Origin of the sequence: Paenibacillus sp. D9 (assembly GCF_001188365.1) — a bacterium.
GTDB classification, from domain to species: Bacteria; Bacillota; Bacilli; order Paenibacillales; family Paenibacillaceae; genus Paenibacillus_O; species Paenibacillus_O humicus.
In genome coordinates this window covers 305965-363377 of record NZ_JZEJ01000001.1, presented here as the reverse complement: position 1 = coordinate 363377, position 57413 = coordinate 305965, and the positions used below count along the sequence as shown (strand labels likewise).

Genomic DNA, 57413 nt, shown 5'->3' with positions numbered 1-57413 from the left:
GGATGACGATGACCGGCTTCAGTCCGGGAAGAGTGATATGGAGAATGCGCTGGAGCCTGCTCGCTCCGTCGATCTCAGCCGCCTCGTACTGCGACGGATCGATCATCGTCATGGCGGCGAGGTACACGATCGTATTCCAGCCCACGTCCTTCCATACCTCGGATGTGCCGAGAATGCCCCAGAAATAATGGCCGACGCCGAGCCACATGATCGGCTGGTCGATGATATGAAGCCGCATCAGCACTTCGTTGACGATGCCTCCTTCATCGATGGACAGCGCCGTGGAGATGATGTTGGCCGCCACGACCCAGGAGATGAAGTGGGGAAGATAGCTGATCGTCTGCACGGCCCGCTTGAAGAAAGCGACGCGGACTTCGTTCAGGAGAATGGCCAGTACGATCGCGGTGACGAACCCCAGCACGAGCTTGATGACGGCTTGGACAAGCGTGTTGCGGAGCACCCGGATGAAGGTATCGTCCGAGAAAAGGAAGCGGAACTGCTCCAGCCCGACCCATTCCTGCTGGAACATGGTCAGATTGGGGCGATAATGCTGGAAGGCGATGAGCCAGCCCCACAGCGGCACGTATTTGAAAATGAAGATCCAGATGACGAAAGGCACCGACATGAAAATGAGCGTTTTCTGCTTGAGAAGCGTCTTGAACCATCGATTCAGGGCGCTGGGCTCTGCGGCCCGCGGCGCCGGGACGGCGGTTTGATCCCGCATCGTATCTCTCCTCTCCTATCCAACAAGGCACCCAACGTGCAGGGACCGGACCCTGTTGACTGACCGGTCCGGTCCCTCTTGAAGCAGCCTGGCTTACTTGCCTTGCGTTTTGGCGATTTTGGCGGCGACTTCTTTGGTGAGGGTGTCTTCGTACGCTTTCACGTCGAGCTTGTTGAAGTCCTTGAGATACTGGTCCCAGATGCCGTCGAACTGATCGGGCTTGGCCAGCACGAGCTTGGAGAAGTATTTCAGCTTGACGTCCTTGGACTTCTGCGTGAAGATCTGCGCCGGCGAGCCCTGCTCGAGCGAGATGCTCCAGGCCGGGTACCACGGGCGGTCTTCGGGCTTGGCGAACAGCTCCGAGAACGTCTTGACCCCGTATTTGTCGAGGATCAGCTTGTCGCCGTCCGTGAAGGAGGCTTGGGCGACCTCCGGCTGGCGTCCCGCGTTGAACGAGTTGCCGTCCGCAAGCGTCGAGCCCTGGCCGTACATCGGCCAGCTGTAGTTGAAGTAGGAGAAGCCGATGCTTTCCTGCTTGGCGTTGTCCTTCAGCATTTCGATCTGCTCCGGCGTGCGGTAGAAGCGGCCCTTGTCGTCCACCTCGTACGTTTCGCCCTTGATGCCCCATTGGATCAGCACCTGGTTCTCTTCCTTGAGCATCGTGTCGAAGAACTTGATGATGCGCTCCGGATCCTTGGCCGCCGTCGTGATGCCGACGCCGCGGTTGTTGATGAAGGAAGGAGGGTCGAGATACTGGTCGGTCGTATTGTTGTCGAATACGATCGGCAGCGGCATGTAGTCGAGATCGTCGTTGCCGGTTTTTTTAATGTTCTGGAGAGCCTGGTTCGCCTGCCAGCCGTAGTCGAAGAATCCAAGCACTTTGCCGGAGGAGATTTTGGCCAGATACTGGTCATAGTTGCTGACGAACGAGGCTTGGTCGTACAGTCCCTCGGAGTTGACCTCGTTCAGCTTTTTCAGCCAGGTTTTCGTGTAGTCGCTGTTGGCGTATACCTTGGCGTCATGGGTGCTCATATCGACGATGACGTCGCCGTCGTTCGGATAGCCGGCCAGATGCATCGGCGGGTTGAAGATGCCCATCGTCCGCCAGTCGTAGATCAGCGAGCTGAAGCCGGTCAGCTTGTCGGTCTTATGCGCGTCGTTGTACTTCTTGATCAGGTCGAAGTACTCGTCGATCGTCTTGATTTTCGGATAGCCGGCTTCCTTCAGCACGCGGCGCTGAATGAAGAAGGCGCCTTGATCGATCGTCGGGCTCGGGATGTACTCCCCGACCACCGGGCTGAACGGCAGGAAGTAGATGTTGCCGTCGTCCGCTTTCATGAGGTTGTAATAAGGGCCGTATACGCGCTTGATGTTCGGTCCGAACTTCTCGATCAGATCGTTCAGTGGAATGAACGCCTTGGCGTCGAGCACCTTGTCGATCGCGGTATCCGGAGCCAGCACATCCGGATAGTTGCCGCTCGCGATCATCGTGCCGATCTTCGTATTGACGTCGCCGACCGGATATTGAAGATTGAAGTTGACCCCGGTCTGCTCCTCCAGCTTTTTGCCGATCTCCGTTTTGTTGGAGTCGATGTTCGGCACCTGGGAGTTGGCATTGAAATACGTGAACGTAACCGGTTTCAACTCTTCCTTCGGCTCGCCGCCCGCATCCGTATTGGCTGGAGCCGATGCTTCCGGCGATGACGCGGGAGCCGGGTTTCCGGCATTGTTGCTGCTGTTGCCGCTGCAGCCCGCCACCGCCGCCATGGCGACGGCAAGGGCGAGAAGGCCCATTTTTTGTTTGACCATGCTGGTCATGTCCCCTTCCACCAATGAAAGTCTCGAAATTGCGCAACCCTTTTCTGTAAGCACTTTCATTGTAAGGCAGGGCTGAGAGCCGCAACACCCGACAAACTTTAGCTGTTACCCCAAAAACCTTAGGAATTAAGCGGAACGCTCCTCCGGCTCGCGCGGGAAAGCGATGCGGATGGCCGTCCCGCGCTGCCATTCGCTGTCCAGCTTGAACGTAAAACGGTCGCGATAATAGAGCTGGAGCCGGCGGTAGACATTCTGGATGCCCACATGCTCTCCGAACGACTCCTCCCGCTCCAGCATCCGCTCGATCGCTCCTACCTCTTCCTCCGGCATGCCAGCTCCATCGTCCTTGATCTCGGCGATCAGCTGCCGGCCTTCCGCCCGGATGGCGAGCCGGATCAGACCGCCGTTCTTGCTCGGCTCGATGCCGTGGATGCTGGCATTTTCCACGAACGGCAGGATGGACATTTTCGGAATGAGCCATTCCATCGCCTCGTCCTCGACGTCGATCTCGTACATCAGCTTGTCCCCGAACCGGTACTTTTGAATTTCCAGGAAGCAATGGACAAGCTCGAGCTCTTCCCGCACGGTCATCCAATCCTTGTCCCAGGACAGCGAGCGCCGGAAGATTTTGGCCATATTGTGGATGATTTTGGCTGTTTCCTCTTCCTTCTTGATGATGCTGCGCATGCGGATCGTCTCCAGGGCGTTGAACAGGAAATGCGGATTGATCTGGCTCTGCAGAGCGTGGAGCTGCGCTTGATTGCGCTTGATTTCCAGATCCTTGCGCTGAATGTCGGCCACATACACGTCGTCGATGAGATTTTTGATCTGCATGGTCATCCGGTTGAACTCGTTCGTCAGCTGGCCGATCTCGTCGCGATGGTCGGGATGCTTGATCGTATCGAAGTGATGGTTCCTCACCCTCTTCATATGCTTGAGAATGCGGACGATCCGCACGCTCAGCGAACGGGTGAACCAGATGATGATCAGCGTCGGGATGAGCAGATTCGGCAGGGCGAGATAAACGACAAAATTGCGGGACTTGTAGACATCCTGCAGAACGCGGTGCTCCGGAAAGACGCCTTCGATCCGCCAGCCCTTCAAATAGTCGACGTTCTCGATGCTTTTGGTGACCGCGATGCCGTCGCTCGGAGACGCATGGCTCGCATAAGCGAGCGAGCGATGCTGCCAGTCCAGAGCGGAGCCCGAAGCGTAATCGATCAGCTCCAGATCGTTGACCAGATACAGGTCGCCCTGCAGGGTCGAGTTGCGGAACAGGCTCGCGACCGCATCGTAGCTGATGTCGATTTTGACGACGGAATGGCGGGCGTACTGGGACTGGAAGTAGTCCAGCTTGCGGACGAAGCTGTATACCGTCTCCAGGCCGCGCGAAGTCTCCACATCGTTGCGGACGACGACCGGCGCCCTCCTGCCGGGCATCTCCAGGGCGCGGTACCAAGGCGTCGCCTCGACCTCCTCCGAGATCGGAAGCACCCCTCCGCCTCCGATGATGGTCGGGTTGTCGGTGTAGATCGTAATATTGCTGACGGATTTGTAGATCGGCGAATACCGGTACAAGGTCGGGCTGATGTCCGAATAGTAGGAATCGACGTATTCGGATGCGCCGGCATACGGCTTTTCGATCGTCTCGTTCAGCTTGGCGTCGGTGTAGAGAATAGAAGAAATTCCGGCCGCGACATCCATCTGCTCGAGGAAGTCGCGCCGGATCTGCTCCATGGCCATGGAGATGTCGTTCAGCTTTTGCTGTTTGACGTGATGCGTCGTCACCTGATAGAACACAAAGTCGGTCAGCACGATCGGGATCAGCACGCAGACCAGATACACGATCAGCATTTTGTCCCGGAGCCGCACATGATTCAAGCTGAATCGCATAACACTTGCCCTCTCCGTCATGTTTTGGCCAACAGCTCGTTGCGGTAGGAGGTCGGCGATTTGCCCTCTACCTTCTCGAATTTGCAGATGAAATAGTCCGGGTTGTCGAAGCCGACGCTGCGGGCGACTTCGTACACTCTCATTTCCGTCTGGCGAAGCAGCTTTTTGGCGTTGTGGACCCGAAGCTGCAGCAGATAATCGTTGAAGTAGACGCCGTAATTCTTCTTGAACAGCTGCCCGAGATAGACGGGATTCATATAAAACCGGGCGGCAATGCTCTTGAGGCTGATGTCCTCGTTGTAGCGGCTGTCAATATATTGCTTGATCTTGACGATATCGCCCTTGGCGTTGCTCTTCCGCAGCCGGCTTGCCATCTCCGAGCTTTCTTCGGCGAACGCTCGGAACAGCTCTCTCAGCCCGCATGGAGAAACCGGATAATCCCTCCAGGACAGAATCGGATCCAGGGAGAGCAGCTCCTTCTCGTCCCCCTGCAAGGAGCGGATCGTGCCGATCGCTCCGAAAACGAAGCGATTGACGGCATTGTGGACCGCGTCCGGCGTATACCGCTTGCTGCGGAACTGGTCGAAAATCCACTCGATGCCCGCATTCCGCTTGTCGGGGTCGGCGTCCTCGATCTGCTCCTGCAGACGGGCATATTCGGCCGGCTCGAATTCAAGCCGGCGCAGCTCCTCTCCCTTCAGTCTCCCATAGCCGAAGGTTCTTTTCTCCGGATAGGCGAACTTGAACTGCATCGCATCGAGGGCGGTGCGGTAACCATGCTTGAGCTGCTTGAGCCCTTCAACCTGTTCGCCCAGATAACCGGTGAACAGCAGCCCCGTACGGCGCCGCAGCCGCTCGGCGAGACGGTCGGCGGCTTCCTCGGCGGACAGCCCGGATGAAGAAGGGAGAACGACCGGCAGTCCGTAGACGCCCGGCTTATGCTCCAGCAGAACGCATGGACGAGGAGTCAGTCCGAGCTGCTCGGCGCAGCCGGCGATTTCCAGCCGCAGCTCGCCCGCCCGCTGCTCGGGCTGCTCCGCTCCCATGAACGACAGGATGCCGTTGGCTTCCAGGATGAGGTAGCAGCAGGAGCCTTCCGGATCGAGGCCGAGCAGCTCTCCATGCCTCTGCAGCTCTTCGCCGGAGCTCTGACCCCGCAGCAGGCTTTCGAGCGCCTTCCGCGATTGCCGGAAGGACCGCTCCCCGGCCTGCTCGTCCTTCTCGATCTGGGAGGCCAGCCCTTGCAGCGCCTCCATCATTTCGCCATCGTCCACCGGCTTCAGGATGAAGTCCCGGACGCCGAACTTGATCGCCTGCTGCGCATAGCTGAAGTCTCCATACCCGCTGACAATGATGAACTTGACGGAATGATTGCCTGTTCCCCGGACCGAACGGATCAATTCCAGACCGCTCAGGACAGGCATCCGAATGTCGGTGATGACCAGATCGGGGGCATGCTCCCCGATCATCCGGAGCGCTTCCTCTCCGTCCTCGGCTTCCGCGCATACCTCGTAGCCGCAGGCTTCCCAATCGATCATGCTCCGCAATCCCTGCCGGGCATAGCCTTCGTCGTCGACCAGCATGACCTTGTGCATCGTATCCCTCCTACGGGTTGATCAGCTCAGGGCAGCATCTTCGTCGGGCATCCAGATGCGGTAGCTTCCGCTCAGCGCCAGCATCGCGAACATATACAGGCAATTGTCATAGTAACGGCGCTCTCCGGTACGCACGGGCGTATCCCAGAACCGGCGCACAGTATTCAGCGCAAGCTCCCCGCCGGTTGCCAGCGCGGCCATGGCGTTGGTCGCGGCCAGTCCGACCGGATGGAGCGATTTTTCGTCCAGCGGAGTGCCGTCGATCTCATAGCGGCGATAATCCTCGGGGGATTTGTCCGCGAAGAACGATTGAATGCGATCGGCGACCGCCGTCTGCTCCGGATCGGCGCGGAACCATTCGTAGTCCAGGCCGATGTTCGCCGCGACCCGGTACGAATCGCTGAAAAACTTGCCGTAGCCGCGGTCGTCGTTCGGCGTTCCGTCATAATGGGCGTACTCCGGCGCCAGTCCGGTGTCCGGATGGCTGGAGAGATGGATATACGCCCTGCTGGCCTCGGCCGCTTCCTTCCAGAAGGAGCGGTCCTCCGGATCGGACCAGAGCGCGAACAATTCATAGAAATGGGGCAGATGGTAGGAAGGATCCGAATACTCGCAGTTCGGAATGAACTTGATCAGCTTGTTGTCCCGGTTCCACATCGGATCGCCGGGCCTTCCATCCTCTCCCTTGTGCAGGCAGGCCCGGAGGATGTCCCTCGCTTTGGCGCTGTAATCCAGCGGATGCTCGCCTTCCCCCCAGCGGTTGGCGGCGAAGAAGAGCGCCAGCGCGAAGTATTCCTCTCCGTCCGGCGCCGGGCCGTCCGAGCGCCGCGAGCCGTCCGTATTGCAGGACCAGGCGAAATACCCCTCGCCCCAGCCTTCCTTCATATGCATATATTCATAGGACCAGCGCCAGATCCGGTCGAACACGTCCTTGCGGTCCAATTGCACGGCCATCATCATGCCGTAGGACATTCCTTCCGTCCGGACATCCAGGTTGCCCGTATCGAGCAGATAGCCCTTGTCGCTGCCGGCTTCATAATAGATCCGCGTCTCTTCGCCGCCTTCGAACAGCTTGCTCCACGTCTCCTCCACCCGTGCAGCGATTTCTTCGGACGGATAGCCCGCTTCCATGAACACATTTCGATACGTCCCGGTATGGAACGCTCCGCTGCCTGCTTGACCCATGCTTTCCCGCCTCCTCGTTGAATTTTATTGCCCGTGCTTGCCTTCCGTCTCTACAATACGGTGAATGAATAGGCATCTTCGATAAAATGAACCGGAATTTCGGGAACGGCGGCCTGCAGCCGTTCCGCGAGCAGCCGCATGCCGGGCTCTTCGCTGGCCGCATGCCCCAGCAGCAGCAGCGACCTCCGATCGCCGCGATGCAGGGAATCCCGGACATATTCCGGCGTTTCCCATTCCGGACCTTCTCCGGCGACGACCAGATCGACGCCGGACTCCTCATAGAGAGGCACGGCGACGGATCCGCCGCCTCTGTATCCGACTGCGATGCCGATCCGGCTGCATCGATAATCCAGGCCTCCGATTCCTCTCAGCCAGGGAACGTTCAGCTTGCGTTTGATATGCTCCGCAACGGAGCGGGCCGTCGACGGCTCCGGCAGGCGCACGATCGCCGCCGCCGGCAGCACCTGCTCTACGGCATCCCCCCAGCCGAGGCTCGACACCAGTCCTTCCGTGATCCAATCCGGATTGCGCCGATGCGGACCGTCGTGGGAACGATAGACGGCCAGCCCCGCTTGCCGGATCCATTGCCGCTTCAAGCCGGCTGACCGGCTTCCGGCGGACCACTCCGCCCGGTCGTCGTGGCTGTAGCAGATGCCTTCATGGACGACGAGCAGGTTGGCGCCCGCCGCCGCCGCCTTCTCCAGCACGGCCAGCGAGGCGTTGAAGGCGACCGCGACTCCCTTCAGCCCGGCGTCCGCGCTGCCGGCGAGCAGTCCGTCGACGGATGACGCCGGCTGACCCGCTCCCTGAAGCCAATCCATGACATGGCGGACCGTTCTCATGCTCTTCCCTGCCTCCTTCCTTTCCCGGCCGCCCGGCTCTGCAAGCATGGATCAGACTCGAATAGTCCATAACATCAAAAGCTTCGGCCTTCCCGGGACGTCAGAAAATCCTGCGCCCCTTCTCGTCCGGAATGCCGCTTTTGCGGAAGAAGTACGTATTGATGACATCCCGCCACTCGCGGGCATGCTCGGCCTGATGCCGGAAGCGTCCCAGCGTTTCCCCGAAGGCAGGCTCCGGAATCTCGCCCTCCAGACATTCCCACTGCGCAGCCAGCTCTTCCGCTCTCCGGGCTCCATGAAAATGAGAATCGTAAATATGCTGGATGACCGTCTTGCCGGAATGCAGCACATGGCGGTAAGGGACGTGGTGGAAAAACAGCAGCAGCTCGTCCGGGGTCGCATGCGTCTGCTCGAAGCGCTCCCGATTCGGAGGGAAATATTGGGAGGCGTATCCGGTTCCCGTTCCGCTCGTGCGGTCGACCCCGATGCCGTCCCGGTCGGCGAAGTGGTACGTGCCCCACATGGAATATTCATAGCCGTCCACGTCGGGTCCGTAATGATGGTTCGGCTTTACCATCCAGCCGACGCCCAGAGGCGCCGTATAGGCTTCATAGATGCTCCAGGATTCCATCAGCATGGAAATGACCGTCCCGGCCGCCTTGCCCTCGGTCCCGAAGGCGAGTCCGGACCATTCCTCCGCGATCTCCAGAGCCGTCAGCTCCGGATTCCAGGCGAGCCGGCCGAAGCCGTACAGATTCGCCTGTGCGAGCAGATGGCCGGTCCAGTTGTCGTCGTCCCCGATATTGGATACGGCCGCCATGCCTCCGGCTTCGCGGCCGTGCAGCCTGCCGCTGGCGACCGCCTTGACGAAGGACCCTTCGCCGCGCGCATGCGTATCGAAATCGAGCACTTCCTTCCATTGCGGAACGAGATAGCAGAGATGCTTCTGCTGGCCGGTGTACTCCTGGGCGATCTGGAACTCCGCCAGCATGTTCGTGTCCGGCATCGCTCCGAAGAGCGGAGATGCGGGCTCCCTGACCTGGAAGTCCATCGGCCCGTTCTTCACCTGCAGGAAGACATTGTCCCTGAACCTGCCGTCAAGCGGCTTGAAGTGGTCGTATGCGGCTCTGGCCCGATCCGTCTTGCGGTCCCGCCAGTCCTGCTTGCAGTCATAGACGAAGCAGCGCCAGATGACGCGGCCGCCGAACGGCGCCAGCGCATCGGCCAGCATATTGGCGCCTTCGGCATGATCCCGGCCGTAGGTGAACGGCCCCGGCCTGAATTCTGAATCCGCTTTCACGAGAACCCCGCCGAAATCCGGAATATGGCTATAGATGCGGGCCGCTGTCCGGCTCCACCACTGCCGGACCGAAAGATCAAGCGGATCGGCCGTCTCCAGCTCGCCGGTCTCGCACGGAGCGGCGAAGTTGGCGCTCAGATAGAGAGAGATGCCCCATTCCCGGAAGACGCCGGCGATTCTCGCTATCTTCGGCAGATCCTCTTCTCCCGTGAAGCGGGTCTCGCGCGCATGCACGTTGACGTTGTTGATGGAGATGGCGTTGATGCCGACGGACGACAGCAGGCGCGCGTAATCCCGGATGCGGCTTGTATCCTCGGCGATCTGCCCGTCCCGGTAAAAGATGGAGCGCCCCGCGTAGCCGCGCTCGACGCTGCCGTCGCCATTGTCCCACTGGTTGATCATGCGCAGTCCATTGGCGGGAGCTTCGGCGATGTCGAGCCCGGACAGCGGCGCTCCCGCACGGAGCAGCCGGATCAGGTGGAAGGTGCCGTAGAGCACGCCGGCCGCGCGGGAGCCGCCGACAACGATGCTGCTGCCGGCCGTCCGGATCCGGTAGCTCTCACCGGCGGATGCCGCTCTCTCCTCCTCGCTGAACGCCGCCGCAGCCTGCGGACAGCCGCGGAAGGTTCCGAGAACGATGCCTCGGACGCCGTCGGACGGCATTCCGTCCTTCGGAGCCTGGCCGATTAAGCTTTCGACCGCCCGCCTCAGCTCCTCCAGCGCGGATGCGACAGGAGCATCACTCTCGGGAGCGTGGAGACAGGCTGCCCACGATGCGGCCTGCTCCCGCACGGCTGCCGCCGCCGGAGGGCTTCCCAGCCACGCTTCGTAGCCGGTGCCCGGCTTAGCTTCCGCTGAGCGCTGCATTCCGGACTCCCCCTTCCATCGCGGCTGCCGCAGAAGCCGTTTCCCGCAGCCATAGAATGGCCGTCACTCCGCGCGGATAATACTTGCTGCCGATGATCTCGCCGCTCAGAATCTGGTCGCTCCATGCCCAGTAGGACAGCTCCGGATGCTTCAGCCATGCGGCGTGTGCGGCGTCCGCAGCGGCTCCGCGGCCGTCCCATGGGAGGCCGAGAATCTCCCTGGCGATGAATTGGCAGAGATAGATCTTGCTCAGCCAGGAATTGGCGCTCGTCGACGAGAGCTTCCATCCGCCGTCTTCGAACAGGCAGGTTCCCGTTGTGAGCACCGTATCCAGATGCGTCCGCAGCGCAGCGAGGTAGGCGGAGAAGCGTCCGTTGGGATCGAGAGCTTCCCGGTTGCCGGTGAAGTAGGGGAAGATGAGCCCTTCGATGGCCGGGATGATGCGGGAGTCGTTGTTCTCCCCGATCACAGCCGGGATATAGCCGCGATCGTTGAGCTGGGCTGCGATCGACGACGACGCCCGGTCCGCCTGCGCTCCGGCTTCGGCGGCGAGCCCGTCAAGCCCTTCGGATGCGAACAGCTTCTCCAGCGCCACGTAGACGGCCCAGCATTTGCCCGCCATATAGATGTTGTTGCGGGACTGGCCGAGCGAGACGTCGAGGCTGTCGTAGGTCGTAATTTCCGCGCCGCCGTCCGTGCGGCTGCTGTCGAGCCCCATCAAGCCGTTGCGCTCGCCCGGCACCGGATGATCGCGGTTCAGCATGCTCTCGAAGCCGTCCTGCAGCACCGGCAGCATCCGCTCCAGGAAGTCCCTGTCGCCGGTCTGCTCGATGTAGACCGCCGCGCAGCACAGCCAGTTGACCAGCTCCTCATGGCTCATATAGGAGAAGCAGCCCTCGATGCCCGCCAGCTCGTAGGCGGAATGCTGCGGCCGGGAGAAGGCATTGGCTACGCCCATGTCATGCGTGAAAGCGAGTCCGCCGGGATGCTCCCGCTCCTCTCCGGGGAAGCGGACCGAATCTCTATAGCTGTACCTTTTGACGAACCAGTCCAGCTCGTTGCGTACGGTCCAAGGATTCATCTCCAGCTCGTAATAGAGCTGGTCGGCCGTCAGATCAAGCGTATTCATCATCCGGTACTCGCCTTCGTTGACGACCCAGACCGGCTCGCCGTCCGCGTCGAGCAGCTGCGTGCTGCCGTAATAGCTGTGGATGGCGTGGTTGAGCATGAACGCCTGATCGTCCGACAGCCTGCCGCTTCCGCTCCATTTGTCCGCGGCGCGGCACGAGTCGGCCAGCTCGTCGAAATGCCGGAGTGAATAGGCCGCTACGTCTTCGATCCTGGTGAAAAAGCGGGTATAGAAATACGACGTCTCCATGCCCGTCGTCACAACGCCGCCGCGGAAGAAGCACACCGCGAAGCGGAACGTGCGCCGCTCGCCGGCAGGAACCTCCATAAGCAGCGCGCCCGTGCCGCCGAGTCCGAACTGAAGATGCTGGGGATGCTTCGCCGTCAGAATGCTTTCCATCGAGAAGCCGAGGCCGGTCTTGATCCCGGCGTCCGCAGCCGCGGCGATTGCGGTGCACAGGCCTTGACCGACGCCCGTGAAGGAATCGCCATCGGCTCCGATTCTCCGCATGGCGCTGTAAGGGTCGTTGCCTTCATAACCGAAGAACGCCCGTCGCGCGGCATCGCCGCTGCGGTTGTCGACGGTCAGCTCGGCGAATACCGCCGGCACGAGGGCGGCCTTCAGCTCTTCATCCGATCCCGCGGACGGATCCGGCACGGGACGAACGGGCGACAGAATGCGGAACGTCATGTCCCCTGCTGCCCAGACATCCTCTCCCGCAGCCAGCCTGCGCTTGATTCCGGCCCGATCGAACGTTTGCAGCAGCGCCTGGTCTTTTTTATCCTTTTTCTCCACATCGTAGCGGGCAGCCTCGTCGCCGAGCTCCCCGAAGAAAGGCAGAGCTTCATAATAAGTCCCGTCCCGGGATTGAAGGCCGATATAGACGTTCTGGTCGGCCGGACGTCCAAGCTCAAGTCCCAGTCCTCCCTTGGCGCCGGGAAATCCGAGCGTGAAGCTGGCGAATGCTCCTATCGGAGAATGATGAGCGTTGTAGAACCTGTTGTCGGCCATGAAAGGCAGCCCCTCTCTGAAAGCGATTACTTCCATCCTAGCATGCCGGTTCCGCTTGGGAACATGGTCAAATCCGCCGGATATTTACCCAAATCGCGCCAGAGATTATAATGAAGCCGACGAGTCCGAACAAGCACGGGAGGGAAACGACAGATGGCCGATTCCGCCATGCCGCCCGAAGCCGGCGGCAGCATTTCCGAGACAATGTTCCCCGATGTCAAAACGACGCTGAACCTGTTCGGCATCCATAAGAGGAAGGTGCGCGGAGACTGGCAGTATCCCCTTCACCATCACCCCCAGTATGAGATCAACTACCTGCTGGACGGCCGCCAGGTCATGACGGTCGGCGGCGCCGAGTACGCTCAGGGTCCCGGCGACCTGCTCCTGATCCGTCCGGGCGAGCTGCACAACAGCCGCAGCGGAGACGGCAGGCCCTTCACTTATTTCTGCCTCCATTTCGATCTGGACGATCGGCTGTTCCTCCCGATGCTCGGGCGGCTGGAGCAGGTGCTGTTCAAGGAGGACAGCGCGCTGGCGCGCAAGGTGAGCCCGATTCTCCGCAAAATGCTGGAGCCCGAGCTCGATCCGGACTCGCGCTCGGTATCCGCCCGCATGCGGCTGCAATCCGCCGTCTTCGAGCTGTTCGCGCTGCTCTGGGACGCCGTCTCGCAGGAAGTCAGCCAGCTGCCGCCGCGCGCCTACGGCAAGGAGGAGCTGGCCCATGAGATCGCCGGGCGCCTGCAGAGCATTTCCGTCCTGCGTTTCGAGCCGGGGCACGGACGGGACGAGGGGCAAGGCATCCGGGAGATCGCCTCGGAGCTCGGCATCAGCGTCTCCCATTGCGGCCGGGTGTTCCGCGAGGTGTACGGCCAGTCTCCGCGCGCCTACTGGTCCTCGCTCGTCCTGCATGAATCCAGGCATCTGCTGTCCGACTCGAAGTATTCGATCCAGATGATCGCCGGCATGCTCGGCTATCGCGACATCGCCCACTTCAGCCGCCAGTTCAAGCGCTGGACAGGCTTTTCTCCATCCGAATACAGGAAGCAGCTGCATGTTCAATAAGAAAACGCTATCAAACTGGTATGGTAGTATGGTAGTATCAAAAGGGAGGAGGCGATACCGCCATGAACGAACCCCTCGTCACTCGCGGTTCATCCACTCGCGACATCGTATACGCCGGCTTGAGAGAACAGATTCTCAGCCTGGAGCTGCCTCCCGGAACGGCTCTGTCCGAAAAGGACTCGGCCGCCTCCTACGGCGTCAGCCGCACTCCCGTACGGGAAGCTTTTCTGCGGCTTGCTCAGGAACAGCTGGTTCAAGTGCTCCCTCAGCGCGGCACCTTCGTCTCGCTGATCGACCCGGAGCTTGTGGAGGAAGCCCGCTTCATGAGGGAGCAGCTGGAGAGAGCCGTCATCCGGCTCGCCTGCGCCGGCTTCCCTCCGCTCTCGCTCTCCGCGCTGCGGGACAATCTCCGGGCCCAGCAGGATGCGATGACGCAGCTCGACGACCGCAAGCTCTTCGAGCTCGACGAAGCTTTCCACCGCACGCTGTTCGAGGGCTGCGGCAAGCTGAACACCTGGTCGGTCATCCAGCAGATGAATCTTCATCTGAACCGGGCCCGCTTGCTCCGACTGGCGACGGATCCCCATTGGAGCCATCTGTACGAGCAGCATGCCGCCATGGCGGAGGCGATCGCCGATGGACGCGAGGAAGCGGCCGACGATCTCATGAGGCAGCATTTGCGGCTCGGCATCGCCGACCAGGAGCTGCTCAAGAAGGAATATCCGCACTATTTCAAGCCGGAAAAGGAGAATGCCCAGTGAAAATGAGCTTCCGCTGGTTCGGCGAAGGCAACGATACCGTCACCTTGAGCCAAATCAGGCAAATTCCAGGCGTCACCGACATCGTCTGGTCGCTGCACGATATTCCGGCCGGAGAGGAATGGCCGCTGGACCGGATCCTCGCGCTCCGCGATCAGGCAGCGGCGCATGGCCTCGGCATCAATGTCGTCGAGAGCGTCAACATCCACGAGGACATCAAGCTCGGACTCCCGAGCCGGGATGCCTACATCGAGAACTACATAAAAACGATGGAAAAGCTGGCCCAGGCCGGCGTGAAGGTCATCTGCTACAACTTCATGCCCGTCTTCGACTGGCTGCGCACCGATCTTCATCATCCCAGCGGAGACGGCTCGACCGCGCTGTTCTATGAGAAGAGCCGAATTGAAAACGTCGATCCGTTCGAGCTCGTCCGGCAAATAAACGCGAATTCCACGCTCACGATGCCGGGCTGGGAGCCGGAGCGCCTCTCCCATCTCGCTTCCTTGTTCGAGGCGTACCGCGGAGTGACCGAGGAGCATCTCTGGGATCAGCTGAAGTATTTTCTCGACAAGGTCATCCCGGCAGCGGAAACGCTCGGCATCCGGATGGCCATCCACCCGGACGATCCGCCATGGCCGATCTTCGGCCTGCCGCGCATCATCACCGGTCAGGACAACCTGCGCCGCTTCCTCGCTCTCCATGACAGTCCCGCCAACGGCATTACGCTGTGCAGCGGCTCGCTCGGAGCGAACCCCGCCAACGACATCGTGGGCATGATCCACGAATTCGCGGACCGCATTCCGTTCGCCCACATCCGCAACGTCAAGGTGTTCGACAACGGAGATTTCATCGAGACTTCCCACCGGACGCAGGACGGAACCGTCGATATCGCGGGCATCGTGAAGGCTTACCACGACATCGGCTTCGACGGTTACGCCCGCCCGGATCACGGCCGCCATATCTGGGATGAGCAATGCCGTCCCGGCTACGGACTGTACGACCGCGCGCTCGGCATCATGTATTTGTGGGGCCTGTGGGACGCGGCAGGCTACCGGCCTCCGTCCGCCGCGAAGGAGGGACACGCTTCATGAGCCAGCTTCCGATGCATTCTTCTCTGGAGGGCAAAACCGTCGTCATTACAGGCGGCTCAGGCGTGCTCTGCCGGGTCATGGCGCTGGAGCTCGGCCGCCAGGGCTGCCGCGTAGCCGTCCTCGGCCGCAGCCTCGACAAAGCGGCTGCCGTCGCCGATGAAATCTCGGCAGCCGGCGGCACGGCCATCGCGCTCTCCTGCGATGTGACCGATCCCGACAGCGTCGCTGCCGCTGCCCTGTCCGTGCTGGAGCGGCTCGGTCCATGCGACATTCTCGTCAACGGCGCCGGCGGCAACCATCCCAGCGCCAACACGACGAACGAGATTTTCCGCTCCGGGGATCTGGAAGACGAGAAGACGGTTTCGTTCTTCGATCTCAGCGTCCAGGGCTTCCGGAACGTGTTCGACCTCAACATGGTCGGAACGCTCCTTCCGACCCAGACGTTCGCCAGGCAGATGCTCGGACGTGGCGGCACCGTGCTCAACGTCTCCTCCATGAGCGCGCCGTCCCCCATGACCAAGGTGCCTGCCTACAGCGCCGCCAAAGCTGCGATCAACAACTGGACGCAGTGGCTGGCCGTCCATATGGCCGAGTCCGGAATCCGCGTCAACGCCATCGCTCCCGGCTTTTTCCTCACGGAGCAGAACCGCGGGCTGCTGCAAAATCCCGACGGGAGCTGGACGGAGCGGTCCGGCAAGATTATCGCCCATACGCCGATGCGCCGCTTCGGCGTTCCGGAGGATCTGCTCGGCACGCTGCTCTGGCTGCTCGACTCCGAATCGTCCGGCTTCGTGACCGGCACGGTCGTGCCGGTCGACGGCGGGTTCATGGCTTATTCCGGCGTCTGATAAGAAATACCGTCAAGGAGCATCAGGCTGGATCTCGCCGGATGCTCCTTTTTCTCGGCATGTCCACGAACTAATCCCTCGCTTCACCCATTCGTGTAAGCGCTTCACCGTAACTCTTAAATGTACCATCTCCATCCCCATCCGCGACATGTCTTTCCTTATGCTTTCTTGTCTTCATTTGTGCTAATATCTTCCAATTAAACCGCCGAATACCACATCTCATTCCATTTTTAGCGGGTGCATTATGGACTATAATACGAATTGCTCCCCAGTAAAGCGCTTTCAAAAATGAAATCGAAAGGAGGCTCCGCAAAACCTGCCTGGGTTCAAGCTGACTGCCGCTGCTGCATTCGACACCCGCACATCCAATCGTAAAGGAGAGATTCATTGATGAGCATGAAAAAATGGCTGAACCGCCTCGCCTTGTCCGCCATCGCCTTGGCGCTTGCCCTGCCGCTGCTGTCCGCCCCGCCTGCCCGGGCCGCGGCCAACGGCTTCTATGTCAGCGGCAGCTCGCTGCTCGATGCGAACGGCAGCAGCTTCGTCATGAGAGGCGTCAACAACCCGCATATCTGGTTCGACAGCCAGGCTTATGCGGCACTGACCGACATTGCGGCGAAAGGCGCCAACACGGTGCGCATCGTCTGGAGCACGAGCGGCACCGCCAGCCGTCTCCAGCAGATCATCGACCGCTGCAAGGCGCTCAAGATGGTTTCCGTCATCGAGCTGCATGATGTGACGGGAAGCAACGACGCGGCCAGACTGAACGACATGGCCAAATACTTTGCCCGAAGCGACGTCAAAGCCGTCTTGAACAGCAACGAGAAGTACACACTCGTCAACATCGCCAATGAATGGGGCGGCAGCGACCTGAGCGACACCGCTTGGCGCGACGCTTATCAGACCGCGATCTCCACGCTCCGGGGCGGCGGCATCAACAATACGATCGTCATTGACGGCTCCGGCTGGGGTCAGAACTCTTCCCCGATCAAAGCCTACGGCAAAACGCTGCTCAACTACGATCCGAAGCATAACGTCATGTTCTCCATCCATATGTACGGGTCCTGGAACGACTCCAGCCGCATCGGCACCGAGCTGCAGGCGATCAAAAACCTCGGCCTCGCCGTCACGGTCGGAGAATTCGGCTACAACTACAACAACGGCAGCAACAACCTGGGCTGCAAGGTGAACGCCCAGGAAGTACTGAACCAGGCGCAGGCCAAAGGCATCGGCTACCTGGCCTGGTCATGGACGGGCAACGACAGCGCGAACGCCTGGCTTGATCTGGCCAGCAGCTCCGACTGGAAGACGCTGACCTCCTGGGGCAGCCTCGTATTCAACGGCACGAACGGCATCGCCTCCACGAGCAAGAAAGCGACCGTATTCGGATGAGCCGCTGAAAAAGTTGTCGCTGCGTGCGCGAATCATTCTTCCGGCCCCCTTCCTTTCTCCAGAACGATTCCGCGCCCTTCGCTTTTTTTTTTCAGCAGCCTCTATCCTGATCTCTGTCCTTCCTGCATCCGGCGGCCGAACGATTGCGTTCGGCTGCCTTTTTCTTTTTTTCAACATCTCTCCAGGCTTCTCGTTGGTATAATGAGAGGACAGCTTTTAGGGGAGGTAGATGCATTTGAATGCAATCGCGGTATTTTGCGGATCCAGCATGGGCGCCAGGCCGACCTATGCCGAAGGAGCGGCCAGACTCGGCTCGGAGCTGGCGCGCAGGGGCATCACCCTCGTCTATGGTGGGGCAAGCGTCGGCATCATGGGAGTGCTTGCCGATTCCGTTCTGCAGGCGGGCGGTCAGGTCATCGGCGTCATTCCAACGATGCTGGAGGAAAGGGAGATTTCCCATCGAGGACTGACCGAGCTGATCGTGGTCGGGTCCATGCACGAAAGAAAGCTGAAAATGTCCGAGCTCGCGGACGGATTCATCGCGATGCCCGGCGGCCCGGGCACGATGGAAGAGCTGTTCGAGATCGTCACCTGGGGACAGCTCGGCCTGCACCGCAAGCCGATCGGCTTGCTGAACGTGGACGGCTACTACGACGGACTGATCTCTTTCTTCGGCCATATGAACAAGGAGCAGTTCCTCCAGGACAAATACTTGTCGATGGCGCTGTCGGATTCCGACCCGGCCTCGCTCCTGGACACATTCGCTGCGTATACGCCTCCGGAGGTCAAGACGTACATCAAGAAAAGCCAGACGTAACCGCCGAACGGCACGGCTCCATCTATGCAGGGCCAAGCAAAAAGGCATTCGGACGCGAGCGGCGTCGGAATGCCTTTGCTGCCTGTTGAAAAACAAGCATTATGGACGGGAGGAAGGCTCCTCGCCGGCCTCGTTTTTGCTTTCCCGTGCAAAATCGGCGATTCGGGCATGAATGGCATCGCGCACCTCGCGGAACTTCGCCATGATCTCCTCTTCCGTTCCCGTCGCCTTGGCTGGATCCTCGAACCCCCAGTGCCATTTGACGACGTCCGGATTGGAAATGGCCGGGCAATGCTCGTCCGCATGCCCGCACAGGGTAATGACATAATCGGCCGCGTTCAGCAAATCCGGATCGATCACATCCGAGCTGTGCCCGCTTATATCGATGCCGGCTTCCTTCATTGCTTGCACCGCGCGGGGATTCAAGCCATGCGCCTCCAGGCCGGCGCTTCTGACGTCGAACCGTCCACTCCCTTCCGCCTTGAGAAAGCCGTCGGCCATCTGGCTGCGGCAGGAGTTGCCGGTACATAAGAAATATACGATCGGTCTAGCGTTCATAGGACGGGATATCCCCTTTCCTTTTTGATTTTGACCTTGCAATCAGCAGCCAGCCGAAGGCTGCAAAGATCAGAACAGCGCCCGCATTCGCAAGCCAGACATGAATGACATTCAAGGACAGGAACGATAGCCACAAATAGAGTCCGGACAGAGTAATGAGCAGCGTCGGAACCGTAAGCGCGATTCCCGTTTTGAAATAATACCCCCAGCCGATGCGCAAGCCTTTGCGGGAAAGGACATGCAGCCAGAGGAGAGTAGCCAGCGAGCCGATCGGCGTAATTTTCGGCCCAAGATTGGAGCCGATGACGTTGGCATATATCATCGCTTCCCGAATGACGCCGCTAGTCTTCGTCGCCTGGATAGCCAGCGCATCGATCATGACCGTCGGAAGATTGTTCATGACGGAGGACAGCACCGCTGCGATGAACCCTGCAGCTATGCTCGTCATCAGCAAGCCTTGCCGGCCGATGGCTTCGAACAAGGAAGTCAGCGAGTCCATCAGCCCTGCATTCCGAAGGCCGTATACGACGACGTACATCCCGATTGAAAAGATGACGATCGACCACGGAGCGCCTTTGACCAGCTTCCGGACATCCACCTCCGGGCTCCTTCGTACGGCTGCCAGAAACAGGAGCGCTATCGCTCCGGCCGGTATGGAAACCGGAACATGCAGCCAGCCGCTGGCAAAGTACGTGATCGGAAGAGCCGCCAGCACGATCCAGGCGAGCTTGAACAGCCGGGGATCCTTGATGGCGTCCCGCGGATTTTTCAGCTCGCCGACCGTATAGCTGCCGCGGATGCTTTTCCGGTAGAACAGGTACAGCACGAGCAGGCTGGCCGCTATGGAGAACAGCGATGGAACGATCATGCGGCTGGCGTATTCGTCAAAAGAGATGCCGAAAAAATCGGCGGAGACGATATTGACGAGATTGCTGACGACAAGCGGCAAGGATGCGGTGTCCGCAATGAAGCCGCTCGCCATGACGAAAGGCAGAACCATCCGATCGTCGAACCGGAGCGCGCGCACCACCGCCAGTACGATCGGAGTCATGATGAGCGCGGCTCCGTCGTTTGCGAACAGAGCCGATACGGCCGCCCCCAGCAATATCATATAAATGAACATGAGCAGGCTGCTTCCGCCGGCCAGCCGAGCCATATGCAGGGCGGACCATTCAAAAAAGCCGATCTCGTCCAAAGCAAGCGAGATCAGGATGATGGCGATGAAAGCCAGCGTCGCGTTCCATACGATTCCCGTTACCGCCGCCACATCCTCGAGGGTAACGACTTGAAAGAGCAAGGCGGCAATCGCTCCCCCGGCGGCCGGCCAGCCGATGCCGAGTCCTTTGGGCTGCCAAATGACGAATAGTAGTGTAATTGCAAATAGAATTGCTGCCGTGATTGCCATCTTTGACCCCTCTTTATTCCCCGCAGCCCTTCAACCGGTTCAGCCGTTCGGTTTGCGGCGGGATGCAGCTTAAAATCGATTCCACATGAGATTTGTCTTCCAGGCTTAAAGAATAGTAGATCCAGGTCCCTCTGCGGGATTCCTTCACGAATCCGGCCTCCTTGAGCTTCCTCAGATGCTGGCTGACGCCAGGCTGGGACAATCCGACCAGCTCGACAAGATCGCACACGCACAACTCCCGCTCCCGAAGGCAGGCAAGGATCATGAGCCTTGATTTGTCCCCCAATAGCTTCAAATGTCCGGTTAATTGTTCCATCCTAGCTTCCACTATGCACCTCCAGCACGAACTTCTCCCGCTATTATATTAGCAATCATTTATATAAACAATTGCTAATATAACTTGCCGTCTTTTTATAGGTTGAAAATTCGGATGAAGTTCATCTTGACCTTGAACATGAGATTGCCTCATCTCACTGGCAAGGGAAGAGTCGACAAATTGAACTCTATTGCTTTGATTAAAGTAACTCGACATTCCTTATATGTGCGCTGCGTCTTGCACATAATCGGAGAAGAATGACTTCTTTCTTCCATGCGTTCAACTGTTCGGACCTTCTTTGGCGGCATAGAAAAATCCCCTCCGATCAACAGCGCCGAGTTCATGATGGCATGAACTCTTTTTTCACTGTCTGCCATGAGGGGATCATATCCTCCTGTCATGCTCATAGAAGATTAAACCAGACCAGCCTCTTTCAAATTAAGGTAACTGACCAGCACCGTTTCGAATGCGGTCAAGTTGCGCAGCTGATCCTGCTCGACTGTCATCCATTCGACCCCGCCGATTTCACACGCCGCCCGGATCGAGTCGTGGATGCTGACGATGCCGGTTCCGATTGCCGTCCATTTGCCGACCACGTCCGTCCCATAAACATCCTTGATATGTATGGCGGGGACGCGGCCTGCCATTTTGCGCAAGATGTGAGCCGGATCGGCTCCGCCGACTGTTATCCAAGCCACATCCATGCGGAAATACAACGATTTCGGATCGGTATGCTCCGCCAGAATGTCCAGCGCATACAGGCCGTTGAAGGTGGTTTTGAATTCGTGGTCGTGGTTATGGTAGCACAGCTTCAACCCTTCGGCAGCGAGCCGTGCGCCTGCGGCATTGTACAGCTCGGCGTCGCGCAGCAGCTCCTCTTTCGAGTTGCAGGGCGCCCACCATAAGGTGACATGGGAAGTTTCCAAGGACAACGCTTCCTCAATGATTTTGTCGAGGTCGTTGCGCAAATGATCCAAGCTCGCGCTATGAGTGGCTACTTGCAAACCGAGTTCATGAAACCGCCTGACATTGGCTTTCACATCTCCTTGCAGAAGCTCGCCGGCTCCTTCGATGCCTTCATAGCCGATGTCAGCCACGCGCTGCATCGTTCCCCAAAAATCCTTTTCCGCTTCTTCCTTAATCAAGCCGATAAGACCTAGCTTCGGTCTGTTCATTTCGCCCGCTCCTTGTCGTTTTTGTCCTTTGACGGAAAAGCTCCGCTATCAAGCGCGAAGCGCTTTGAGATGGGATAGCTCGGGTTCTTTTTCCGGAACCAGACAGTCGTTGACATTTCGGTACAGGCCTACCATCTGTTCATTCGGCTCGCCGGTCTCTACTGGAGGCTTACACGACGGGTCTGCACGGCTCGCGGATATCTACATCCCATAACACCGTTATCAAACACAACGATGGCATGCTCGCCTTTCCCGCAGCCGATAAAAGCCACACGATTTGAGTGGCTCATTTCCAATCCTTCCATTTATTCACGCAATGCCGCAGCGGAAACGTACACATACCGCTCGAACCGCGCCATGACATGGCTTTTCTGCGTCGGATGCCGGTCATACAAATAGTCGATAAAATAACCCGGGTGCTCCGAATTTCCTGCGAACATATCGTAATGCAGCGGAATGACCGTGTCGAAGCGAGCTGCGACCGAGAGCTCTGCCGCTTCCCTATAATTCATGTTGCCTACGATATTCCTCGCCTTGCGGAATGGGTCGCGCCCGTTGATCGGCAGCATGCCGAGGCCGATCGATTCGGCCTGCAGCAGCTCGATCAGTCCGGGATATACGGTGGTGTCTCCGGCGTGGTACATCGTAACGCCGTTCAGCTCCACGACATAGCCTACGAAGCGATGGTCCAGATCATCATCGTATTCCAGCTCCTCATGGGCGGAGGGCAGCGGTTTGATCCGGAACCCAGGCCCGTTCCACCACTCGTTCGTTCGCGCCGAGAGCAGCTTGTCCGGTCGGACTCCGAGCCGGAGCATGTCCTCCCGACAATATCCCGGAGCCATGTAGACCGGGTCGCTGTGGGCTTCGGCCAACGCGGAAACCGTGTCCGGATCCAAATGATCCATATGGTCATGGGTTATGAGCACATACTGTGCATTCGTCATTTGCTGCGGCTTCAGCGGCGGCTCGAACGCCCGATGCGGCGAGGGCGTCAAATACGGATCGATGTAAATGACCACATCCCCTCCCTTGACGACGACGCTGCATTGGCCGAGAAACCATACCGCCAGCATGCCGAACGGTACACGGGTGTCGTCGATCTCTTGGATCAGCGCTTCTCCGATTCGTGTCGATGATTGGTTCGTCATAAGCCCAGCCCTCCATTGATATGCAGTTCGGTGCCTGTTACTTGGCTCGATTCATCGGACAATAGATAGACGGTTCCATAGGCCATATCTTCAGGTGTCTGCATGCGGCCGGAAGGGACATGCGTCAATGCCTTCCTATGCAAATCGTCCTCGCTTATGCCCATGTTCTGATGGAGTTCGATTTCCCCTTCGGAAGCTACCCAGCCGACCGTCACCCAGTTCGAGCGGATGCGTTCTCTTCCGTAATGGGCTGCGATGTGGCGGTTCAACGTAAGCATGGCTCCCTTGGAACAGGAGTAGGCGGCCAATTCTTTTGCGCCTTTGTAGCCGTTCGTCGAGCCCATATGAACGATAGAGCCTCCCCCGGTTTTCTGCATGGATTGAATGGCGTACATGGAGCAGAAGAATGCGCCTTTCATGTTGACGGCAAAAATCGAGTCGAACAGCTCCTCCGACGTATTCACCATCGAGCCTCTTGGGAAAATGCCGGCGTTGTTGACAAGACCGTCAACTCTGCCGTACCTGCCCACCGTCTCATCGATCAGCTGCTTGCACGCCGCTTCCCGGCTGATATCCCCTTGGACAAACAACGCCTCCGCGTCATGGACGTCCTTCATCTCTTTTACAGCTCTGGCGCCGTCCTGCTCATTCCTCCCGCCCACTACTACCGTGGCGCCTTCTATGGCGCACATCATAGCGACTCCCTAGCCGATGCCCTTCGTTCCGCCTGTTACGACGATCACCTTGCCATCAAGCCGTCTCCCCATGTTGATCCCCTTTCAGCGTACAACGCGCCTATTAATCGTTATACAAGTTGGACGTAGGATTCCAACAATGACTGCACAGTCGGAATGTACTATGGATCGCTGTAGAGTCCCGAATTTCTTCATGATCTCCTTACTAGGGAGAAATTCGGTTCTCAAGGCGACGCGTTTCAGGCCTCAATGCGGTAGGCACGGACCATGGATTCCAACCCGTACCGCGCTGTATCAAGAGCGCTTTTGCCCCCGGAATTGAAATTGACGGCTCCTTGCTACAGATCCAGCTGATTGTATTTCAATCCAAGCGGCAGCGGCGCTGGACGGTCAACCTTCGTTTGGAGATGCACATGCCGGTTCGTCTCCGAAGCCTCTAAGATACCGAGTGAAATGTCCAAAATGTGCTCGGCCAAGCGGCCGCTCGCCCGATTAGGCCTGCCGCTGCGAATCGCATACGCCATATCGGCAACGCCCAGCCCTCGGCTGTCTTCCGTAAATCCGTGCGAAAGCGGAAGCTCCTTTACTTCACCGCTGCGGGACTGGATGGTCAGCAAGCTGCCCAGTTCGGATACAGGAGCGAAAAAGTTCGGATCCGGTACTGTCATATTACCTTCGGTACCGAATATTTCCAGCCTCGGCTTGTAGCCGAAGCTTTCCTTGGCAGCTTGCAAGCTTGCAACCGCACCGCTGTGGAAGTCCAGTACGGCCGTAATGTTGGTAGGCGCTTCTACCGGGACGATGTCGCCGCAACGCGGAGATTTGGGGTTCTGAATGATGATTTCATGGCGGAGCTGCTGGGCGGAACCGGTCACTCTCCGAACGGGACCCAGCAAATGGACCAGTGCCGTCAAATAATACGGTCCCATATCCAGTAGAGGGTCGCCGCCGAGCTTCAAGAAATGGTGGAAATTCGGATGCATGCCGGCTTCGGCATTCCCCATAATGATCGTTGCATTCGCCGCATACGGGGTTCCGATCCAGCCTTCATCGATGAGCTTGCGGCAAGTTTGCAGCGCACCGCCCAAGAAGGTATCTGGAGCGCAGCCGACGAGCAGGCCTTTGGACTCCGCAATCGACAGCACCTCTCGTGCATCTTCCCTTGTCAGAGCGAATGGCTTCTCCGTATAAACATGCTTGCCGGCATGGAGCGCCTTGATATTGATCGCCGCATGCGCTGCCGGGGCCGTTAAATTGAGAACGATTTCAATTTCCGGATCGGCAAGCAGCTCGTCGACTGAGCATGCTGCAGGAACGTTGAATTCTTCCGCACGCTTCTTGGCAAGCTCAGGCACCAGATCGGCACATGCGACGAGGTCCACGGCATGATCGAACACTTGCGTCAAATTTTTCAAATAAATTCCGCTGATCATGCCGCAGCCGATGAGGCCTGCTTTTACCCTATGCATCAACATCACCTATTCTTTCTTCGACTTTTTCCATAATAAAGAAATTTTAACGCATTCTTATTCTATCACGCTGCAGCCTGCTTGGCCCTTCTGAAAATGCTCGATCAAACAGCAACTAGAAGCACGCCCATTTGACCCGAGATATGGACACTTTGAAAAAATGCCCTTTCTCGGGTTCTTTGTGTCAGTTCTCATAAGCCCAAGGAAAGATTGAACCGTTGGTATTATTATAGAGGCGTTTAGTCAATCATCAAAAAAACGAAGCAGAATGTTTAATTCGACTTCGTTTTTTGCTTTCTACTGTTAACCGCAGCGGCTATAGCCGCAATGGCTGCAGGTTTTGCAGCCTTCGACATTGATCAGCGACGCGCTGCCGCAGGAGGGACATAAATCCAGCGACGAAAGCTCTCCTCCGCTCCGCGCTAGAGCAGGCGGAGCTTCAGAAACCTCTTCGCGATCAGCTCTTTGAGAACGTTGTTGCGATCTCCTAACATCTTCTTCGACAGGATGAGGAACAGCATGCCCGGCATGCGTCTCCAATGCCTTGGCAACCGCATCCGCGATCGACTCCACCCGGTTCGCGCCGAAGCCGATCGCGCCCGAGCCGCCGATTCCCTTGAGATGCTTGATCAGATGCTCGACCTTATGCCCGTGGTCGCCATAACGGAGGAACAGCGAGCATACTCGCCCGAGCGCCTCCGCCATGGCGAATACATCCGAGCCGGCCTTGCCGACGTTGAGGAAGATTTCACCCGGCGTGCCGTCCATGTCGTTGATTGTGATGTACGCCATTCCGAACGGCGTATTGATTTTGTACGTGGCGCCGCAAAGAACTTGCGGCCGCTTCCTGTACTCCTTGTCGATGACCGTGCCGGTGCCGATGTCGTCATTGCCGGCTCGATGAATACCGCCCTCCGCGGCTGCCGCTGAACTCCTTGCAGCAGTCGTCCCGAGGGGCGGCCCAGCCGTTCCAGCCTTGCCGCCGCCGAACGGCTCCCTATCGATCGAATCCACTGAAAGCGGTGGAACCGAGTCTCGAGCCTCCTCCGTTTCGGGCGCAGCGCCATCCTTCCCCATCGCCGTGCTCAGCACCTGAGTATCCCGGCTGCCGTCGCGGTAGATCGTCACGCCCTTGCAGCCGAGCTCATAGGCGAGCTCATACAGACGGGCCGTCTCCTCCACCGTGAAGTCGGCCGGGCAATTGGCCGTCTTGCTGATCGAGCTGTCCACCCAGCGCTGGATCGCGGCCTGAACGCGGATATGCTCCTCCGCCGACAGCTCCATCGCCGTCACGAACCAGTCCGGCAGCTCCTCGCCGGGATGGGCTTCCTTCCACTTCTGCGCGATCGGAACGAGCTGCTTGTCGTACCCGAGCCGGCTCTGCCGATAGTATTCAAAGGCAAAATAAGGCTCGATGCCGGTCGAGGTTCCGACCATCGTTCCGGTGCTGCCCGTTGGCGCCTGCGTCAGCAAGGTCACGTTCCGGATGCCCCGGCTGCGCACCGCCTCCGCCACCTCCGGGAAGGCCGAGACCATTTCCTTCATGAAGCCGCTCTGCAAGTAGAGCTCCGCATCGAATGCCGGAAAAGAGCCCTTCTCGGCGGCAATGTCCGAGCTGGCCAGATAGGCTTCCCTGGCAATGAAGCGGTATAGGCTGTCGAGGAACTCCAGCGATTCGGGGCTTCCGTACCGGATGCCGAGCCGGATCATCAGCTCCGCCAGCCCCATCGTGCCGAGGCCGACGCGCCTTTCCTTTTTCTGGTTCCGTTCATTTTGCCCGAAGTGGTACGGCGTCTTGTCGATGACATTGTCCAGAAACCGTACGGACCACTGGACGACACGGCCAAGGTCCCCCCAATCCACATCATGCTTCTCTTCGTCGTAGAACTTCGAGAGGTTGATCGCGGACAGGTTGCACACGCCCCAGCCGGGAAGTCCTTGTTCACCGCAAGGATTCGTGCAGATGATCGGGTTGAAATACCAGCTGTTCGACATCCGGTTGTAGTATTCCATGAACACGACCCCGGGCTCCGCCGACCGCCAGGCCGATTCCATGATCGTCTGCCAGACGTCGCGGGCTCTGACCGTCCGATAAGGCGCGACGGTGCCTCCGCGCTCTTTCCATGCGAAGAGATCCCCGTTCCAATGCCCGTCATAATCGGGATGCCTCGTATCCGGGAAGACGAGCTTCCACTCGGCATCCTCCTTGACCGCCTGCATGAAGCCGTTGCTGACGCAGACCGACAGATTCGCGTTCGTCACCTCGCCCATCTTCTGCTTGACCGTAATGAAATCGAGCAGATCCGGATGCCAGTCGTTGATCATGAGCATGAGCGCGCCGCGGCGGCTGCCGCCCTGCTCGATAAGCCCCGTCGCATAGCTGAACAGGCCGCCCCAGGACACCGCCCCGCTGGAGGCGCCGTTCACGCCGGCTACGATCGCCCTCCTCGGCCGCAGCGAGCTGAGATTGATGCCGACGCCCCCGCCGCGGGCCATGATTTCCGTCATTTCCGTCAAAGTCCCCATGATGCCGCCTCTGCTGTCATGAGGGGAGGGAATGACGTAGCAGTTGAACAGAGTCAATTCCTCGCTCGCCCCCGCTCCAGCGGCGATGCGCCCGCCCGGCACGAGCTTCCAGCCGTCCAGGATGCTTCGGAACCGATTCTCCCACAACTCCCGCGCCTCTTCGCCCTCTACGGATGCCATCGCCTTGGCCAGGCGCTCCCACATCTCCTCCGGCGTCCGCTCTGCGGGTAGAGCCAGCTTCTCCACATCCGATTCCACCCGCTCTCCGCTGCGGGTAACAACGGTAACCGAGCGACCGCTGCGGGCAATGATCTCGCCGACCTCCTTGGCCGGAAACTTCGGATCGTCCTTCGTCAGCACGAGCACGGTGTCCCCGACCGCCGCCTCGCCCGGATCGGCCTTCTTCCACGCGTACCGGTCCAGAAATATTTTCTCGCTCAACCCGTCCAGACGTTCGGCCTTCGTGTCCATAAGCAGCCAACCTTTCCGTATCCGGCGCGGCCCCTGATTCGTGTTTTCTCCGGGCTGCCGAAATTTAGTAGGTCTATAAAATCAATATCTAGTATCCATTCTTATTATACCCTACAACATATTGGTTTCGCTCCCCATTACTCGACTTTTTTCCTCTCCCTTATTAGAAGCCCTTGCTTGGGGCATACTGGGAACATTCCAAAGCCGAGAGGAGCCGATAACTTGTCGCGCACAACAAGAGAGAACGGACCCGCCAAGCTTCATCCGCTCGTCGACTTCCGCATGGACCGGAGCTGGTTCGACGATCTGCAGGCCCGGCTCGACCGCAATGGCCCTTGGGACGACTGGACGCTCTATCAGCTCGCCATGGAGGCCGAGCAGTCCCGGCGCATCGAGAGCTTCGAGGAGCTGCAGTCGCTGCGCTTCCTGAACGGCCTGGAGCCGATGAAGCATCAGATCGACACGGCGGTCAAGGTGCTGCATGATATGGGCGGACGAGCCATTCTGGCGGATGAGGTCGGACTCGGCAAGACGATCGAAGCCGGACTGGTGCTCAAGGAATACCTGGTGCGCGGTCTCGTGAAGCGCGCGCTGATTCTGGTGCCCGCATCGCTTGTCCTGCAATGGGTCCGGGAGCTCAACAGCAAGTTCGGCATCGCCGCCGTCGCCCAGAAGCGTGCCCACACCTGGAACTATGATGTCGTCGTCGCTTCCATCGATACGGCCAAGCGGGAGCCGCACAGGGATCTGCTGCTCTCCACCGACTACGACATGCTTATCATCGACGAGGCCCATAAGCTCAAGAACAAAAAAACGACGAATTACCAGTTCATTACGCAGCTCCGCAAAAAGTACTGCCTGCTGCTGACCGCCACACCGGTCCAGAACGACCTTGAGGAGCTCTACAATCTCATCACGCTGCTGAAGCCCGGCCAGCTCGGCGGACACGGCGAGTTCTCCTCCAACTTCGTCGTCGGCAAGCGCATGCCCAAGAACGAGGATCAGCTGCAGGAGGCGCTGTCCGGCGTCATGATCCGCAACCGCCGCGGCGAAGGAGATGTGAAATTCACGAAGCGGATCGTCCGCAACATCCCTTTGCACTTGTCCAAGGAAGAGATGGACCTCTACCACGCGGTCACTTCCTTTGTCAAAGAGCGTTATGAGGAAAGCGGAGGCAACCTGACGAGCATGCTGTCGATGGTGACGCTGCAGCGCGAGGTATGCTCGAGCCGCGACTCGGTGTTCCTCACCCTCGTGAACCTGTTCAAGAAGACGGCCGAGGACTCCCCTGTGCGCGGCAAGATCTGGGAGCTGATCGAGGTCATCAAGCAGATCAAGTCCAACACGAAAGCGGAGAAAGCGATGGAGCTCGTGCGGGAAAGCGACGGGAAAGCGATCATTTTCACGGAATACCGCGCGACGCAGGAATATCTGCTCCAGTTTTTCCGCGGCAGCGACATTACCGCCGTCCCTTACCGGGGCGGGATGGGCCGCGGCAAAAAGGACTGGATGATGGATCTGTTCCGCGGCCGCGCGCAAGTCATGATCGCCACGGAAGCAGGCGGAGAAGGCATCAATCTGCAGTTCTGCAGCCGCATCATCAATTTCGACCTGCCCTGGAACCCGATGAGGGTGGAGCAGCGGATCGGCCGTGTGCACCGGCTCGGCCAGACCCAGGATGTCCAGATCTTCAATCTGTGCACGATCGGCACAATCGAGGAGCATATCGTCAATCTGCTGCATGAGAAGATCGATATGTTCGAATCCGTCATCGGCGAACTGGACCATATTCTCGAGAAGTTCGAGAAGGAGGAGAGCATCGAGGAAAGGCTTGCGCGCCTCATGCTGGAGGCGAGCGATCCCGACGTCTTGACCGAGAGCATCGAGAACCTGGGCCGATCGATCAGCAGCATGAGAAGCCGGGCTGCGGAATCCGGGAAGCCCGTCGATTCAGAGGAGACGGCCGGCTCAGCGGCCGCGCGCAAGCATGCGATCAACCGTCTGCTTGACGGGGTCGGACATGTTGTGGAGGTGGATTCGCCATGAACGGAAAGCAAGTGCATCGCTATATCCAGAAGTACGCGGAGGCGACCGGATGCCGGATCGTCGAGAAATCCCCTTCCCATCTCACGGTGAAGCTGTCGCCGCAGGCGGACAGGGAGCTGACGAACCGTCCTTATTACTGGAGCTATGTCGACCGTGCCGGCGTGGAGCCGGAGACGATGACCTATCTGTTCGTGACCGACCGTTCGCGGTACGAGGAGCTGGCAAGAGAGCGCGAGGAGAGCGAGACCCTGGCGCAGCAGTCCGCGAATCCGATGGAGCAGGCGGCCCAGAGCGCTCTCGGCCGCTCCATCGGATTTGTCCACAGCTCCGTCTCCGGCGTCCGCACGCCCCGAGAGGACATGTATTTCGGCGCGCGCAAGCTCGATCAGCTGTTCGAGGCCGCACGCACGGGAGGCAGCTTCGTCTATTTGTTCCAGGAGCCGGAGCGCCGCTCGCTCCATCCCACGGAATCGGTCGCGTATACGGCTTGGCTCGGAGTCAATCTGCGGGTGGAATTCGCCTGCGACATGAAGCGCGAGGAAATTCATTCCTTCGGCGTTTCTCTCGCGACCGGCGCCGTCGTCGAGCGTTTCCACGAGCGGCTGGTCGACCTCAGGATGACGCCAAGGCTGCCCGCCAATGTGCATACGGCCAAAAACGGCATCACCCTCGGCAAAGCGATGAGCCTGATCGAGTCTTCGCTCGAGCGCAAGCTCAGGGGAGCGGATTTCTCCTGGGCCGAAGCCGCCTCGCGCCGTCTGGAGGAAGAGCTTGAGATCGTCGCCCACTATTACGATCGCCTGCTGGAGTCCGCGGAGGAGGAGCAGCGACCCGCTGTCGAGGAGCAATATGCGACCCGGAAGGAAGAAATCCGCTGGCAGTTCGAGCCCAGGGTTACCGCTTCCTCGATCAACTGCGGCATTTTCCATCTGGAAGGCATCGAGTGACAGCAATCTCCCGGGTCGGCCCGATCTCGCCAATAATAGCGGTCGTTTGCGCGACAGAATGCAGCATTCTTCTCGCGCGGGCCGCTCTACAATCAAGTAGACAAGCTTAGGAATCATGCATGCTGTCACCCTATAGCGGATACGACAGGGGGATGTGAAAAAAATGAGAAGAAGATCTTCAAGGGCCGCATCAACCGCAATCGCGGTTTTGCTTTGCGTCCTGTTCCTGGCGAAAAGTGCGGCCCATGCCGCGGCTCCGGCCGCTTCCGCTCCCGGATTGGCGGAACAAGCCGAAGCCTGGCGGGCGGCGCTGTCCGCTCAGCCGGAATTTGCCGGCTGGAAGGGCGCCCGCGCCGTCATCGAGCCTCTCGGTCCAGGCACCCATTCATGGCTCGTGACACTGGATAAAGCCGGACGGACAGCCGGATATATGATTATCAACGCCAGGCAGCCGGATGGATATTCGCTTGGAGAATACGGGGCGGGTTCCTACCCGCTCTATTCATCCGCCCTGCTTCAAAAGAAGCTCAAGGAGCAGAATGTGGCGGCTGCACAACTGTCAAGGCTCTACGCGTCGCCTGCCGCAGCCGTATGGCGGATTGTGAGCCGAGACCGCGAAGTCCTCTACGCCGACGCCTGGACAGGAGAAATCCTCCCCATCACCGACGGAGACTGGGCCAAGCATGTAAAGTCCTCCTCCTCTGTCAGCGCATCCGATAACGAAAAAAAGACAACGCTGGCGTTGTCTCCCTCGTCTGCGGCCCCGCCGACTAAAACGGCGGTCGCGTATGCCCGGACGCTTCGCTCCTCCGATCCGATGCAGCGGCTGAGCTGGCTCCTGTCCAAGCCGATCGGCAGCCCGACCCCCAGCTCTCTGACTTCCATTCTCAAATCGGGACGCCCGCTGGATTACGCATCCGAGCTGTATGGCGGCAAGGTGCTTCAGGTATGGCAGGCAGCCGGCCTTCACCGCTGGACGACGGGACAAGCCTATGCTTCCTTCGTCAACACGGAATCGGCCGCCAAACGATACATCACGCTTGAGCAGGCTCTGCTCGCAGGCCAGTTCTACCGCGTATGAGCAGAGAATGCCGAAGCGGATCCCTTTTCAGAGCGGCAATCATCCTTCCTTGCGGCGGAGCCCTCTGAACCAGATCAGCATGCTCATGCCAGGGACGCCGAACCAGCGCGTCAGCCAAGGCTCCTTGGCCTGCTTATGATCGCTGCGCTTCTGCTTGCGTACATCACGGGGCGTTTCCACATAGACAACCAGCTTCTCGGTCATATATTTGATCCAATCTTCAGGGTCCATCGTTGTCGCCTCCTCTTTATGCGCTTAGTATGTCCGATAACTTCTTGGCGCAAACGCGAATAGTCCTGCCTGATTGCGGCAAAGTATAAAGGTTCGGACAACTTTGCCTTATGGAGGATTGCAAATGGATTTGCGATGGATCGCAGCCGCGGCGCTTGCGGCAGCCCTGGTTCTCCAACCGGGGGCAGCGGCAGCCGCTTCCCTTTCCGACTCGCCGGATTCCGATCCTGCCGGTCCCCGGTACAAAGGGGCGCTCCCCTATGCCGAAGTACTCATCGACGCCGGCCATGGGGGCATCGACGGCGGCACTTCCTTTGAGGATGTGCTGGAGAAGGACATCAATCTGGCTGTCGGCAAAAAACTGCTGGCGAGCCTGCAGCAAAAAGGGATCAGCGCCGTCTTGAACCGCAGCTCCGACTATGCGCTCAGCGAGGAGAACCGCTGGCATCCGAGCCGGTCCCGCCATCAGCGCGATCTGTCCCAGCGGCGCCAGCTGACGGAGGAAATCCACACCGGCCTGCTCGTCAGCCTGCATGTGAACTGGTCCCGCAGAGCCGCCGCGCGCGGACCGGTCGTGCTTCATCAAGAGGGCGGCGAAAGCGTGCTGCTGGCGCTATGCATCCAGGACTCCTTGAACCGGCAGCAAAAAACGAATGAGCTGCCCCGTGCGGGCAGCCCATTCTATCTGCTCAATACGGTCAAGCAGCCTGCCGTCATCGTGGAAATGGGCTTCATCAGCAACGAGGGGGACAGGTCCATGCTGACTTCGCGGGAAGGCCAGGAGCAGGTAGCCGAAGCCGTCGCGTCAGGGCTTCGGCAATATAAGCTGCTCTTCCGCTGATGCCGGAACAAGCTCGGACAGCCGGACGAACCGGGTCGTGCCCGCCATGCGGCCGGCTGCCCGGGACAGCTCTCCCGAGGTCATGAGACCCGGAGTGCCGACATGCCCGATCGTGATGCTGTCCGCCTGACCGGCGGACAGCTTTTTTAATTTTTCCACTTGTCTGGCGATATGGCCGGCTTCATACACATCGTCCAGAAAGACGTCGTTGCGCAGGACGGGAACCCCGATTTCAGCCGCGACTTTCGGCACGACCGTCTTGAAGGTCGTCCGGCTGTCCAGGAAAAACAGCCCCCGCTCCTTGCATACCTGCAAAACGATCCGCATGATGCGCTCATCGGCCGTAATCTTGCTGCCCATATGGTTGTTCATGCCGGCCGCATGAGGCACATCGTCGATCGCCTTCTGCACCGCGAGGCGAACCTGCTCGTCGGTCATGCTGCTGAACAGCGCTCCCGGCCCCAGCCACTCCGGCTTGCCCTTGTTCGGCTCCATCGGCATATGGACGATGACATCCAGGCCGAGGCCATGCGCCTTCTCCGCGTCGGCATGCGTGGAGGGCATGAAGGGCATGATCGCGGCCGTAATCGGTACCGGCAGCTTGAACATCTCCTCCGTGCCCTTCATGTTGTTGCCGAAGTCGTCAATGACGACGGCCACCCGATGCGGCGGACTCGCCGATACATGCTGCTGCGGCAACAGCCCGATTGCAAGCATGCCGGCCGCCGCGGCTTTCCAGATTGCGTTCCTCATCAATCAGCACCCCCTGAAGGTTTCTCCTTCATTTTGCAGAGTAGGGATGCGTTTTATGTAAGGAGAAAAATGGCCTCTGTTCATACGGGCATCCCTTCTGGCCAAGAGGCATAACGGCTATAGTTAACTCCAACAGCACTCCATCCCATGTTCCGGTATGTAACCAATGAATTATCCATCATCATGATTTCCAGCTAAATAAAGCTTCCAAAATCAGCCCTTCATTCAACATTAAATGTCTGGCAAAGCCTTTTACTGAAACAAAAAAAGCCTTTCCCCGAAAGGAAAGACTACGTTATGCGGTCAAGAGGACTTGAACCTCCACGTCATTGCTGACACTAGAACCTGACTGAATCGCTTACGCTAAAGGGAAACCAAGCGGAAACTATGTCTTTCTTTATGGGAACCAAAAACCCGAATAGCCTTATTATCAAAGGTTTCAGTTCTTTCACAACTACTTCAAAAAGGAGAGAATAATTGTGAACAATGTATCTGTGTTTTATCACTTACTTTTGCCGGCCTTTAAGTATCCCATTATGATGGAACGTCGGAAACTGGTATGATGTGAATGATTATATTATTAACAGCGAATCAGAAAGCATTATAACAAATAATCAATTGAATCTCCTCGCAGCAAGCTGCGGGGAATTAATTAGACCCGCAGCGATTAAAATGGATTGTATTTCAACCCCATCCTAATGTGTTTGAAATTTCTTCATACTCTTGTGTATAGTTCGATCTTTGAAGTTTTTCTTTGAGCTCATTTTCCTGAAAATCACTTATTACACCGTTCTCTAAAACAAATAATTCAAGATATTTATTTTTCAAAAAAGTAGCAATATGTCTTTGAAATCCTATGTTTTGTAATTCAATAATAATATTATCCGTTGTTCCATACTCCAAATAATTATCCCAGTTTGGAATAACAACAGCTTCTTCATTGTCTTGATGTTTTATCCTTAATAAATCAACATAGTTTTTCACATAAATTTTTATTTTAAAACGAAGAACATTTTCAATATCAGATATAACGTTGTTTACTATGTGATTAATATGAGCCCGATTATCTTTCTGAAACGCAACAAATTCTCCGTTATTAATAGAGATTTCTTTATTGTTTTCATCAAAATAATTGATGGTCCTTTTTATAATTAAATTTACTGGCTGAGAATTAATCCATGAACTCATTAAGACCGCGTAATATTCTAAAACATGCTTATTTCTAGCTAATGGATTTCTTCCTCCCGATTCTTCTCTTTGCCAATTGTATAAATCGTAAAGTTTATTAAGTAAATTTAAACATTCTCCATATCCAGTCTCTCTAGGAATATCCATTGGGTTTATAGAAGATGATAAAACCTTATTCTGATAAAGCAATTTAATTGTAGAGCTTTGAGAAAGGATTTTTTCAGGAACTTTATTGAGTTTTTCTAAATAAGTGATTATCTCTTTAGACTGAGTATTACCATCTATGAATTTACTTCTAAGTATAGAATCAGTTTTACTCAGTGCATGATACGCTAAAATGTTACCGTAAGAATCTAACATTCTTTTTTCATTATCCGTTACATTCTTTCTTGTAAATGGCTCATTCTTGATTGAATGCCCGATATTGATATAAAATTTTCCTTGACTTGTCATAAGAACAGACGATACTTTTTCAACTGACTTATCTTTAACAATTTGAAGATCTTTGCTAGGTTCCTCCCATCGATTTCTTTTATCAACAATACGCAAACAGATGATGTTGCCGCTTAAATCTTCCGTTAATCGCCCTGCTCTACCAGCTAAGTTCCAAAAATCTATTTTCGATAATTTAGTTAATCCAATAGCATTGCTCAATATAAATATATTTTTCGCTGGAAGATTTACGCCCTCTAAAAGAGTAGAGGTGCAAAAAATGTTTTTTATTACCCTTTTCTGAAAAAGAAACTCAATCTTCTCTCTAACTCGCTGAGGTAGTCCGCCAAAGTGATAAGCAACGCCTTTTTTTAAACAATCCACAAGGTAATATTCTTCATGCATAGTTTCTTGAACAAGATTAGTTAATTGTTCAAGCTCATAATTATTTATGAGAGGTAAAGTCCTAGCATATTCTAGAGCATATTGAATAGTGTCATCTTTAGTATTGCAGTAAATGATATTAGGATTGTTCCTTCCTAAAAGATCGACGGCATTTTTTAGATTTATATGGGGATCAGAAGCATATCCACTATAATCTAATGCTAGCTCCTCACCATATTCTGAAAAGTAAAGTGCTTGCTTCTCAATGCAATCAATAAAAAAGCGATTTTGGGCAACTGAGTTTTCTTTTATTGCTAGAGTTTCTTCTACACTATTCCCGACTAACTGTAAAAAGATCTCCGTGTTTGGTACATTGGGAGACGAGAAATAAAGATTTATACTTTTACGTTTCGCAATCATTAATGCGTGATAGAATAATGGAGCACGTGTGTCAGTATCAGATAGTAATTTGTGTGCTTCATCTACAAGCAAATAATTTATTACTGGATTATTTTCTGATAAATATGATATAAGTCTCTCAGGAGTGAACACGAAAATAAATCTGGAATCTCCTTGCTTATACAGTAAAGGTACAATTGGCTTGGTTAGAATTTTGTATTTCCTGTTATCTATTACAGTTTTCAACTTTGTAGATACTTGATTTATCAATGCCCTTGTTGGAACTAAAAGCGCGATATTATCTGACCCATTCTTTTTTTCAATTAAGTATTTAATAAACGATTCGAAAATGAAAGATTTTCCAAACGATGTCGGACCAGAAAAACTAAAGTGGTTACTATCCTTCATCTTTTCAAATAATTTATATTGGGTATCTGTAAAAATATTAGACGAACCTGGAGCGGCTTGATATGTTTCTTTAACAATGTGATCTATAACTATTTCATCTGCTTTCACCTCTGTTTCACCGAGTACAATTTTGATTGATGGAAAATTGCCCAGTTTTACTAACACATTGTATGCTTGTAACTTAAACATTTGATCGTCGCTATAAAAGACATGAAGCAAACTGATTATTTTATAGGCTTTGTTTCTTGCTTCATATTTCTCAGAACGACAAAGAATATCAGCAAACCTGAGCAAATCCAAATATTCTTTATTTGTAAGGCTTTGCATCACAGTATTACTACCCATAAAATGGATAGCATATTGCTTTTCAAGTTTCTTTATTAAAGTTGACATATATGGATCAATAAGTGCCCTATCTACTAATTTATTTAGAAATGTCATTTTATTAAATTCTCCAGTATTTTTATTCTCGATAGTTCAATATCTAAAAAAGGCATTGTATACACATAAAAATTGTAGCCAAAAAGACCATGTTCCTCTATGTATTTTTCAATATTGGCGATTTTTTTTGTAACGACCTCGTTTATGTGATCCTCTATTACAGTTCTAAATTTGTCATTGGGCAATTTTCGTTGATCGGCATTGAGCACAACTTCAAATCCTACGAAAATTCCAAAGGCGTCATCAACCTCAAAAGAATTATCATTTGTAGGATAAATAAGTTGCTCAATAAATTGTTCTTCTTCAGTTGACCAAGTTTCTTTGAAAACACTAGCAGAAAGAAGGGACTTCTCATAAGTAATCCCACTTTTCCCTTCTCCCTTTTGGTTTTCTTCCTTAACAAAATCATTTATAGACTGAAATGCATCTCGTAATCCAGTGGTTAAGTCATCATATAATTTTGACTCACCGAAAATTAATTGGTAATTCCCACTCGGTAACTTTAAAAAGTGTATACCATCCGAACCATTCACATACATGTTCGTTGATGTTTTAAGTTCTAACTTCGACAAAATTTTTGGAGCATTTAGGTGACCTTCCAAAAAACAAAAAAGGAGGAATTCTCCTAGCTCCCCCTTATTTTCTTTATAATTTCGGAATTTCTCCCGAGCCTTTTGAGATAATGTCATTGGAGAGCCTTGATACTTCTCCTTCGTTTTCCTTGATACAGAAAAATCAGCGACAGATTCAATTAGACTTTCTACCATGCGGGCATAATCGAATTGATTTGCATTAATAGGACAAATAAATAGTTCTAAATTATTCTGTTGGTTGTTAACCTTATATGTTTTACTGTGTTTTAATACTTCTAACATCTTTTTAGAAAATGGACTAGTATTAAGCACGGCGTAGTCTCCCCCAAAATAATTATCTTATTAATTCGACATTCTCTAGAGATGTCCTCCTTGATCATATTAAGTTTATGCGGATAATTCCGAATATTCGTGAATCGCTATAGTGGGAACAATGAGGGTGATGTTACGGAGGTAAATCTATAAGGCAAAATGAATGTCGAAACCCGTAGTACATCTTAAATGTGTATTCCAAGTAGTCGTAGATGTTGGCAGTAATCAAAAATGGCAGTTACCAAGGCATTCCTGAAAACCCTTCATACCAGCTCCGATTGCTAGAAGTATGCTAACACAAATATGCCGAAAATCCTGAATGAACCTGACATAAATCATCTTTCTCCAACTATAAGCGGGAAATGTTACGTAATATCCCCACTTAGATCCATAGGTCTAGCTTCTACTGGTAAATATAAGCTGTTTATTCTCGAAGATATGCTATATAAGCATCCTACTTAACATCCACGTAAGGTGATAAACGAGAGCTTGAATATCCTGAAAAATAAAAAAGGCTCATAACCGTAAAAAAGCTAAACAGAAACCTTTTGTGTGTGAGCATGTTGCGCTCAAGAGGAATCGATCCGCCAGGGTATTAGTCCAATGGGACCTGAACCGTTGGCGCTTCTGCCAATCCGCAGCGACCGCATAAAAAATCAAACCCTCCAAACAAATGGAGGGTTAATATGTTTTTATGGTGGAGTTTAGTGGGATCGAACCACTGACCGCATCACTACCAGTTTGGCGAGCACGGCTTTCTATGTAGGGCTTGCTAAACAATTCTTTACAACGTTCAGAGCTAGGGCCCGCGAGACAGCACTGTTAAAAAAAAGAACGCGGAGCCTGCGCTCCAGGTTCACCACCAGAAGTTGCAATGAAATAACCCATTCTCTTGTCTTTGCAAGGCGGGAGCGAATACAGCCACGAACGTACTTGCGCTTACCTTCTTCGAACTTACCTTCAATCACAATCGCGTTACGTTCTCCGGTATTTTGTTTGACAACTTGTTTCTCTTCACTTGTCGGACCATTTTTAGGCTTGCGCCTCAGCGCCGGTCCACTGAGTCGGATTTCATGCAGCTTGCAGAAGCTTACGGTAGATTTGATCCGCTTGGACGACAGCCGGATAATATCCCATGCGCTCGCGGTACATCTTAATCACGTCAATGAGCGTCATGCTCTCGTTGAAGTTGTCCCCAGACGATCAAGAATCGCAGAATTTTCATAAGCATCCCTCCCACATATTTGATTTACGCTAAATTTTTTTTGAGTATCTCGCCGAGAAGCGACCACCCATAGTCAATAAATTATTACTAGCATATTCCATCTCTTAGGCAAGGAAGATCAAAGAATAATCCACTAAGCAATTAGTCGCTAAGAAATAGTTCATTGCACCCATTCCATCCAGTTGAAAATATGCAACTTTAGGAGTACTCTAGTTATTGAATCGTGGAAAATTATCCCTTATGGATGCCTTCCCTATTCTCCTGTTCTCATATTAGTTAGTACGAATCATAGAGTATAATGGAGGTATCGAAATGGTTTTTACAAAAGAAAAGTATAACAACCCCGATAAGATCTGGTACTTAGGTGTTTACAAACCCTACTGGGTCTATACCATTGATGGTAAAGTAGTAAACCCCGAGTTTGACACATTCTCTGGGAGAATTCTAGATGTAAAGAACAGCAAATTGCCTGCGCTCCAAGACTTCTTTACCCGCATTGATCGAAATATCTCACAAGGTGTTTCACTTTGCGTAGTCCCGTCCCACGATCCTGCAAATACTGATTCAGGTATGAGATGGATAGCACAGAAATTGGCTCAAAATGGAAGGGTTGATGCTTCTTCCTGTTTAGTGCGTCATACAAAGATTGTAAAGCTTGCACACGGAGGCGATCGGAGTAAATCAGTTCATTTAAACTCCATACGTGTGGATAATCAACATCTTGTCCAAAATAAAGCAGTACTCCTATTAGATGATGTAACGACTTCGCACAATTCGTTGAATGCATGCAAAGAGCTACTCTTAAGAGGAGGGGCTTCAATAGTCCAGTGCCTAGCGCTGGCAAAGACGGAGGGGTAATTATGCTTGATAGGGTTCACATACTTACGTTGTTAGGATTATCAGGGTTTGGTCGCAGTTCAGTAAGTACAGTTGTCGAGGAAGCGACTTTCACACCAAGCACCCCAGCAGAGATTTTGGATCTAATCCATATTGTTAGGGAAAAGTCTACCCGCATTAAAGTCCCTTCCTTGGTAGCGATCGAAGCGAGCTTCAAACTGGCCCAAAGTACTATAGAAAAATGCAATAAGCTGGACATCCATGTCATGGGAAGAACCGATAAAGACTTTCCTATTCGATTAAAAAGTATTCCCGATGCACCAGTTCTACTTTTCGCTAAGGGAAACTACAAGAGCCTAAACAGTGAGCTCTCAGTTGCAGTAATAGGGACTAGAGAGCCATCTCTGTACGGAGAACGATGTGGTGAGCTTTATGCGACACGCTTTGCCGAAAAAGGATTAGTAGTTGTGAGCGGTCTTGCAAAAGGAATTGACACAACTGGTCATCGCGGTTGCTTGAAAGCCAATGGCCAAACCATTGCAGTGTTAGCTCAAGGGCTAGACACAGGAATTTATCCTGCGGAGAATCGTCCGCTTGCGCAAGAAATTCTTGATCAAGGAGGTTGTTGGCTTAGTGAGTACTCGCTAGGGGTTCGAGGAAGACCTAACTTCTTTGTAGAACGAGATCGATTGCAAGCTGGTCTAAGCGCAGGTGTAGTTGTTATTGAAACAGATATTAAAGGTGGTACCATGCATACAGTTGGTTTTTGCCAAGAACAACAAAAACCACTAGGTTGCTTGAATCACCCTGAGAAATTCTTTATCAATAATAACAAGGCTCGAGGAAACAGGTATCTTATCGATCAAGGTAAGGCTCTGCCGCTATATAGCCAAGAGGATATTGATATGTTTATCTCAAAAATGGAGCCCCTCTCCGTTATTCAGCAAAAAACATCTATTAAAAGGGTTGAACCGCAAAATAAAAACAAAATTAAACCCGATATCCCAGACCAACTTGAGTTGTTCTGACTGAGGAGGAAAGAACCATGGGAATAATATTTGACCTTGATCAGACCTTAATCGAATCCCATACAGCGGAAGCGCTCCGACGAGCGCGTAATTGGACTGTAGTATATGGGATGGTCCCACAGCTCTCTCCTTTTGAGGGTATTCACGAGCTATTAACTGAGCTAGATAACTCCTCTGTTCCATATGGTATCGTAACGTCAAGTCCCTCATCATACTGTAGTCGTGTGATAAATCATTGGAAATGGAATGTTCGTTGCACAGTTTGCTATCATGATACCACAAGAAAAAAACCACATCCCGATCCAATTAACCTTGCTGTAAGCAAACTGGGAGTTCCAAGAGAAGCCGTTATATCTATTGGTGACGATCCTAATGACATACTTGCTTCTAGAAGTGCTGGTGTCGCATCAGCAGGCGTATTATGGGGGGCTCGGAATCGGCATGCGTTGATAGATAGTAAGCCTGACTTCTTATTCGAGACAACTGCCGAGATGGCCGCTTTTTTGAGAGAAAGATATATCCCTTAACTACTTGTCCTATTCCATATTTTATGATATTTTATTACTGTCCGAAAGCATCGGCGATCCCCTGTTGAGAAGCACTCACAGGGGTATTTTATTTTTCATTCGAGAGGTGCTAGTGTTATGTAAGATATAAAGAGATGAATGTTAAGCGGGGGGCATATTGAGTCCCTTTGTAAAATAATTGCCGATTGTAAAATAATTGCCGATACGAACAATGGACTGACTGGTTAACAGATTGAGTATTTCCTAAGAGCTATAGGGGTCACGGATACTGATCCTAACTTTACCAAATGGAAAAGACTTTTATTATCCTACAAGCTATTACCATTTTAAGTAAGCATATGAAGAAGCACCACATAATCACGAACCATTAACCGTTCTTCAGGAGATTGTTGTTTGATAAGAACTTTGTTCCGGCCATCATATTGTTGCTGATGCTCAGTCAGCAGCATTTTTCCACGCCACCTCTCATTACCTTCCAGTTTTCTCATCGGTAATGACCTCCAATCTGTTCCGTACGTTCTCTTGCAACCCCTGATTTAAGTAACGTGAATGCCATTATGGCGGAATCACCAAAGCGATCTTTAATGGAATCGGTGGCTTTCTCCAATGCGTATGCCGAAGTCCGATCATCGAATAAGGTAGGCTGGTACTCAGAATCGTTGTTGAGATCGGTCAAGGAAATGAATAACCGACTTAACGGAAGACCACGCAAATATGTTATAAATAATTTTTGAACGGCTTTAGCAACTTCGTGAGTCCTTTTATGAATCGTCATCCATATTTGCGCGGTGCAAATTGGGTTCTGCCTCAAATAACGTAAAAATTCAATACTCTGAGTGGCGTATGCAAGAGAGGCGAATGATGGGACAACCCAGCATCCAGGCTTTGTTACTGTTTTACCAGAGGATTGTACATTAAAATGATTTTTAAGTGGAGTCTGGCTTGTTCGTGAAAACTCAATTAGTCCTCTGGGATACTGGATATACTGAACTCAAAATGTTATCCAGTATCCCGACAATGCGCAGACTTCGATTTCACGATTTCCGGCATAACTGCGCCAGACTATTACTGGCGAATGGTGTAAGTATGAAAGAGATTCAAGAATGTTTCGGGAATAGCCATTACTCTACGACTGCTAACATTAATGCTCATCTGGACTACAGTTCCAACATATCGTCGGCGCAGATCATGAGCAACACCTTACAAATCCCAAGAATACAAAAAGCTCCTGAATCGTCCCCAGGACAAATTCAAGAGCTCTTGCATTGTTAATTAATGCGGTCAAGAGGACTTGAACCTCCACGTCATTGCTGACACTAGAACCTGAATCTAGCGCGTCTGCCAATTCCGCCATGACCGCGAATCACAAGAAATAATATAACACGAGCTGCAATTTGATGTCAACACTTTCCCATCTATTTTTAGATTGAATTTTATTGGCTTTCAATCGGACTTTTCTATCGCCGGATGAATTGACAGCAGCGCCCTGCCGCTCCTATACTTCTAATCAACACTATTCCACCTTATTTACTATGATTTATACCCCAGCCGACCGGACCGCCGGAGGCTGAAGCTCGCAGCAACGCACCGCTGCCGCTTCAGCCTCTTTTTGCGGTTACCCGCAGCAAAACATTCCTTGCAGAAAGAATCGGAGGTTAGCCTATGATCGCTATCAAAGCTCCCTTATTGTATCGAAACGAACCGGCCCTTCTGGAGCAGAAGGGGCTGCTGGAAGACTGGGAGGGACGAATCGCGGTCATTATAAGCGGAAATACCGCATGGGATCTCGTATCCGCGCAGCTCGCCTCCCGCCTCGGCGAAGCCCATATCCCTTTCTCCAGGCTGTCGTTCAAAGGGTACTGCACCCAGGAGAAGATCGACCGCTGCTCCCTAGAGGCCGAGCGCCTCAATCCTTCCTTTCTGATCGGGATCGGCGGCGGCTCCGTCCTTGACCTGACAAAGGCCGTCGGAGACAAGCTCGGCCTCCCGGTCGTGGCAATCCCGACCGTTGCCGCAACATGCGCGGCCTGGTCTGCTCTGACCGTGCTCTATGACGATGCCGGACGCGCCGCCGGCTACCTGCCTCTCTCGCGTTCTCCCGAGCTGGTGCTGGCCGATGCCCGCGTTCTCGCCCATGCCCCGCGCCGTTATCTCGCATCCGGCATCGCCGACACGATCGTGAAATGGCATGAGCACGGCGTGAATGCTCCGGCTGGCAAGCAGCCCGGCCTGGATCTTCAACTGAGCCTTCACGCTGCCCGCCTTGCCCTCGATCTGCTGACCTCCCACTCGGCTCAGGTATATGAAGCAGCCGATGTCCTGTCACCTCCGGTCGACGAAGCCTTCAGCCAAACGATAGATGCCGTCATCGTGCTGGCGGGACTGGCAGGGAGCATCCACAGCGGCCGGCGCAGGGCGGCTATCGCGCATGCCATTCATGACCGGCTGACATGGTTTCCCGAGACGCAAGGCACGCTGCATGGAGAAAAGGTCGGCTTCGGCCTGCTGTCGCAGCTCGTTCTCGAGGGCAAAGCCGACGAAGCGGTGTCGCTTGCCTCGCTGTTCCGCCGGATCGGGCTTCCCGTCACGCTGGAGGATCTCGGCTTCAAGCCTTCCCGGCTCAAGGCGCATCAAGACATCGCCTCCGGCATCCAGCTGCCGGAAGAAGCCAAGGCAGCGCTCGCTTTCGACGCCTCGCCCGCCCGTATCGCCCAGGCGATAGCCGGAGCGGACGCCATCGGCAGAACGGCCGCAGCCAATCTCATGACCGGCTCGTAACCGGCGCGGCACCCATTCCTTCTTCGCGAAAGGCGGATTGAATTCCTTATGGCCAACCGGTCCAACCTCACCATCAAGCTTCTCCCTATTCTCCTGCTCTCGGCAGCCTTGGCAGGCTGTTCGGGCAGCAGCTCCGGCTCCTCGGCTGCAGCCGGCAATACCTCCTCTCCAGGAACGGCCGCTCTTTCTTCAACCGGCTCGCAGGCCGATCTGGGCAAGGTCACCCTGCGGGTGGGACAGACGGGCTGGGCAAGCCTGGAGCAGGGCTTCAAGGCGGCAGGTGTCGACGACACTCCGTACAAGCTCGAGTTTAGCGTGTTCCAGGGAGGCAACCTGCAGCTGGAAGCGATCGCGGCCGATCATCTCGATGTCGCCCAGACGAGCGAGATCCCGCCGATCTTCGCTTCCCAATCAGCCGGGGGCGGCAACTTCAAGATTATCGCCCTCAGCAATTCCAATACGCTGAACCAAGAGGTCGTCGTCCCCAAAGGCTCCCCGCTCAAGCAGCCGGCCGATCTCAAAGGAAAGAAAGTCGCGTTCGTCAAAGCGACGACGGCTCATTATTTCCTGCTGAAGATTCTCCAGGAAGCCGGATTGTCGTGGAGCGACATCCAGCCGGTGGAGCTGTCCACCGCCGACGGGCTCAGCGCCCTGCTCAGCGGCAAAGTCGACGCGCTGGCAAGCTACGGGAACTCCATCATTACGGCTCATGAGAACGGAGCTTCGACTCTCGCCAGCGCGAAGGATATCCTCTCCGGCAATTTCCCGATCGAAGCGACTCCGGCCGCGATCGCGGATCCGGGCAAGCATGCCGCGATCGCCGACTTTTTGAACCGCTTGAACCGCTATCAGGAATGGACGCGCCAGAACAAGGAGAAATGGGCGGAAATTACGGCCGCCGCCACCCACCAGGATCCGGAGACGGCGCTGAAGACGCTGGAGGAAGGCGAGGCCCAGCGTCCGTCCAAGGTGCTTCCGGTCACGCCGGAAGCGATCGCGTCCAATCAGGATGTGGCGGATGCGCTGCAGACTGTCGGCCTTTTGAAAGCCAACGTGGATGTGAGCTCGTTCTTCAGCGATGCGTTCGCATCGGAAATCAAGTAAAGGAGCCCTGGCAGCCATGAACCGTACCGCCTCCCCGCGCCGGCGCGACGTCATCCTTCCCTGGACGCTTCCCGTCCTCATCCTTGCCCTCTGGCAGGTGTCCACGTCAGCGGGCTGGATTGCGGAGCGCACCCTCCCTCAGCCTCTGCGCGTGGCGGAAACGCTGGCGGATACGATCCGCAGCGGCGTGCTTCTGCACAATCTCGGCATCAGCGCGATGCGGGCCATGCTCGGCTTCCTCATCGGCGGCGGAATCGGCTTCGCCCTCGGACTGATGAACGGATTGTCCAAGACCGCGGAGAAGGCGACGGACTCCTCGATCCAGATGATCCGCAACATCCCGCTGTTCGCCCTCCTCCCCTTGTTCATCATCTGGTTCGGCATCGGCGAGGAGATCAAGCTTGCGCTCGTATCGCTCGGCGTCTTTTTCCCGGTCTATCTCAATACGTTCCACGGCATCCGCTCGGTCGATCCCGGGCTGATCGAGATGGGCAAAGTCTACCGAATGAGCAGGCGCTCCTTGTACGCACACATCGTCTTGCCGGGCGCGCTGCCCTCCATTCTCGTCGGCGTGAGATACGCCCTGGGCATCACCTGGCTCGTCCTCATCGTTGCGGAGACGGTCGCTGCGGATGCCGGCATCGGATACATGGCCATGAACGCCAGGGAATTTTTCCAGCTGGACGTCATTGTGCTTAGCATCGTCATTTACGCCCTGCTCGGCAAGCTGTCCGACAGCCTCGCCAAGCGGCTTGAAAAGCGGTTCCTGAAATGGAACCCGACCTATGTTCCCCGTTAAGGAGGCGGCCGGATTGGCCCATGCAGAAAAGAAAGGAATCGGCTTCGAGCTCCGCCGGCTCGGAATGTCGTTCGACGGAAGGCCGGTCCTGTCGGAGCTGAACCTGTCGGTGAGATCCGGCGAGTTCGTAGCGGTCGTCGGACGGAGCGGCTGCGGCAAGAGCACGCTGCTCCGGCTTGTCGCGGGGCTTCAGCAGCCATCGCAGGGAGAGATCGCCTGGGAAGAGGCGCACGCCTCCGGCACGCCGGAATATACCCGCGTCCTGTTCCAGGAAGCAAGGCTGCTCCCCTGGAAGTCCGTGCTCGACAACGTCAGGCTCGCGGCAGGCACGGACCGGGATACGGCCGCGGACGCCCTTCGCCAAGTCGGGCTCGCTTCCCGCCAGAACGATTGGCCCTCCGTCCTCTCCGGCGGCCAGAGGCAGCGGGTCGCTCTGGCCCGCGCGCTGGCGAGCCGCCCCCGGCTGCTGCTGCTCGACGAGCCGCTCGGCGCGCTCGACGCGCTGACCCGGATCGAGATGCAGAGCCTGATCGAGTCGCTTTGGGCCGAATCGGGCTTCACGACGATTCTCGTCACGCATGACGTCAGCGAGGCTGTCGCACTCGCCGACCGGGTGCTGCTGATCGAGGAAGGCCGGATCGCTCTGGATATTTCCATCGAGCTCGCACGGCCCCGGGAAAGGGACAGCGGGTTCGCCTACTACGAAAATCTGATCTTGAACAAGGTGCTTGGCCGCAAGGAGGAGCCGCTTCCCCCTGCCGCGCAGCGCAAGCTCAGCTATTCCATCTGAGATCATCATCATTCATACCCTTGAAAGGCAGGAATCAATAATGTCAACATTGACAGCAGCTCCGGAAAGCATCTGCTCCCCCGATGCGGAACAGCTCATCTCGGAGCTGAGCGCCGAGCTCGCCGCCCTATATCAAGTCGAGGACGGATCGGCAGGCTTCACGCCCGCCGATCTCGACCACCCGAGGGCGGCGCTTGTCGTCGCCCGCATCGGCGGCATCCCCGCCGGATGCGGAGCGCTGCGGCCCCTCGACGAGCATGCGGTCGAGGTCAAGCGGGTCTACACCCGCCCCGTATACCGCCGCCAAGGGGTGGCGCTCGCCATTATGGATGAGCTGGAGAGGCTCGCAGCCGAATTCGGCTACCGCAGCATCAGGCTGCAGACCGGCCCGCTGCAGCCTGAAGCGGTCGCCCTCTATGAACGCTCGGGTTATTACCGCATTCCCCGCTTCCATGGAGAATGGGACGAAGTGATTGCCTTCCAGAAGGATGTCAAGGTCAACCAGGCCGGTTAAACGAGGAGATGCCGCATGAAATTCGCATGGTTCAGCCTGGTCATGAATCTGCCCCACGCAATTACCGGGGAGCAGCTCACGCCCAAGCAGAAATTCGATCAAATCATCCGCCAGGCCGAGCTTGCCGAGACGCTCGGCTTCGAGGCTTACGGGGTCGGGGAAAGGCATGGCGCCCCGTTTCTCAGCTCTTCTCCGGCCGTGCTGCTCGCAGCTATCGCTGGCCGCACCCGCATCATCCGGCTGCTGACGACCGTATCCGTGCTCAGCGTGCTGGATCCCGTCCGCGTCGCCGAGGATTACGCCACAGTCGACCAGCTCAGCGGCGGCAGGCTGGAGCTGATCATCGGCAAGGGCAATGATCCCCGCCATTACCCGCTCTTCGGCGTTCCGCCGGAGGAACAGTGGGAGTCGCTCGCGGAGCGCTACGCGCTGCTGAAGAGGCTTTGGAGCGAGGAGGATGTCGTCTGGACGGGCAAGTATCGTCCGCCGCTGGACGGAGTGACGACACAGCCCCGGCCTTTCGGCGGCACGATTCCGATCTGGCACGGGAGCGCCTCGAGCCCGCTGTCCACGGAGCTGGCCGCCCAGGCCGGCGAGCCGATCTTTTCGTCGAACTCCTTTCATCATCTGCAGAAGTACAAGGATCTCATCGACCACTACCGGGAGCGCCTCGCGCATTACGGCCATCCCCCGGAGAAGGCTGTCGTCGGCGCCGGGGCGGGCAGCCTCTATCTCGCCGCCACGCAGGAAGAAGCCATCCGGCGCTACAAGCCTTATTACGAGCTGTTCAGCGGGACCGATTCCGCCAAGCACAACCAGTCTCCCTTCACCGGCCTCGAAGACAACATCCGGAATGGCCCGATTCTGGTCGGAAGCCCGGACAGCGTCATCGAGAAAATCCTCACCTATCAAAAAGCCTTCGGCAATCAGGTGCTCGGCCTCAGCGTCGACGGCTTGTCGGTGAGCGAGCAGCGCGAGCAGCTGCAATGGTTTGCCGCCGAAGTAGCCCCCATTCTCCGGAGGGAGGCTCCTTCCACGGTGTGGGACACCCGGCCGGCTTCGTCCGCTGCCGGACCGCTGTCGATCTATTAAAATCCACCTTCGCCGGTTCGAGAAGCCCGCGACGAGGAGGTCCATTCGAGATGTGCGCTTACCCTTTGAGAAAACAATTGCAAGGCATTCCGGCCTTTCTGCCGGCGAAGCCGGCTTCCGAAGCCAATGGACAAGGAAGGCTTCCCGATGTGCGGCTCGCAGCCAACGAGAATACGCTCGGCTTCTCCCCGCTTGCTGCCGCAGCCATACAGGCTGCCGTTTCGCGACTTTACCTGTATCCGGACAGCCAGGCCTCCAGCCTGAGAAGCAAGCTGGCCGCCAAGCTGCGGGTGGATCCAGGCCAGCTCGTATTCGGCAACGGCTCCTTCGAGCTGTTGTCTCTCGCCGCCTATACGTTCCTTGCTCCTGGCGAAGAAGCCCTCCTGCCCTCTCCTTCCTTCGGCTGGTACCGGGTCGCGACATTGGCAGCCGGAGGCATTCCCGTCACGGTGCCGCTGCGGAATCATGCCGTTGATCTCGATGAAATCGCACGAAGGATTTCCCCGACCACCGGCCTCGTCTGGCTGTGCAATCCCAACAATCCTACCGGCTCTTACTTCACCGATTCGGAGCTCCGGCTCTTCCTCGACCGGGTTCCTCCCCATGTGTTCGTCGTGCTGGACGAAGCCTATCGGGAATTCGCGGAGCAGGAGGATTTTCCGGATACCGCAGCCCTTGTCGAGAGCTGCCCGAACGCGGCCGTTCTCCGGACATTCTCCAAAGCCTACGGACTTGCCGGCCTGCGCATCGGCTATGCGATAGCTGCGGCAGATACGGCGGCGGCACTGAACCGGCTGAGGCTTCCTCCCAATCTGGGCATCTTGGCTGAAGCCGGGGCAGCGGCGAGTCTGGAGGACGAAGCCTTCCTGCAGTCGGTGCTGGACAACAACCGCATCGAAAAACAGCGTTATTACGAGACTTTCCAGCTTCTCGGGCTCTCTTACCTGCCAAGCGAAACGAACTTCGTCATGGTCGATCTCGGCCGCGACAGCGGTCCGGTATTTGAATGGCTGCTGCAGGAGGGCATTCTCGTACGGCCCGGACGCGACTTCGATATGCCGACCTGGCTGAGGATTACGATCGGGCGGCCGGAGGAGAACCGGGCGGTGCTGGCGAAGCTGGAGAAGGCGCTTCAGCCATCCGCGCCTTAAAGGCCGGCTGTCGCGAGCATGCGCAAAAAAGCTCCCGGAGACGCTGATCCAGCGGCTCTCGGGAGCTTTTTCCATGATTTATTCGATGCTTTTCAACGATTCGATCATATTGATTCGGGCTACCTTTCTCCGAAGCAGCAAGCTGGAGAGAGTAGTGAGCAAGAAGGCGAGGAAGGCGGATACCAGCATGACAACCCGATTGAGTTGGTCCGGGATTTGCTGATGGGTGCTCGACAGCGCCTCTATGATGATGGAATACATGTAGCCGCTGATCGGCAGCGCTATCATGACCGCAAAGGTGGTGAGTATCATGTTCTCGGAGAAGATAAGCCGGTTTATATTCCTCTCTTGATAACCCAATACCTTCAGAGTAGCCAGCTCGCGATTCCGTTCGTAAATGTTGATGGAGGATATCGTGTAGATGGCGCCAAACGAAAGAATGACGGCGCTGATGATAAACAGGATGAAAATAAAGCTGTTTTGCTTCAGGATAAATTGTGCCGATTCCTTCAAATCATCCTTGTCCGCGATTGTATCGACCTGATAGTCTTGTTCGAAGAACTGCCGGACGCCAGCCAAATCTGCGGCGCTGCCGGCTTTGACCAGCATGGAGGTTGGGTTGTAGTCGATGCCAAAGCTCTTGAGATACGCTATCGAGCAAAAGAACGACGGATTCGAATACTGATTGGATATTTGCGCAACCTTCATATCGACCGTTTTATTCGCAAGCGACGGATCGGTGAATTGAATCCGGATCGTATCCCCTATCGCGACCTTATAGTGATCCGCATACGATTTGGGTACGAGCACGCCGCTGTCCACAAGCCTCATCGGACGGTCGTTCTCGTCGAAAAATTGAATAAGAGCGTTGTCCTTCTCCGTAACGGTCAACGTGGCGTTCTCATGATCATCGCCTTTGACGAATTTCACGGGAAAGGCGGACAGATCATAGCTGCTTTCAATTCCGGTCGGCAGCTCCGCCTTCTTTAACTCTGCTCCCCTCTTGTATTCGACCTTCAGATCATAGGCATTCACCTCTTCGATCTGGTCCGCCACCCTTTGCAAGGACGTTTGAGTCCCGAAAGCAGTGATCAACAACACCGTGCTCACCACAACGCCGGCAGAGCTCGCAATCGCCTTCTGCTTATGGAGAAAGATGTTTCTCAAAATGAGCTTGTTGCTGTACGAAATGCGTCTCCAGATTCCCGGAAGCCGTTCAATGAGCAGCTTCTTCATCTTCTTCGGCGGTTTAGGCCTCATCGCCTGCGCTGCGTGTTCCCGCAGAATGCCTATGCCGCTCAAGTAACAAGCCAGCATGCCGAATGCGCTCGAGAAAAGGATAGGAAGAATGACCGAGAAGGAGGATAGGGAGAACTCAATGCTCGGCAGCGAGTAGGATCTGGCGTTCGACGCCTCGATCATGGGAATGAATAGGATCGCCGCAGCGGCGCAGCCGAGAATGGAGCCTATGATGCCGACGAGCACCGGGAACCCCATGTAATGGAGCATGATGCTGCTGTTCTTCACTCCCAACGCCTTCATAATGCCTACTTGGTTCCTTTGCGAATCAATGATTCGGGACATCGCGAGGAAGAGGATGATGGCTTCGATGATAAAGAAAACCAGGGGAATGACCTTGCTCATCAATTTGTTGTTGTGGACGGTTTGTTGGACCTGCGAATAATTGAATGTCCGTTCTTTGCTTATTTGGCTTACATAAGAAAGCTTTTGGGAATGAGCTTCAACGTTTTGGCCCAACCGGTCGATGCCGTACCCTTCTTCCGCATCGATCAAAACTTCATTATAGTAAAGGCTTCCGGCGATTCGGGGAACTCCAGCTTCGGCCACATAGGCGAATCCGGCCGTTTTATGGTCCTGGGTTTCGTTTTTTTTGGCATATTCCACATTTTCGCCCAGGCCGCTGATGGTGAATGCCATTTCCTCGTCATCGACGCTTACCTGTAGTTGATCCCCGACTCTGAATTGATGTTCCCTGGCATAATGGGAATCAAGCAGGATCTGATTCTTGCTGGACGGAATGCTGCCTTCGATCATCGTAGGCGTATTTATGCTGTTGCTGGCCGGAATCGAATGGATTTTCAAGGTCGCTTTCGTAGTGCCAAAAGTTTGCGCCGCATCGAAGCTGTAGCGTCCTTCGACCTTTTTTACCCCTTCGATTTCACCCAGCTCCGACATGTCCTGCTTGGAAATGTGGTCGTAGTAAACGTTCAAGTCGCTTAGATTATGCGCATGGAAGTATTCCTTCGTATAAGCGCTGAGATGATCGCTTAGCGCAACCAGCCCCGTGTAGAAAAAAGCGCCTATGGCAATAACCAGCACAAAGGCAAGAAATTGGCCGATCGATTGCTTGATATCCCTTAATAATTTTTTGAATAAGTTCATTACCACTCAATCCCTTCAACGCTTTGCTTGTGCTCGTTGACCGTTACGCTTTCGATTTTTCCGCTTTTTACCGTAATGACTTTATCCGCCATCGGCGCAATCGCGGAGTTGTGCGTGACCAGCACAATACATTTTTTCGTTTCCGTGTTCAAATCCTGAAGAAGCTTCAAAACGGACTTGCCGGTCACATAATCCAACGCGCCAGTGGGCTCATCGCAGAGCAACAGCAAAGGGTTCTTGGCAACGGCGCGCGCAATGGCCACTCGCTGCTGTTCTCCTCCGGAGAGCTGGGACGGGAAATTTTTCATCCGGTTCTTCAACCCCACTTTCGTTAAGATCTCGTTGGCGTCCAGATGGTTTTTACATACTTCCGCGGCGAATTCAACGTTTTCCACAGCATTCAGATTGGGGATCAAGTTATAGAATTGAAAGACAAACCCTACCTTTTCGGCGCGATATCCCGTAAGCTCCTTCTCATTGAAGCCGGTAATATCCTTGCTGCCGACAGTCACCTTGCCCGAGGTAGCCGTATCCATGCCGCCAAGTATATTCAGAATCGTGCTTTTGCCGGCGCCGCTTGCACCCAGAACAACAACGAATTCGCCCTCGTTGATGGAAAAGTCGACGCCGTTCAGCGCCTTGATCGGCACTTCGCCTATTTTGTATTCTTTCGTTACGTTTTCAAATTCGATTAATGTTTTCATCGTTTCTATCTCCCCGTAATCGATTTGTCCTGCTTTTTGGTGCGCTCCCATTGGCAAATATGGGCTCAAGTGTGTTAGTATGTTACTCATGTAGCACACTATAATTCGAACGCTATCCATTGTCAATAACTGGACCTCATGTAAAAAAATCGCCCTGCTCCCTGCAGGACGATGAGATATTGACAAATTTTCGCATCTACGTTATGGTTTCCTGCTAGATATGCAACAAACTACGATGCTGAGTGGTGAAGCAATGAACGTCACTTTCGACGAAAAGCAGCCCATTTTCCAACAAGTCGCGGATATCATCGAGGACGATATTCTCAACGGAACTTACCGGGAGGACGAGCAGATTCTTTCCGTTGCTCAGTTTTCCCAGCTGTTCCAAATCAATCCGGCGACCGTTGTGAAGGGGATCGGCCTGCTCGTGAATGAAGGTATTTTGTATAAAAAAAGAGGGCTTGGCATGTATGTCTCCTCTGATGCCAAGCTGAAGATTCAGAAGCAGCGAAGAAATCGTTTCTACAAGGAGCTGCTGTCCAATCTCATCTCTGAAGCCGACAAGCTCGAGCTGGCAACCGAGGATATCATCGAGATGATCAAACAGCTGAGGAAGGAATGAAATCATTGTGAGCATCGTGCTGAGCTGCGAGAAATTAACCAAAAAATATGGCCGAACCTACGCCTTGCGGGATCTGGATCTACAGCTGGAGGAAAACGTTATTTACGGTCTGCTCGGACGAAACGGCGCTGGCAAAACGACCTTGCTCAACCTCATAGCAGGCGGACTGTTCGCTACCGATGGCACCATTGAGGCAAGAGGAAAAAAGCTGGGCAAAGGAGCGATTCCGGAGGATTGCTGTTATGTGCGGGAGAATAGCAAGCTGTTTGGAGGAGCTCGATTGATGGAGATTTTGCAGTTTGCTGCAACTTTTCATCCTCATTGGGACTGGGCGTTCGCTCATAAGCTGCTTCAGACGTTTCGGCTCGATCCCGACAAAAAAATCAAGCAGCTGTCCAGAGGCGCGGAATCGCTCGTAGGAAACATCATCGGTCTGTCCAGCCGATCGGCGTTGACCCTATTCGACGAACCGGTGCTTGGACTTGATGTGCTGATGCGCGAAAGGTTTTACAAGGAGCTGCTCGAGGATTACGCCAATCATCCCCGTACGATTTTGATTTCTACGCATTTGATGGACGAAATCGCCCCGATTGCAGAGCGAGTTTACATTCTAGACGAGGGCTCTCTCCTGCTTCATGAAGAGATGAATCAGATAAGCATGGCAGCTTATTTGATTCGAGGCCATTCGGATGCCGTGGCTGCGTTTACGGAAGGGAAGCGGGTATTGCATACCGAATCCTACGGCCACGGGAAGCTGGCCGCCATTTTCGAAAAGCTGGATGATGGGGACAGGCTGCAGGCGCGTCAACTAGACATTGCCCTGGAAAGTTTGACGCTTCAAAAGTTTTTCTCGTACTTGATCGAAGGAGGTCGCTGAATTGGGTTCCTTGGCTGTTCATCTAAAGGCGACTTATTTGCAAGCGAGGATATGCATCTGGATGGTCGTTGTTTTCATCCTCCTTGGCAGGCTGGCGGAATACATGGTCGGTCTCTTTACAGACAGCAGCCAAAACTCCGTACTCTCGGACGGCAACCTGCTGCTGCTTATTTTGCTCCTTTTCGCCATCGTACTTCCTCTTGGCTATTACAGTCGCATCGTACATATAGGCGCAAGCCGAAAACAATACTTCTGGGGGCTTCAATTCGTTTATGCCGTGTGGGCAGCGGCCCTCGCTTTATTCAATTGTTTATGGCCTATGCTGGAGGCGAATGTGTTCCACAAAAACACCGTTGATCTTGTTGAAGCTTTTCATTGGAACGAGTTTGGCGTGGCGGGTTCTTTTCTCTACCAGACTGTTTTTTATTTGATGTCGATGGCGCTGCTGAGCATGCTGGTCTCCGGCTGCCGCCATTTTGCCGGCTGGCTGCTGTGGGCGCTGTTCATTGTGGCGATCCCGATCGGAACGGCGATTCCTGAGCTGCGCGCTCATGTGGTTTCTTTTTTTGAAGCCTTGCTTTTCAACCGCTCTCTGCTCGAGGGCGTCGGATTTAATCTGGTGCTTTACTTCGTTTTCGTCGCCGGCGGCTGGTTGTTCACCAGAAGAAGAACACACTGATATTCGTGTCGCCCGGACATGGCTTCGATAGGCCGACCTGGCTGAGGATGGGGCAGGCCGGAGAAGAACCGGGCGGTGCTGGCGAAGCCGCTTCAGCCATCCGCGCCTTAAAGGCCGGCTGTCGCGAGCATGCGCAAAAAAGCTCCCGGAGACGCTGATTCAGCGGCTTTCGGGAGCTTTTTGCCTTCCGTTCTCCAGCACTAGGAGGAATACCTTACCGCTTCGGCTTATTGTATCCTTTGTCGCCGTAAGGCTGCAGCTTTTCGATCCACAGCTCCAGAAGCGCATCCACTTCGGCCTGATAGCCTTTCAGCTCCTCGGGATCTCCGGCGTACTCTTCTCTCGGCTTGATCTGGTCCAGCTCCTCGAAGACAAAGCTCTCCGCTCCGTAAGCCTTCCAATCGCTCTTCAATTCATGCAGCGTGTTCATCCCCGTGCTCTTGAAAAAATCCAGCCGGTTCTTCGCTCCGGGCAGATCCATGCTGCCGCATACAAGCACTTTCCCGTTCTCCTTGTTCCGGATCTGATACACACCCATCGGGCGGAACGATTGCTTGTAGGAGGAGGCGAGCTCCTTTTTGCTTTGCTTGTCCAGCGCCATTCCTATCCCTCCCTTTTCAGATTCCGATCAATAGCCCATTTCCGCCAGAATGCGCGAAAGCGTGCGCAGCCGCTCTCCGATCAGCTCTCCATCATCGCTCAGCGCCTGGCTGAACAGCTTGATATCCTCGTCGAGCTTGTCATTATCCGTACATACGGCTACCGTCATGGCGTCTCCCTGGAGGCCGATCCGGTCGATCACAGGGTTTGCCGGATCGTACAGCTTGGGATGCTGGTAGGCATCGCGGAAGTGAGCCATGCCGCTCGCAACGAGAATCGCCAGATCCAGCACTCGGTGCAGAGGGAGCTCTTCCGATTGCCTGGACCATTTCTCTCCCGTGTAGCGCCATACTTTGGCCGAAATGTCCACCTTTCCGCGATCATTCCATTGGGCGAGGCCGAGCGACAGGCCTTTCGCATCGGAATGGCCGGCCTGGCGTCCATCGACGTCGGCGTAATTCTCGACCGTTAGGACCGGTTTATGCTTGAGCGTAGTTGGAATTTTCATTTGATATCCTCCAAAAGAGAGATGGGATCGAAATGATTATTTACTAATTTACTAAATTACTAATTTACTGTTCAACTCATCATAGCGTCACAAGCATCTCCCGTCAAGGGACGATCTGTCCCTATCCCTTCGAATGCCTTCGTTCCCGGAGCTTTTTTAAGACCGGCTGCAGCCGGCCAATACCGGTCTCGCAAGCGGACATACGGAAAAGACCGCGAGAAGGGGAACCAAGTTCCCTTTCTTGCGGTCTCTTTCCCCCATCCGCCAATAATGATGGATGGCTGGCGGAAACGACGGAGGGATTGCATGTTCTTCTGTTTCCGCCTGATTCCGGTTATTTGACAGAACCCGTCATGCCCGCCACGAAATGCTTCTGCATCAGGAAGAAGACGAGCGCGGTCGGCAAGGTGCCGATGACGATGGCCGTCATGATGACTCCGTAATCCGGAGTATAACCCGAGCCGAGATTGGAGATGAGCAGAGGAATGGTCCGCGTATCTTCGGATTGAAGCACGATAAGCGGCCAGAGATAGTTGTTCCAGCTGGACATGAACGTGATGATCGCCGCGGCGGCGTAGGTGGTTCTCATCGTCGGGACGAAGATGCGGAAGAACAGCCCCAGCTCGCTCACTCCGTCGATCCTCCCTGCTTCCAGCAGATCGCGCGGGAACATCTTGGTGCTCTGGCGGAAAAAGAAGATCAGGAAAGCGGTCGTCATCGTCGGCAGCACGACAGCGGCGGCGGTATTGACGCCGATGAAGGGAACGGTACGGGAAACGGCGGCGAACATCCGGTACAGCGGCACCATCAGCGCGGCAAAAGGAATCATCATGGACAGCAGCAATATATTGAAGACGATATCCTTCGCTCTGCTGCGGTAGACCTCGAACCCGTATCCGGCAAGAGAGCCGATGACCAGCGCCAGGAAAGTGGTCGTCAGCGACACTTTGGCGGAGTTGGCGAGCGCGGTCACGACATCGTATTGATCGAACAGATTCCGCATGTTCGCGATGAGATGGCT

The 57413-nt window shown here is 55.2% G+C and carries 51 protein-coding genes, 1 tRNA gene and 1 pseudogene (2 of these 53 only partly in view); 24 read left to right on the top strand and 29 right to left on the bottom strand.

Translation table 11 applies throughout. The annotated features are described in order from the left end of the window. The 8 genes from VE23_RS01630 to VE23_RS01595 form a co-directional block, all read right to left on the bottom strand. A protein-coding gene (locus VE23_RS01630) for an ABC transporter permease (RefSeq protein WP_232317046.1) crosses the window boundary here: on the bottom strand, positions 1-625 show its 5' portion. Its footprint begins 242 nt before the window's first position; 625 of the gene's 867 nt are visible here — the first part of the coding sequence; the start codon lies at positions 623-625; the stop codon falls past the left edge of the window. Between the two features lie 192 nt (positions 626-817). Beyond that, the gene (locus VE23_RS01625) at positions 818-2533 is read right to left on the bottom strand and encodes an ABC transporter substrate-binding protein (RefSeq protein WP_048748337.1); all 1716 of its coding nucleotides are present in this window, start codon (positions 2531-2533) and stop codon (positions 818-820) included. Positions 2534-2668: 135 nt separating this feature from the next. Further along, entirely contained in the window at positions 2669-4435 is a 1767-nt protein-coding gene (locus VE23_RS01620) for a sensor histidine kinase (protein WP_048748338.1), read from the bottom strand. Between the two features lie 17 nt (positions 4436-4452). Continuing rightward, positions 4453-6030 (bottom strand): response regulator transcription factor, encoded by a 1578-nt coding sequence (locus VE23_RS01615; protein ID WP_049867139.1) that lies wholly within the window; start codon positions 6028-6030, stop codon positions 4453-4455. A 21-nt stretch (positions 6031-6051) separates the two neighbouring features. Then, positions 6052-7215 carry a glycosyl hydrolase family 8 gene (locus VE23_RS01610; RefSeq protein WP_021879107.1) on the bottom strand — a complete coding sequence of 388 codons (1164 nt, stop codon included), beginning with the start codon at positions 7213-7215 and terminating at the stop codon, positions 6052-6054. A gap of 50 nt (positions 7216-7265) precedes the next feature. After that, positions 7266-8057, bottom strand: a complete 792-nt coding sequence (locus VE23_RS01605; RefSeq protein ID WP_049867138.1) for a Nif3-like dinuclear metal center hexameric protein — start codon at positions 8055-8057, stop codon at positions 7266-7268. Between the two features lie 100 nt (positions 8058-8157). Further along, positions 8158-10224, bottom strand: coding sequence for an alpha-glucuronidase family glycosyl hydrolase (locus VE23_RS01600; protein ID WP_049867137.1), 2067 nt, complete (start codon positions 10222-10224; stop codon positions 8158-8160). Beyond that, positions 10202-12364, bottom strand: coding sequence for a glycoside hydrolase family 52 protein (locus VE23_RS01595; protein WP_048748360.1), 2163 nt, complete (start codon positions 12362-12364; stop codon positions 10202-10204). The genes VE23_RS01600 and VE23_RS01595 overlap by 23 nt, the downstream gene beginning before the upstream one ends. 153 nt (positions 12365-12517) lie before the next feature. Between VE23_RS01595 and VE23_RS01590 the strand changes: the two genes are divergently transcribed. From VE23_RS01590 to VE23_RS01565, 6 genes are all read left to right on the top strand, one after another. Then, complete coding sequence (locus VE23_RS01590) at positions 12518-13426, top strand: AraC family transcriptional regulator (protein WP_049867136.1); 909 nt, start codon at positions 12518-12520, stop codon at positions 13424-13426. Between the two features lie 62 nt (positions 13427-13488). Beyond that, positions 13489-14187: a GntR family transcriptional regulator gene (locus tag VE23_RS01585; RefSeq protein ID WP_049867135.1), complete on the top strand. Its 699-nt coding sequence runs from the start codon at positions 13489-13491 to the stop codon at positions 14185-14187. Beyond that, positions 14184-15275: a mannonate dehydratase gene (gene uxuA, locus VE23_RS01580; protein WP_049867134.1), complete on the top strand. Its 1092-nt coding sequence runs from the start codon at positions 14184-14186 to the stop codon at positions 15273-15275. Before VE23_RS01585 ends, uxuA begins: the two co-directional genes overlap by 4 nt. Next, positions 15272-16123, top strand: a complete 852-nt coding sequence (locus VE23_RS01575) for an SDR family oxidoreductase (protein WP_049867133.1) — start codon at positions 15272-15274, stop codon at positions 16121-16123. The genes uxuA and VE23_RS01575 overlap by 4 nt, the downstream gene beginning before the upstream one ends. Positions 16124-16513: 390 nt before the next feature. Continuing rightward, complete coding sequence (locus tag VE23_RS01570) at positions 16514-17515, top strand: cellulase family glycosylhydrolase (protein WP_127507736.1); 1002 nt, start codon at positions 16514-16516, stop codon at positions 17513-17515. Positions 17516-17750: 235 nt separating this feature from the next. Next, on the top strand, positions 17751-18332 hold the full coding sequence (locus tag VE23_RS01565) for a TIGR00730 family Rossman fold protein (RefSeq protein WP_157053889.1): 582 nt from the start codon (positions 17751-17753) through the stop codon (positions 18330-18332). Between the two features lie 99 nt (positions 18333-18431). On the opposite strand, the gene arsC is transcribed toward VE23_RS01565, so the two are convergent. The 9 genes from arsC to VE23_RS01525 form a co-directional block, all read right to left on the bottom strand. Beyond that, positions 18432-18890 (bottom strand): arsenate reductase (thioredoxin), encoded by a 459-nt coding sequence (gene arsC / locus VE23_RS01560; RefSeq protein WP_048748346.1) that lies wholly within the window; start codon positions 18888-18890, stop codon positions 18432-18434. Continuing rightward, a complete protein-coding gene (locus VE23_RS01555) occupies positions 18880-20295 on the bottom strand; it encodes an arsenic transporter (protein WP_021879775.1) in 1416 nt (471 codons plus the stop codon). The genes arsC and VE23_RS01555 overlap by 11 nt, the downstream gene beginning before the upstream one ends. Positions 20296-20308: 13 nt before the next feature. Next, a complete protein-coding gene (locus VE23_RS01550) occupies positions 20309-20611 on the bottom strand; it encodes an ArsR/SmtB family transcription factor (protein ID WP_048748362.1) in 303 nt (100 codons plus the stop codon). 149 nt (positions 20612-20760) lie between these two features. Next, positions 20761-20988: a hypothetical protein gene (locus VE23_RS26285; protein ID WP_157053888.1), complete on the bottom strand. Its 228-nt coding sequence runs from the start codon at positions 20986-20988 to the stop codon at positions 20761-20763. A 36-nt stretch (positions 20989-21024) separates the two neighbouring features. Continuing rightward, positions 21025-21786: a sugar phosphate isomerase/epimerase family protein gene (locus VE23_RS01545; RefSeq protein WP_049867131.1), complete on the bottom strand. Its 762-nt coding sequence runs from the start codon at positions 21784-21786 to the stop codon at positions 21025-21027. A 305-nt stretch (positions 21787-22091) separates the two neighbouring features. Continuing rightward, positions 22092-22937 carry an MBL fold metallo-hydrolase gene (locus VE23_RS01540; protein ID WP_049867130.1) on the bottom strand — a complete coding sequence of 282 codons (846 nt, stop codon included), beginning with the start codon at positions 22935-22937 and terminating at the stop codon, positions 22092-22094. Beyond that, on the bottom strand, positions 22934-23629 hold the full coding sequence (locus VE23_RS01535) for an SDR family NAD(P)-dependent oxidoreductase (protein WP_269746007.1): 696 nt from the start codon (positions 23627-23629) through the stop codon (positions 22934-22936). Before VE23_RS01535 ends, VE23_RS01540 begins: the two co-directional genes overlap by 4 nt. 341 nt (positions 23630-23970) lie before the next feature. Further along, positions 23971-25101 (bottom strand): Gfo/Idh/MocA family protein, encoded by a 1131-nt coding sequence (locus VE23_RS01530; RefSeq protein ID WP_049869594.1) that lies wholly within the window; start codon positions 25099-25101, stop codon positions 23971-23973. A gap of 303 nt (positions 25102-25404) precedes the next feature. Beyond that, the gene (locus VE23_RS01525) at positions 25405-28098 is read right to left on the bottom strand and encodes an adenosylcobalamin-dependent ribonucleoside-diphosphate reductase (RefSeq protein ID WP_049867128.1); all 2694 of its coding nucleotides are present in this window, start codon (positions 28096-28098) and stop codon (positions 25405-25407) included. 282 nt (positions 28099-28380) lie between these two features. On the opposite strand from VE23_RS01525, the gene VE23_RS01520 reads away from it, so the two are divergent. From VE23_RS01520 to VE23_RS01510, 3 genes are all read left to right on the top strand, one after another. Beyond that, entirely contained in the window at positions 28381-30144 is a 1764-nt protein-coding gene (locus tag VE23_RS01520) for a DEAD/DEAH box helicase (protein ID WP_084781677.1), read from the top strand. After that, complete coding sequence (locus VE23_RS01515; RefSeq protein WP_049867126.1) at positions 30141-31091, top strand: YqhG family protein; 951 nt, start codon at positions 30141-30143, stop codon at positions 31089-31091. The genes VE23_RS01520 and VE23_RS01515 overlap by 4 nt, the downstream gene beginning before the upstream one ends. 163 nt (positions 31092-31254) lie before the next feature. Beyond that, the gene (locus VE23_RS01510; protein WP_157053887.1) at positions 31255-32172 is read left to right on the top strand and encodes a hypothetical protein; all 918 of its coding nucleotides are present in this window, start codon (positions 31255-31257) and stop codon (positions 32170-32172) included. A gap of 39 nt (positions 32173-32211) precedes the next feature. Here the strand turns inward: VE23_RS01510 and VE23_RS01505 are convergent, their stop codons facing one another. Next, complete coding sequence (locus VE23_RS01505) at positions 32212-32403, bottom strand: YqzE family protein (protein ID WP_048748351.1); 192 nt, start codon at positions 32401-32403, stop codon at positions 32212-32214. Between the two features lie 124 nt (positions 32404-32527). Between VE23_RS01505 and VE23_RS01500 the strand changes: the two genes are divergently transcribed. After that, a complete protein-coding gene (locus tag VE23_RS01500; protein WP_048748352.1) occupies positions 32528-33244 on the top strand; it encodes an N-acetylmuramoyl-L-alanine amidase family protein in 717 nt (238 codons plus the stop codon). Here VE23_RS01500 and VE23_RS01495 read toward each other — a convergent pair. The 4 genes and pseudogenes from VE23_RS01495 to VE23_RS25615 all read right to left on the bottom strand — a co-directional run. Then, positions 33209-33997 (bottom strand): divergent polysaccharide deacetylase family protein, encoded by a 789-nt coding sequence (locus tag VE23_RS01495; protein ID WP_049867124.1) that lies wholly within the window; start codon positions 33995-33997, stop codon positions 33209-33211. The two genes, VE23_RS01500 and VE23_RS01495, sit on opposite strands and share 36 nt — an antisense overlap. Positions 33998-34681: 684 nt before the next feature. Continuing rightward, entirely contained in the window at positions 34682-37249 is a 2568-nt protein-coding gene (locus VE23_RS01490; protein WP_049867123.1) for a DEAD/DEAH box helicase, read from the bottom strand. Continuing rightward, entirely contained in the window at positions 37246-38154 is a 909-nt protein-coding gene (locus VE23_RS01485) for a HamA C-terminal domain-containing protein (protein ID WP_232316763.1), read from the bottom strand. Before VE23_RS01485 ends, VE23_RS01490 begins: the two co-directional genes overlap by 4 nt. Before the next feature lie 758 nt (positions 38155-38912). Further along, positions 38913-39354 (bottom strand): annotated as a pseudogene (locus tag VE23_RS25615) (transposase); the annotation flags it as partial. Positions 39355-39691: 337 nt separating this feature from the next. Here VE23_RS25615 and VE23_RS26895 point away from each other — a divergent pair. Genes VE23_RS26895 through VE23_RS25610 form a run of 3 tightly spaced genes read left to right on the top strand, consistent with a single transcriptional unit; the run spans position 39692 to position 41771 of the window. Next, a complete protein-coding gene (locus tag VE23_RS26895) occupies positions 39692-40237 on the top strand; it encodes a ComF family protein (RefSeq protein ID WP_198156123.1) in 546 nt (181 codons plus the stop codon). A 2-nt stretch (positions 40238-40239) separates the two neighbouring features. Then, positions 40240-41244: a DNA-processing protein DprA gene (locus VE23_RS01480; RefSeq protein WP_049867122.1), complete on the top strand. Its 1005-nt coding sequence runs from the start codon at positions 40240-40242 to the stop codon at positions 41242-41244. 17 nt (positions 41245-41261) lie between these two features. Then, positions 41262-41771 carry an HAD family hydrolase gene (locus VE23_RS25610; protein WP_084781218.1) on the top strand — a complete coding sequence of 170 codons (510 nt, stop codon included), beginning with the start codon at positions 41262-41264 and terminating at the stop codon, positions 41769-41771. Between the two features lie 326 nt (positions 41772-42097). Here VE23_RS25610 and VE23_RS26280 read toward each other — a convergent pair whose 3' ends face one another. Beyond that, positions 42098-42259: a hypothetical protein gene (locus VE23_RS26280; protein ID WP_157053886.1), complete on the bottom strand. Its 162-nt coding sequence runs from the start codon at positions 42257-42259 to the stop codon at positions 42098-42100. Positions 42260-42767: 508 nt separating this feature from the next. Between VE23_RS26280 and VE23_RS25605 the strand changes: the two genes are divergently transcribed. Beyond that, positions 42768-43043: a tyrosine-type recombinase/integrase gene (locus tag VE23_RS25605; protein WP_084781676.1), complete on the top strand. Its 276-nt coding sequence runs from the start codon at positions 42768-42770 to the stop codon at positions 43041-43043. Between the two features lie 4 nt (positions 43044-43047). Here the strand turns inward: VE23_RS25605 and VE23_RS01475 are convergent. Then, positions 43048-43131 (bottom strand) — tRNA-Leu (locus VE23_RS01475). A 302-nt stretch (positions 43132-43433) separates the two neighbouring features. Between VE23_RS01475 and VE23_RS01470 the strand changes: the two genes are divergently transcribed. Genes VE23_RS01470 through hisC form a run of 7 tightly spaced genes read left to right on the top strand, consistent with a single transcriptional unit; the run spans position 43434 to position 49999 of the window. Next, complete coding sequence (locus VE23_RS01470) at positions 43434-44549, top strand: iron-containing alcohol dehydrogenase family protein (protein ID WP_048743930.1); 1116 nt, start codon at positions 43434-43436, stop codon at positions 44547-44549. Positions 44550-44597: 48 nt separating this feature from the next. Then, entirely contained in the window at positions 44598-45653 is a 1056-nt protein-coding gene (locus tag VE23_RS01465) for an ABC transporter substrate-binding protein (RefSeq protein ID WP_049867121.1), read from the top strand. A 16-nt stretch (positions 45654-45669) separates the two neighbouring features. Continuing rightward, the gene (locus VE23_RS01460) at positions 45670-46452 is read left to right on the top strand and encodes an ABC transporter permease subunit (RefSeq protein ID WP_048743925.1); all 783 of its coding nucleotides are present in this window, start codon (positions 45670-45672) and stop codon (positions 46450-46452) included. Next, on the top strand, positions 46439-47242 hold the full coding sequence (locus VE23_RS01455) for an ATP-binding cassette domain-containing protein (RefSeq protein ID WP_049867120.1): 804 nt from the start codon (positions 46439-46441) through the stop codon (positions 47240-47242). The genes VE23_RS01460 and VE23_RS01455 overlap by 14 nt, the downstream gene beginning before the upstream one ends. Before the next feature lie 40 nt (positions 47243-47282). Further along, positions 47283-47756: a GNAT family N-acetyltransferase gene (locus VE23_RS01450; RefSeq protein ID WP_048748772.1), complete on the top strand. Its 474-nt coding sequence runs from the start codon at positions 47283-47285 to the stop codon at positions 47754-47756. A 15-nt stretch (positions 47757-47771) separates the two neighbouring features. Further along, positions 47772-48848, top strand: a complete 1077-nt coding sequence (locus tag VE23_RS01445) for an LLM class flavin-dependent oxidoreductase (RefSeq protein WP_021877808.1) — start codon at positions 47772-47774, stop codon at positions 48846-48848. Between the two features lie 50 nt (positions 48849-48898). Further along, positions 48899-49999: a histidinol-phosphate transaminase gene (hisC, locus tag VE23_RS01440; RefSeq protein ID WP_049867119.1), complete on the top strand. Its 1101-nt coding sequence runs from the start codon at positions 48899-48901 to the stop codon at positions 49997-49999. Positions 50000-50077: 78 nt separating this feature from the next. Here the strand turns inward: hisC and VE23_RS01435 are convergent, their stop codons facing one another. Together VE23_RS01435 and VE23_RS01430 are read right to left on the bottom strand one after the other, a co-directional pair. Next, positions 50078-52402, bottom strand: coding sequence for an ABC transporter permease (locus VE23_RS01435; RefSeq protein ID WP_049867118.1), 2325 nt, complete (start codon positions 52400-52402; stop codon positions 50078-50080). Then, positions 52402-53106: an ABC transporter ATP-binding protein gene (locus tag VE23_RS01430; RefSeq protein WP_048748788.1), complete on the bottom strand. Its 705-nt coding sequence runs from the start codon at positions 53104-53106 to the stop codon at positions 52402-52404. Before VE23_RS01430 ends, VE23_RS01435 begins: the two co-directional genes overlap by 1 nt. Positions 53107-53359: 253 nt before the next feature. Here VE23_RS01430 and VE23_RS01425 point away from each other — a divergent pair, with 253 nt between their 5' ends. From VE23_RS01425 to VE23_RS01415, 3 genes are read left to right on the top strand one after another with little or no spacing between them, the layout of a single operon-like run. Continuing rightward, complete coding sequence (locus tag VE23_RS01425) at positions 53360-53728, top strand: GntR family transcriptional regulator (protein ID WP_021877812.1); 369 nt, start codon at positions 53360-53362, stop codon at positions 53726-53728. A gap of 7 nt (positions 53729-53735) precedes the next feature. Next, positions 53736-54605, top strand: a complete 870-nt coding sequence (locus tag VE23_RS01420; protein WP_049867117.1) for an ATP-binding cassette domain-containing protein — start codon at positions 53736-53738, stop codon at positions 54603-54605. A gap of 1 nt (position 54606) precedes the next feature. Then, the gene (locus tag VE23_RS01415; protein ID WP_049867116.1) at positions 54607-55284 is read left to right on the top strand and encodes a hypothetical protein; all 678 of its coding nucleotides are present in this window, start codon (positions 54607-54609) and stop codon (positions 55282-55284) included. A 214-nt stretch (positions 55285-55498) separates the two neighbouring features. Here the strand turns inward: VE23_RS01415 and VE23_RS01410 are convergent, their stop codons facing one another. From VE23_RS01410 to VE23_RS01400, 3 genes are all read right to left on the bottom strand, one after another. After that, positions 55499-55885 carry a GIY-YIG nuclease family protein gene (locus VE23_RS01410; RefSeq protein WP_048749406.1) on the bottom strand — a complete coding sequence of 129 codons (387 nt, stop codon included), beginning with the start codon at positions 55883-55885 and terminating at the stop codon, positions 55499-55501. A 27-nt stretch (positions 55886-55912) separates the two neighbouring features. Further along, positions 55913-56392, bottom strand: a complete 480-nt coding sequence (locus VE23_RS01405; RefSeq protein ID WP_021877816.1) for a DUF6530 family protein — start codon at positions 56390-56392, stop codon at positions 55913-55915. Between the two features lie 334 nt (positions 56393-56726). Then, positions 56727-57413 carry the 3' portion of a carbohydrate ABC transporter permease gene (locus VE23_RS01400; RefSeq protein WP_049867115.1) on the bottom strand. The gene runs 138 nt beyond the window's last position, so only the last 687 of its 825 coding nucleotides appear in the window; its start codon lies off the right edge, out of view; its stop codon occupies positions 56727-56729.

What these genes read in the sequence shown, in the direction of transcription:
- arsC (WP_048748346.1), bottom strand. Translation starts at nt 18,890, where the DNA reads ATGAACGCTAGACCGATCGTATATTTCTTATGTACCGGCAACTCCTGC.
- VE23_RS25605 (WP_084781676.1), top strand. Translation starts at nt 42,768, where the DNA reads ATGTTATCCAGTATCCCGACAATGCGCAGACTTCGATTTCACGATTTC.
- VE23_RS01435 (WP_049867118.1), bottom strand. Translation starts at nt 52,402, where the DNA reads ATGAACTTATTCAAAAAATTATTAAGGGATATCAAGCAATCGATCGGC.
- hisC (WP_049867119.1), top strand. Translation starts at nt 48,899, where the DNA reads ATGTGCGCTTACCCTTTGAGAAAACAATTGCAAGGCATTCCGGCCTTT.
- VE23_RS01595 (WP_048748360.1), bottom strand. Translation starts at nt 12,364, where the DNA reads ATGGCCGACAACAGGTTCTACAACGCTCATCATTCTCCGATAGGAGCA.
- VE23_RS01520 (WP_084781677.1), top strand. Translation starts at nt 28,381, where the DNA reads ATGGACCGGAGCTGGTTCGACGATCTGCAGGCCCGGCTCGACCGCAAT.
- VE23_RS01430 (WP_048748788.1), bottom strand. Translation starts at nt 53,106, where the DNA reads ATGAAAACATTAATCGAATTTGAAAACGTAACGAAAGAATACAAAATA.
- VE23_RS26895 (WP_198156123.1), top strand. Translation starts at nt 39,692, where the DNA reads ATGGTTTTTACAAAAGAAAAGTATAACAACCCCGATAAGATCTGGTAC.
- VE23_RS01470 (WP_048743930.1), top strand. Translation starts at nt 43,434, where the DNA reads ATGATCGCTATCAAAGCTCCCTTATTGTATCGAAACGAACCGGCCCTT.
- VE23_RS01555 (WP_021879775.1), bottom strand. Translation starts at nt 20,295, where the DNA reads ATGGCAATCACGGCAGCAATTCTATTTGCAATTACACTACTATTCGTC.
- VE23_RS01550 (WP_048748362.1), bottom strand. Translation starts at nt 20,611, where the DNA reads ATGGAACAATTAACCGGACATTTGAAGCTATTGGGGGACAAATCAAGG.
- VE23_RS01425 (WP_021877812.1), top strand. Translation starts at nt 53,360, where the DNA reads ATGAACGTCACTTTCGACGAAAAGCAGCCCATTTTCCAACAAGTCGCG.
- VE23_RS01615 (WP_049867139.1), bottom strand. Translation starts at nt 6,030, where the DNA reads ATGCACAAGGTCATGCTGGTCGACGACGAAGGCTATGCCCGGCAGGGA.
- VE23_RS01405 (WP_021877816.1), bottom strand. Translation starts at nt 56,392, where the DNA reads ATGAAAATTCCAACTACGCTCAAGCATAAACCGGTCCTAACGGTCGAG.
- VE23_RS01545 (WP_049867131.1), bottom strand. Translation starts at nt 21,786, where the DNA reads ATGAACAGACCGAAGCTAGGTCTTATCGGCTTGATTAAGGAAGAAGCG.
- VE23_RS01500 (WP_048748352.1), top strand. Translation starts at nt 32,528, where the DNA reads ATGGATTTGCGATGGATCGCAGCCGCGGCGCTTGCGGCAGCCCTGGTT.
- VE23_RS01605 (WP_049867138.1), bottom strand. Translation starts at nt 8,057, where the DNA reads ATGAGAACGGTCCGCCATGTCATGGATTGGCTTCAGGGAGCGGGTCAG.
- VE23_RS01585 (WP_049867135.1), top strand. Translation starts at nt 13,489, where the DNA reads ATGAACGAACCCCTCGTCACTCGCGGTTCATCCACTCGCGACATCGTA.
- VE23_RS01450 (WP_048748772.1), top strand. Translation starts at nt 47,283, where the DNA reads ATGTCAACATTGACAGCAGCTCCGGAAAGCATCTGCTCCCCCGATGCG.
- VE23_RS01445 (WP_021877808.1), top strand. Translation starts at nt 47,772, where the DNA reads ATGAAATTCGCATGGTTCAGCCTGGTCATGAATCTGCCCCACGCAATT.
- VE23_RS01455 (WP_049867120.1), top strand. Translation starts at nt 46,439, where the DNA reads ATGTTCCCCGTTAAGGAGGCGGCCGGATTGGCCCATGCAGAAAAGAAA.
- VE23_RS01480 (WP_049867122.1), top strand. Translation starts at nt 40,240, where the DNA reads ATGCTTGATAGGGTTCACATACTTACGTTGTTAGGATTATCAGGGTTT.
- VE23_RS01525 (WP_049867128.1), bottom strand. Translation starts at nt 28,098, where the DNA reads ATGGACACGAAGGCCGAACGTCTGGACGGGTTGAGCGAGAAAATATTT.
- VE23_RS01540 (WP_049867130.1), bottom strand. Translation starts at nt 22,937, where the DNA reads ATGACGAACCAATCATCGACACGAATCGGAGAAGCGCTGATCCAAGAG.
- VE23_RS01610 (WP_021879107.1), bottom strand. Translation starts at nt 7,215, where the DNA reads ATGGGTCAAGCAGGCAGCGGAGCGTTCCATACCGGGACGTATCGAAAT.
- VE23_RS01515 (WP_049867126.1), top strand. Translation starts at nt 30,141, where the DNA reads ATGAACGGAAAGCAAGTGCATCGCTATATCCAGAAGTACGCGGAGGCG.
- VE23_RS01570 (WP_127507736.1), top strand. Translation starts at nt 16,514, where the DNA reads ATGAGCATGAAAAAATGGCTGAACCGCCTCGCCTTGTCCGCCATCGCC.
- VE23_RS25610 (WP_084781218.1), top strand. Translation starts at nt 41,262, where the DNA reads ATGGGAATAATATTTGACCTTGATCAGACCTTAATCGAATCCCATACA.
- VE23_RS01535 (WP_269746007.1), bottom strand. Translation starts at nt 23,629, where the DNA reads ATGTGCGCCATAGAAGGCGCCACGGTAGTAGTGGGCGGGAGGAATGAG.
- VE23_RS01490 (WP_049867123.1), bottom strand. Translation starts at nt 37,249, where the DNA reads ATGACATTTCTAAATAAATTAGTAGATAGGGCACTTATTGATCCATAT.
- VE23_RS26285 (WP_157053888.1), bottom strand. Translation starts at nt 20,988, where the DNA reads ATGGCAGACAGTGAAAAAAGAGTTCATGCCATCATGAACTCGGCGCTG.
- VE23_RS01505 (WP_048748351.1), bottom strand. Translation starts at nt 32,403, where the DNA reads ATGGACCCTGAAGATTGGATCAAATATATGACCGAGAAGCTGGTTGTC.
- VE23_RS01510 (WP_157053887.1), top strand. Translation starts at nt 31,255, where the DNA reads ATGAGAAGAAGATCTTCAAGGGCCGCATCAACCGCAATCGCGGTTTTG.
- VE23_RS01460 (WP_048743925.1), top strand. Translation starts at nt 45,670, where the DNA reads ATGAACCGTACCGCCTCCCCGCGCCGGCGCGACGTCATCCTTCCCTGG.
- VE23_RS01410 (WP_048749406.1), bottom strand. Translation starts at nt 55,885, where the DNA reads ATGGCGCTGGACAAGCAAAGCAAAAAGGAGCTCGCCTCCTCCTACAAG.
- VE23_RS01465 (WP_049867121.1), top strand. Translation starts at nt 44,598, where the DNA reads ATGGCCAACCGGTCCAACCTCACCATCAAGCTTCTCCCTATTCTCCTG.
- VE23_RS01495 (WP_049867124.1), bottom strand. Translation starts at nt 33,997, where the DNA reads ATGAGGAACGCAATCTGGAAAGCCGCGGCGGCCGGCATGCTTGCAATC.
- VE23_RS01620 (WP_048748338.1), bottom strand. Translation starts at nt 4,435, where the DNA reads ATGCGATTCAGCTTGAATCATGTGCGGCTCCGGGACAAAATGCTGATC.
- VE23_RS26280 (WP_157053886.1), bottom strand. Translation starts at nt 42,259, where the DNA reads ATGAGAAAACTGGAAGGTAATGAGAGGTGGCGTGGAAAAATGCTGCTG.
- VE23_RS01600 (WP_049867137.1), bottom strand. Translation starts at nt 10,224, where the DNA reads ATGCAGCGCTCAGCGGAAGCTAAGCCGGGCACCGGCTACGAAGCGTGG.
- VE23_RS01625 (WP_048748337.1), bottom strand. Translation starts at nt 2,533, where the DNA reads ATGGTCAAACAAAAAATGGGCCTTCTCGCCCTTGCCGTCGCCATGGCG.
- VE23_RS01575 (WP_049867133.1), top strand. Translation starts at nt 15,272, where the DNA reads ATGAGCCAGCTTCCGATGCATTCTTCTCTGGAGGGCAAAACCGTCGTC.
- VE23_RS01530 (WP_049869594.1), bottom strand. Translation starts at nt 25,101, where the DNA reads ATGCATAGGGTAAAAGCAGGCCTCATCGGCTGCGGCATGATCAGCGGA.
- VE23_RS01590 (WP_049867136.1), top strand. Translation starts at nt 12,518, where the DNA reads ATGGCCGATTCCGCCATGCCGCCCGAAGCCGGCGGCAGCATTTCCGAG.